Genomic DNA, 56796 nt, shown 5'->3' on the forward strand with positions numbered 1-56796 from the left:
CCCTGCAAGAGTAGGACGCCGCCAGGCGATAAAACCAGGATGCGATTTATTTCGTATCCTGGTTTTTTAAAACCTTTTTTATCATATTATCCAAAATTTGCTGGACTCTTTCGGCTGATCAGTAATCATGCCATCAATGTTATAATCTAGTACCTCGTTCACATTGCGTTTAATATTTACCGTTCATACCAAGACTTCCCGGTTTAATTCATAATCATTTTCAATAAACCTTTCTGTCGGCATATTTTCTCTTATTGTATAGAAGTCTATATCAAGATTAGCTAATTTACCATGATAAGAATAAACCTGTCCTATATTAATTTCTTCATTTTTCCCACGTATTGTATGAAGCAAATCATAATTAAAAAAATCGTACATAAGTCTGTTCAACAGTATTGTCTATAGAAGGACGATTTCATCTGTAAATTTCTTTTTTTTATATCATAGGATTTTAGATCCAGTATTAATAGTGTAAAATCGTTTAAGCTGTCTTTGAAAAGGGGATACAATTTACCCTCCCATTTCTATGGGTGTTTCATTTGTTTTTTTCCAGAAGTGTGGACACTATCCTATTTATAAAAGGAAGAACTGAGGTTATTATTTTAGAAAAGAGACCATTTACGGTAAAATAAATAAAGCAATTGGTTTAGGGGGTGGGTGCATTAGAAATTATTGAAGAGATATTTACCGAAGACTTTAGTACCATGGTCATCCGGATATTAATCGCGCTTGTATTATCCGGGGTTATTGGATTCGAACGGGAAGTAAAGAGACATTTCGCAGGCTTCCGTACGCACATCCTTGTTGGTGTGGGGGCATGTCTTATGATGCTGTTATCCCTGTTTGGCTTTGAGGTATTTATAGAAACGTATGATAATGTGCGATTTGATCCTGCCCGTATTCCATCGTATGTGATCAGCGGAATTGGATTTTTAGGTGCAGGGACGATAATTGTGTATGGCGGTACTATACGCGGGCTGACTACAGCAGCTTCAATCTGGGCTGTAGCCGGGATTGGTCTGGTTGTGGGAGCAGGAATGTATGCTGCTGCCGTGTTTACTACCATGGTAATTTTAATCAGTCTCATCTTTCTTAATAACTTCGAAAGTCTATTTATTCATAAAAAAAGAAAAAATACGGACGCAGCGGATATCGAAATCATTGGTGTTTCTGAATTAAAAGTGGAAAATATTGCAGCGAGCTTTGAAAAGAGAAACATAACCATTAATAATATTAAGATTACGAAGGAGGAAGGCGACAAGCATATTCTTATCAAAGTAGAGAAAATTTCCGAATCTGAGCGATTGGTATTGTTTGAGGAAATTGCAAATATGGATGCTGTTAAAATAATTTCGGACGTGGAATAAATCGCTCTAGGCATCTAGACATACTTATGTTTGTAATCCCTGTAGTAATGCTAGTAACTGCCGGATTAGAGAAAAATGCTCTCTAATCCGCAATCCTTTTCTATATTTGCCTCACATTTTCACCTGCAGGTTAAGAAGTTATAATAGGTTCATCAGCTAATAACTGAAGCTAATAACTGAAAGGAAGGAGTATATTGCAACAATTATTTAAAAAGACTCTGCGGCAAATTGATGCATATGATACTGTTCATACGACCCGGTCGGTAACCGGCGGGGATATTAACGAAGCTTATTATGTTCAATCAAAAAACCGGGAATTCTTTGTTAAACTAAACCGGTCCGTGGATCCAGCCTTTTTCAATTTTGAAAAAAGGGGATTGGAGAAGATCGGGAACACAGGTACACTACATGTCCCTGAGGTATATGGGGTCTATACGGATGAACAGGAGAATATCCCCATGTTATGGATGGAATGGATAGCAGGAGAAAAAAAGGAGTCTACTGAGGACTGGCTTGGAGAAAGACTTGCTGCTATGCACCGGACAGAAGGAAAAGCCTTTGGTTTAGATGAAAAAAGCTTTATCGGGAAACTGGAGCAGGATAATCAACTGGTGGATAATTGGGTTTCTTATTACCGTGACTATCGTTTACGCGGACAATTAAAGATTGGCGTTAACCGTAAGACCATAAAGGGAAAAAGGAAAGAAATGCTCATGGCATTAATGGAGCAAATGGACCGTTGGATTCCGGAAGCTCCCACCCCCAGCTTGCTGCATGGAGATTTATGGGGAGGAAACTGGATGATTGGAAAGGAAGGAAATCCATACCTGATTGATCCATCCATTTTATACGGGGATCATGAATTGGATATCGCTTTTACGGAGCTTTTTGGCGGGTTTTCCCAACGATTTTATGACTCCTACACTTCAGTTTTTCCGTTATCTGATACATATAACGATAAAAAGGAGTTATATCAACTGTATTACCTGCTGGTCCATCTAAACATGTTTGGTGAATCATACGGGTCATCGGTGGATCGAATACTGAAAAGATATACAGATTAGCCTGAAGATAATCCTCTTCAGGCCGCATCGCTGTTTTTCCCGTTACCCTTTACATCCTGAGCTGAATGGAAGTAGTAAATCCGGGGAAGCCCATAATAAATCCACATTTCCTGAACCATGGATCCTCCAACAAATAATAACATTTGCCAGTCAATACTTTTCATTTTCATCCTTCCCCCTTTATTATACATTTATATATAAAGGAGCGGATGTCCTAGTACAGCAAACACCTTTCATGCCGGTCATGTTAAAAACCGGTAATTGTTTCACCGCGCACCGGCTCTATTTCATCTTCAAGTTTTATTCGAATTGAGGCTGCATTTTCCCAGTCGGCACTGTCGGCAACATGAAAATGAATATGCGGCTCACTGGAGTTGCCGGAATTTCCGGCTAATCCAAGTATATCACCTGCACTTACACTGTCTCCTTTACTGACCCGAAGACTGCCTTCTTTTAAATGGGCAATAACACTGTATTCATCGTTTTCATGTTCGATGACTACATGATTGCCAAGCAGCTGCTCCTCATTTGTATCCACATTTGGTGTGTTATCGGCAATAGTATTTTCCGCAGAGATGATGACGCCATCCAAAGGCGCAACCACTTCTTTTCCAAATGCAAAATAGCTTTCGTTTTCTTCCGGATCCCCATTAAAGGAAGTATCTTCCTTCAGGATAAACAGATCATACGCATACCTTTGATTTTCCAAAGGATAATGATAATTGACCAGCTCATTCGTACCGCCCCAGAAAGTATACCATTCTTCATTTATTGGCATGCGGTAAGTATTTTCCGTATAAGTTTCGTCACTTTCCGGGTAGGAAGCAATGGGAATGAGCTGAAGACCTTCAATGGTCAGATCCTCTGCAAAATAACTTCGAATCCCTTTATCTCCCTGGTCACTGATCCATTGATACTCCTGCATATTTTGAATAGGTACTTCAGAGATGAGCTCATAATTGTTTACATTTGCATTAAAACCTTCACCGAGTTCCACAAATTCATCCAATGTTACAATGGACTGAAATTCGCTGCTGGTTTGATTATACAGCCTTTCAAAGTCACCATCTAAAAATTGATTTGTAAATTTATCGGGTGAAACAGGCTCCGTGTTCATTTCTTCATCCTCCTCCCGGGGCTCTTCCTCTCCCGTTGTACAAGCACTTAAACCAATGATGCTAAAGAAAGTCAATAAAGCAACTAAATAATATTTCATGTGTATACCTTCCTTTCTCCCCTTAAAAATACGGCTGAAGGCTGAAAAAGATTCAGCTTATAAAGGTTTTCCTTGTATAAAGCCAAACGCGACAGTAAATTATTAGTTTGTTGTATTATCCTCCCCCTTCCCATAGTCAGCTCAGCAGCAACAAAATGAGGGAAGTATAAACAGTTAAAATTATCTTTAACAAATATATACTCATGATCAAGGTCCTTCAATAAAACCTTCCTTTTTAAATAACATGTTTTGCTTTCGCTCTTTTTGACAAAAATAAACTATAGGATTGTAGTTGCATCTGATAAAATATCGCGTATAATAATAATTAAGTCAAAGATAGTCAAAGTCAGGAAAAGGAGGTGGGCATATATGAGCAATATTTCCGATGTTATTGAAAGGTATTTAAAACAAATATTAAAAGCACAAGGGAAAAATGTTATTGAAATTAAACGCAGTGAAATAGCGGATCAATTTCAATGTGTCCCCTCTCAAATAAATTATGTGATTAATACAAGGTTTACGGTGGAAAAAGGGTATATAGTAGAGAGTAAACGCGGCGGCGGAGGGTATATACGTATTATTAAAGTAGTCCACCAGGACAAATCCGAGCTGATAGATGAAATTATAGCGATGATTCAGCCGACTGTAACACAGCAGGTAGCACTGGATGTGTTGAACCGGCTGGTGGAAGAGGAATTAATCACTGAACGGGAAATGAAAATAATGGCGAGTGTCATGGATAGAAATGTCCTTGCTTTTCAATTGCCGCTAAGGGATGAAATTCGCACGCGTCTCTTAACAACAATGCTGTCCACACTGAAATATTTGAATTAATAAGGAGGGAACCGGATGGAATGCCAGGAATGTCAGAAACGGCCCGCTACACTTCATTTTACCCAGGTAATTAACGGAAATAAAAAGGAAGTGCATGTTTGTGAGGTATGTGCAAGGGAAAAAGGCTATAAGACATATCCGGAGGAAGGTTATTCCCTGCATGATCTGCTTTCGGGGCTGATTAACTTTGAATCCCAGGCCATGGGAAACCCTCAGGGTGGTCCATTTCAACAGGTCAAAGAGCTTCAGTGCCCGAAATGCGAAATGACTTTCTCTGAATTTAAGCGCGTTGGCAAGTTTGGATGTGCAGTGTGTTATGACACATTTTCCGAACGGCTGGATCCCATTTTTCGCAGGGTGCATTCAGGAAATACAAAGCACCATGGGAAAATCCCGAAACGCCAAGGGGGGAATCTGCACAAACGCAGACAACTTGAAAATTATAAAATGGAACTGAAAACCCTGATAGAAAGTGAAGAATTTGAAAAAGCAGCAGAAATTCGAGATAAAATCAAGGCATTGGAAAATGAGCAGGATATTGGAAAAGAAGGTGATCGCCCATGACACTGCAAAATTTTATGAATGAGGCAATCAGTCCCTGGATGCAGGAGGAGGGACCGGACAGTGATATAGTGCTGAGCAGCAGAATCCGGCTTGCCAGAAATTTTGCCAATGTGCCCTATCCGATTCTTGCTGATGCAGATAAGCTGGAAGAAATCCGTGATTTTTTCAAAACAAATTATGAAAACCAGTCATTTCAGAATTACGAAGACTTTGCTTTTATTGCCATCAAAGATTTATCTTCCATTGAAAAAAGAGTCCTGGTTGAGAAACACCTGATCAGTCCGCATCTTGTGAAAAACGCCGAAACCTCGGCAGTACTCATTTCAGAAAATGAACAGGTTTCCGTGATGATTAATGAAGAGGATCATATACGAATCCAGCTCTATTTTCCCGGCTTCCAGCTGGCGGAAGGGCTGGAAAAAGTATTTGAGTTTGATGATTGGCTGGAAGAAAAAATCAATTATGCATTTGATGAATCAAGAGGATACTTAACAAGCTGTCCGACCAATGTAGGTACAGGGATGCGCGCGTCGGTCATGATGCATTTGCCTGCACTTGCGATGACAAAACAAATAAACAGGATGATCCCCGCAATCAACCAGCTTGGTCTCGTAGTGAGAGGAATTTATGGAGAAGGCAGTGAAGCACAGGGGAATATATTTCAAATTTCCAATCAGATTACACTGGGAAAATCGGAACATGATATTGTCGATGATTTGGAAAGTGTTGTCAGACAATTAATTACACATGAAAGAAATGCCCGGAGCAGGATTCAGGAGCAGTCCGGTACTAAATTAGAGGACCGTATATACCGTTCTTACGGTGTGCTGGAAAATGCGAGAATAATTGAATCCAAAGAGGCAGCCCAGTGCCTGTCCAATGTCAGGCTTGGGATTGATTTGGGGTTAATAAAAAAAGTTTCACGTAATATATTAAATGAACTCATGATTTTAACGCAGCCTGGATTCCTGCAGCATTACCAAAAACAGTCATTGACAGCGAATCAGCGGGATATACTGCGTGCTACCCTTATTCGTGAAAGATTACAATTGGAGAATTAGATAGGAGGAAGTAGTTATATGATGTTTGGACGTTTTACCGAGCGGGCACAAAAAGTATTGGCTTTATCCCAGGAAGAAGCAGTCCGGCTAGGTCATAATAATATAGGAACAGAACACATTCTTTTGGGGTTGGTAAGAGAAGGAGAAGGCATCGCAGCGAAAGCCCTTCAGTCCCTTGGGCTGGAAGTGGCAAAAATTCAGGAGGAAGTGGAAAATTTAATCGGCACCGGAAAACAGCCGATGCAGTCCATACACTACACACCACGGGCCAAAAAAGTGGTGGAATTGTCCCAGGATGAAGCAAGAAAGCTGGGTCATTCCTATGTGGGAACAGAGCATATCCTGCTCGGTTTAATCCGGGAGGGAGAAGGCGTGGCCGCCCGTGTTTTAAATAACCTCGGCGTCAGTTTGAATAAAGCAAGGCAGCAGGTGCTGCAGCTTTTGGGGAGTAATGAATCCCAGGCAGGAAGGCAGGGGCGCAATCAGCAGGCAAGTGCCAATACACCAACCTTGGACTCCCTTGCCAGAGACTTAACGGAAAGTGCCAAAGAAGGTAATATTGACCCTGTCATCGGACGCAGCAAGGAAATTGAACGGGTTATTCAAGTGCTCAGCCGCCGTACAAAAAACAACCCGGTTTTGATCGGAGAACCCGGAGTTGGAAAAACAGCTGTTGCAGAGGGGCTGGCACAGCAGATCATCAATAATGAAATTCCGGAAACATTACGCGACAAACGTGTGATGACCCTTGATATGGGAACGGTTGTAGCAGGCACAAAATACCGCGGTGAATTTGAAGACCGTCTGAAAAAAGTAATGGAAGAGATTCGCCAGGCCAACAATATCATTTTATTTATCGATGAATTGCATACATTGATCGGTGCAGGCGGAGCAGAAGGTGCCATTGATGCATCCAATATTCTAAAGCCTTCGCTGGCGCGGGGGGAACTGCAATGTATTGGTGCAACCACTCTCGATGAATACCGGAAATATATTGAGAAGGATGCCGCACTTGAGCGCAGGTTCCAGCCAATTCAAGTAGATGAGCCAACATTGGAGGAAACAGTGCAAATCCTGAATGGACTTCGTGATCGTTATGAAGCCCATCACCGTGTGACTATTACGGATGAAGCTATTGAAGCAGCAGCACATTTATCAGACCGCTATATTACCGATAGATTTTTACCGGACAAAGCTATTGACTTAATCGATGAAGCGGGGTCAAAAGTGCGTCTGAGTTCTTATACTGTACCGCCAAACCTGAAGGATTTGGAACAAAAGCTGGATGAAGTACGCAAAGAAAAAGACGCTGCGGTGCAAAGCCAGGAGTTTGAAAAAGCTGCTTCCCTCCGTGATTCCGAACAGCGGCTAAGGGAAGAACTGGATGAAACAAAGAATGAATGGAAGGAAAAGCAGGGACAGACTGATTCTGAAGTTACCGTAGAAGACATCGCCAGTGTTGTATCCATCTGGACTGGTGTACCTGTTTCCAAATTAACAAAGGATGAAAGTGACCGTCTTTTAAATATGGAAAAAATTCTTCATGACCGGGTCATTGGCCAGGCAGAAGCTGTAAATGCTGTGTCCAAAGCTATCCGGAGGGCAAGAGCAGGCTTGAAGGATCCAAAACGTCCAATCGGATCATTTATTTTCCTGGGACCAACAGGAGTCGGGAAAACGGAACTTGCCCGGGCTTTGGCAGAGGCCATGTTTGAAGATGAAGACGCAATGATTCGAATCGACATGTCGGAGTATATGGAAAAGCACGCTACCTCCCGTTTGGTAGGTTCACCGCCAGGGTATGTCGGCTATGAAGAAGGCGGACAGCTGACAGAGAAGGTCCGGACAAAACCGTACTCGGTTGTTTTGCTTGATGAAGTAGAGAAAGCACATCCGGAGGTATTCAATATTCTGCTTCAGGTATTGGAAGATGGGCGTCTCACGGATTCTAAAGGCCGGGTCGTTGATTTCCGCAACACGGTACTCATCATGACATCCAACGTTGGCGCGAGTGAACTGAAGCGGAATAAATATGTCGGCTTCAATCTTGAGGATGAAGGTCAGGAACATGAAGAAATGAAGCGTAAAGTATTGGATGAATTGAAGAAAGCGTTCCGTCCTGAATTCCTGAATCGAATTGATGAAACTATCGTCTTCCATTCCTTGGAGAAGGAGCATATGAAGGACATTGTCACATTGATGATTAATCAGCTTCAGCGCAGACTGAAAGAGCAGGAGATTGATTTTGCACTCACGGATAAGGCTGTGGAGAAGATTGCCAATGAAGGGTTCGAGCCTGAATATGGTGCCCGGCCACTCAGAAGATCCATTCAGAAAAACATTGAGGATCTCTTATCCGAAGAATTGTTAAAAGAGAATATCTCCAAGGGTGAAAAAGTGAAAATTGGCTTGAACAATAAAGGGGAATTTATTGTATTGCCTAACAGTGTGGCAAAATCCTGAAGCACCTGTTGGAAAACCCGGCTTGTCACTAAGCCTTTATGGCTGAAGCCGAAAAAGCTGGAAGCACTTTGTCTTCCAGCTTTTTCATCATTATTATTGTTTCACAATTTGGATGAGGTGGTGTATGTCATCGCAACAATTTTGGTATAAAGAAGAAAGAGAAGAAGGCATACAAGGGGGAGCAATATGAAAATAAATGCTATATCATTAATGGAAGCATATTTGATTGAAACAGTTCGGGCAAGTGGTGTAACCAATGAAGAATTAGAGGAGTCAGTTTCGAAAAAAACGTTGCTTCCTGGAATAAGCAGCATTCCAATTTTGATTTTCAAACACTTATTGACCTTCATGAAAAAGATAACCACGCATTTCATTCCATCATTCATGATGGCTATCAGGTGAAATTCATCACAATAAATGGATTAAGGAATTTGTTAAAACTGAAATTTGACATTACGGAAGAGATGTATGAGCTTACTGAACAAGGCATTGCTAAATTAATTGCGGGTGAAGATACATTATCCGGCATCAAGCAAATGCTGTCCCCCAATTGGAAAGTACAGGAAAAAGAATTAGATGGAAAGTATGAAATCAGTATTACACTGAATAAGTGAACAGATTTTACCTCAGTAAAAGAACGACATTATTTTGTGTGAAGCTGCTCGTTTTATGCTATAAAATTTCTTCTGCTCAAAAATCAATTTAAACACGGGGACAGGCGGATCAGTACATAAAGCATGCCCGCAGCTCCAAGGGTTATTGAGACAGCTTATATGAGTTATTTGTATTGTTTCTGCCCATTAATCAGCTTTTTCCCTCAAGCAATAAAAGTCATCTTTATCTTCTGTTGCTGTCAGCAATTATTTTTCTCTCATTTTACCTAACTGTGGCACTACTATGGAATTTTTAACTAAATTGATAGGAATCTGTAACTTTATAGCTCTATCATTTGTTTATAATAGAAATAGAAAGGATCGAGAAATTTGGCTAAACGGAAAACGAAATTTGTTTGTCAGCATTGTGGTTATGAATCACCAAAATGGATGGGAAAATGTCCAGGCTGCAGCAGCTGGAATTCCTTTGTGGAAGAAATGGAGGCATCCGGTAACCGGAATAAGCATACATTTAATGTGGGCAGGAATGTGGCACATAAGCCGGAAAAGATCTCGTCGATTCAAACACAGCAGGAACCCCGGGTTACTGTGGAAATGAGAGAGTTTAACCGCGTGCTCGGGGGCGGGATTGTAGCTGGATCGCTTGTATTGATCGGTGGAGACCCGGGGATTGGAAAGTCCACTTTGCTGTTGCAAATTTCTGCTCAGCTGGCGGATAAAAAACTGCCGGTTTTATACGTATCCGGAGAGGAGTCGATCCGTCAGACGAAACTTCGTGCAGACAGGTTGGATATTACATCTGATTTATTATATGTATTGTCGGAAACCAATTTATTTGATATTGCCAAACAAGTGGAAGAAATCAAGCCATCCTTTGTGGTTATTGACTCCATACAGACTATGTACAAAGAGGAAATTTCCAGCGCGCCGGGAAGTGTTTCCCAGGTCAGGGAATGCACTTCGGAATTAATGAAAATCGCAAAAACAAACGGTATACCCATTTTCATCGTCGGACATGTGACAAAAGAAGGTTCGATTGCGGGCCCCAGACTTCTCGAACATATGGTGGACGCTGTTTTATATTTTGAAGGAGAACGGCACCATACTTACCGTATATTAAGAGGAGTAAAAAATCGATTTGGCAGCACGAATGAAATGGGAATTTTTGAAATGAAGGAAAAAGGCCTGCGGGAAGTCATGAACCCTTCTGAAATCTTTCTGGAAGAACGGTCTGAGGGAGCTTCCGGCTCCACTGTCGTAGCATCGATGGAGGGGACCAGGCCGGTACTTGTGGAGATTCAGGCATTAATATCTCCCTCAGCTTTCGGCAATCCCCGCCGAATGGCAACAGGGACTGATCAGAACAGGGTGCCATTATTAATGGCAGTGCTGGAAAAGCGGGTTGGTTTAATGCTGCAAAACCAGGATGCCTATATTAAAGTAGCTGGCGGAGTGAAACTCGATGAGCCTGCTATAGACCTTGCCATTGCCTGCAGCATTGCCTCCAGTTTTCGGGACCAGCCGACAAGACCGGACGATATTTTTATTGGTGAAGTCGGGCTGACCGGTGAAATTAGACGTGTCTCCCGGATTGAACAACGCGTACAGGAAGCGGCAAAGCTCGGATTTAAACGGGTGATATGTCCGGCAAACAATCTCGATGGCTGGACGGCTCCCGATCAAATTGAGGTAATCGGTGTGAAGACTGTTCAGGAAGCACTTCATGTGGGGGTTTCCCGTTAAGCATATGACGGTTTTTGTCGAAAATGGGGAAAAAATGTAGGTTATTATATTGCTATTTATATTTGTATATGGTAATATATTAATTTTATTTAAATTGAATGTTATACTGTGATATGATATTATTTACTTGGTATAATAGGTGATTCTTACTTTTTTTGGATTATTTTTTTATAATAAGGCAATAATATTAATAATCCTGGCTAAGCGCCGGATTTATATGGTAAAAGCTTAAGGACAGGAGGGTATGATGAAGCCCCTTGAACTTGGGCGAAAAAGAGATTTTTATAATTATCCGCAAAATTAGGAGGTGATAAGAGGTGCTGAGGAAAATTGTTCATTTGTTCTTTATCATTTTGGGGGGTACCATAGGATATCTGTATATACCCGCGATTGTGAATCTATTGGATTTCACGGAAGTAGGGTGGCTGGCTTCACCATGGCTGGGGACTATATTGGGGGCAATTATTTTTTTTCTTATTTCATACATGGTGGCGGGCTACGTTGTTAATTTCCTTAAGTGGGTGGAAGAATCACTTATTAAAGTACCGGCAGTGGATTTGTTTTTCGGCAGTATTGGCCTTCTTCTGGGGCTGGTGATTGCTTATTTCATTAATATGCCGCTGCAGGACATTAATATTGAAGTAGTATCACAGGTTATACCATTATTCATTATGATTGTACTCGGTTACTTAGGTTTTCAGGTCGGTTTCAGACGAAGAGATGAGTTTATTAATTTAATGAATAAAAACAGGAAAGACCGGGATAAAAGAAAAGCTGCAGATGCGGAGGAAGCAAAAGATCCGGCTAAGCCAAAACCGAAAATACTGGATACAAGTGTGATTATTGACGGACGCATTGCTGATATTTGCCAGACGAATTTTCTTGAAGGAACAATTGTCATTCCGCAGTTTGTCCTTGGGGAATTGCAGCACATTGCAGATTCCTCCGATGTTTTAAAACGAAACAGGGGACGCCGCGGTCTGGACGTACTAAACCGTATTCAAAAAGAGCTTCCGGTGGATGTGGAAATCTATGAGGGAGATTTTGAAGACATTCATGAAGTGGACAGCAAACTGATTAAACTTGCAAAAGTGATTGATGGTATTGTCGTAACGAATGATTTTAACTTAAACAAGGTATCCGATTTACAAGGTGTTGCAGTCTTAAATATTAATGATTTGGCTAATGCAGTTAAACCGGTAGTACTGCCCGGTGAGGAATTGGTTGTTCAGGTGATCAAAGACGGCAAGGAACACAACCAGGGAATTGCCTATCTTGATGATGGAACCATGATTGTTGTGGAAGAAGGCAGAAATTATATCGGAAAAACGATTGAAGTACTCATAACGAGTGTCCTCCAAACATCGGCAGGCCGAATGATATTTGCAAAACCGAAATTACTTGAAAAAGCATTGTAAAAAGGGTATAACAAAAAGTGATAACATATTAAAATAGTTATCACTTTTTTTCTATGAAGAATACAGGTTTTTTAAGGGGGCTGGAAAAAACCCCCTTCAGGCTGTGTCATATTTTATCAAAGCTGGACAGCCGAATTTAAGTATGCAATAGACAATAGATAAGTACAAGCAGGAAAACAGAAAGGGGCACTGTCATGTCAAATCAAGTTCGTGTACGTTATGCGCCTAGTCCCACAGGCCATTTGCATATTGGAAATGCGCGTACAGCACTATTTAATTATTTATATGCCAAGCACTTTAACGGTAAATTTATTATTCGGATTGAAGATACAGATGATAAGCGGAATGTGGAAGGCGGCGAGGAGAGCCAGCTGAAATTTCTGAAATGGCTTGGAATTGAATGGGACGAGGGTGCTGACATTGGTGGAGATTACAGTCCGTACAGGCAAACAGAGCGGCTGGATATTTACCAAAAATATGTGGACGATCTGATGGAAAGAGGACTCGCCTATAAATGTTATATGACAGAAGAGGAGCTGGAGGAAGAACGGGAAGCACAACGGGCACGCGGTGAGGTTCCGAAATACTCCGGAGCACATCGTGATTTAACAGAAGAACAGATCGAACAGTTTGAGCAGGATGGACGCAAACCGAGTATTCGGCTGCGGGTGCCCGCAAATAAAACATATACATTCCCTGATATTGTCAGGGGAAACATTACATTTGAATCCAGTGATTTTGGGGACTGGGTGATTGTAAAGAAAAATGGAATTCCGACATATAACTTTGCAGTGGCAATTGATGACCATCTCATGAAGATTTCCCATGTGCTGCGCGGAGAGGAACATATTTCCAATACGCCGAAGCAAATGATGGTATATGATGCCTTTGACTGGGAAGCACCGGCATTTGGACATATGACATTGATTTTAAATGAAGAACGGAAGAAACTGAGTAAGCGTGATCAGCATATACTGCAATTTATTGAGCAATACCATAATTTGGGCTATCTTCCACAAGCTTTGTTTAATTTTATTACCCTCCTTGGCTGGTCGCCTGTGGGTGAGGAAGAAATCTTTGATAAAGAAACACTTATAGAAATTTTTGATCCGGAAAGATTGTCCACGTCCGCTGCTATTTTTGATCGCCATAAGCTAAAGTGGATGAATAATGAATACATTAAAGCAGCAGACCTGGATGATGTTATTTCCCTGGCCATGCCGCATTTAATTGAAGCCGGAAAGCTGCCGGAGAACATGAGTGACAAGCAGCGGGAATGGGCGGAAAATGTAATCGGATTATATCGGGAACAATTGCGGTATGGTGCAGAAATTGTGGAATTGACAGAGCTGTTTTTCCATGACGAACCAGTGCTTGATGAGGGAGCAATGGATGTGCTGCAGCAGGAGCAGGTGCCGGAAGTGCTGCAGGTGTTTACAGATAAATTGATTCATCTTGATGACTTTACGAAGGATTCCATCAAGGCACAATTTAAAGCTACTCAAAAGGAAACAGGACACCGGGGTAAACGGTTGTTTATGCCAATCCGTGTTGCTACCACGGGTCAAACCCATGGGCCTGAGCTTCCTTTGGCAATTGAATTGCTTGGAAAAGATCGGGTTTTGACCCGTCTTGATAAGGTATTAAAACAATTGGGAGCGTAATTGTTCACATTCGGGCAGGAATATAATATACTGATATGACATCAGGAGTTATGCAAGAAACAACAGGCAGGTAACTTGCTTGCATGAATTAGGGTAGTAGTATGTACGGTTTAATTTGGAAATGAGTTTTCCAACCAGCCGGATTAAAATATAGCGAACGTGGATGAGGGAAAGTAGAAGCGGAACGGTTTACCCAGAGAGAATCACCTTGGCTGTGAGTGATTTTAAGCCCTCCCTTTGAAGTGCCCCTCGGAGTCTGTTATGGAAAAACAAGTACATGGCAGCGGAACTCTCCCGTTACGAGAGCCCCGAGCAGGAAGAATTATTTCTTCAAACAGAGTGGGACCGCGCCCTTAGCGTCTCTGTGTCATTGTACACAGAGGCGTTTTTATTTTGCCGGAGCTTTCTCGGATACTTCATCAGGAGAGTTTGGTGCGATGAGTGCTTCGGTGGGCTTTGTTGTCTTCCCAATTGAAGTTAACGTCATTCGTCCAATCATCGCTTTATTCACCGGGGTGATAAACATCAAAGCCAAGAGAAATCAATCATATTCCCGGGAAACCGGAGTTTAAGCTTTAAAAAATGACAAAGGGAGGTTAGTATGGGTGGGGATCTTTAAGCGAATGAAAGAAGATATGGATGTTGTTTTTGAACAGGACCCGGCAGCCCGGACGTATATGGAGATTTTTTTGACTTATTCCGGCCTGCATGCCGTCTGGAATCACCGGGTTGCCCATTGGTTTTATAATAAAAGGCTATTTTTTATTGCACGGGCTATTTCACAGATCAGCAGGTTCTTTACAGGTATTGAAATCCATCCCGGAGCAAAAATTGGACGCCGCTTATTTATCGACCATGGCATGGGCGTCGTTATTGGGGAAACATGTGAAATAGGGGATAATGTTACCATATTCCAAGGCGTCACACTGGGCGGCACCGGGAATGAAAAAGGAAAACGCCATCCCACGATAGAGGACAATGCCTTGATCTCCACAGGAGCCAAGGTGCTTGGGGATATTGTTATTGGTGAAAGTTCCAAGGTTGGCGGAGGATCCGTGGTGCTTAAGGATGTTCCCGATCATTGTACAGTCGTGGGAATTCCCGGCAGAATTGTCAAGCAAAATGGCGAAAGGGTTAGAAGGGATCTGGACCATCATAAAATACCTGATCCTGTGGAAGAGCGCTGCAGACAGCTGCAGCAGGAAATTGATGAGCTAAAAGCAGAAATGGCAATATGGAAAGAAGGGAAACAGCATGTCGATTCAAATTTATAATACATTAAACCAGGAAAAGGAAGAATTCATTCCGCAGCAGGCTGGAAAGGTGAGTATGTATGTCTGCGGACCGACCGTATATAACTATATTCATATAGGGAATGCCAGGCCTGCGATTGTTTTTGATACAGTAAGGAGATACTTGGAGTACAAGGGATTTGATGTGGATTATGTGCTTAATTTTACCGATGTAGACGATAAAATTATTAATGCAGCAAAAAAAACGGGGGAAACGGTACAGGAAATTGCGGATAAGTATATTAATGCTTATCTGGAGGATGTGGGAGCTTTAGGTGTAAAAAAAGCAACCCATAACCCCAGGGTAATGGATACCATGGATGACATTGTTGCTTTTATTCAGGAACTGATTGATAAAGGCTTTGCCTATGAAGTGGAGGGCGATGTTTATTATAAACCGCGCAAGTTTGATGGTTATGGAAAGCTTTCCCATCAATCCATTGACGAATTGCGTGTGGGGGCCCGGATTCAGATAGGGGAGAAAAAAGAAGATCCTCTTGATTTTGCCCTTTGGAAAAACGCAAAAGACGATGAGATTTCCTGGGATTCTCCCTGGGGGAAAGGACGCCCCGGCTGGCATATAGAATGCTCTGCCATGGTGAAAAAGCACTTGGGGGAAACGATTGATATTCATGCCGGGGGGCAGGATTTAACCTTTCCGCATCATGAAAACGAAATTGCTCAATCCGAAGCCTTGACAGGGAAACCCTTTGCAAGATATTGGATGCATAATGGTTACATTAATATTGATAATGAAAAAATGTCCAAGTCGCTGAATAACTTTGTGCTTACCAGGGATTTAATAAATGCTCACGACCCTGAGGTAATCCGGTTTTTTATGCTAAGCGTACACTACCGTAATCCGATTAACTTTACAGAGGAGCTGCTGGAGAGTGCCAAGAACAGCTTTAACAGAATCAAAACAGCTTATCAAAACTTGGAGCACCGGAAACACTCCAGTATGAACCTGGTGAATGATGCAGACAACTGGATGGAAAAAATCAACAGCTTTAAGCAGGAATTTGAAAATGCCATGGATGATGACTTTAATACAGCAAATGCCATATCTGTATTGTTTGATATTACCAAGGAAGCAAACCAGTATATACAGCAGGATCAGACGCAGGCAAAAGTGATTGATGCTTTTCAGGCAGCCATGGAAACTTTTCTCCATATACTCGGTTTGGAAGCTTGGAGTAAGGATGAGCTTCTTGATGAAGAAATTGAGGCACTCATTGAAGAACGGAATGAAGCACGCAAAAGCCGGAACTTCGCCAGGGCAGATGAAATCAGGGATCAGCTGAAGGAGAAAAATATTATTTTGGAAGATACACCACAGGGCGTCCGCTGGAAGAGAGGCTAATTATGACACATGATGTTAAACAGATGAAAAGTCTGGCATTGGCCTATATGGGCGACGCTGTGTATGAGGTGCATATCAGGGAACATTTGCTGAAAAAGGGGCAGGTAAAGCCCCAGCAGCTGCACAATCAGGCTGTTAAGTTTGTTGCCGGAAAAAGCCAGGCAGATGTTATGTTGCATTGGCTGGAAACGGAATTTTTAACAGAGGAAGAAGAACGGGTGGCGGCCAGAGGAAGAAATGCAAAATCCGCCACCATTCCGAAAAATATTTCTGTCCAGACTTATCGCTACAGTACCGCTTTTGAAGCGTTAATAGGATATCATTTCCTGGCTGAAAATGAAGAAAGGCTGTCCGAATTGCTGCAAGAAGCCGTTTCATGGATTGAAGAGGGGAGGGAGCAGAATGAGTGAGGAATTGATCATAGGTAAAAACGCGGTCATCGAAGCATTAAAATCGGGAAGATCGGTCAATAAAGTGCTTATCAGTAAACAGTTGAACAGCTCCATGCAGGGAAAACTCATGCAGCTGGGGAAAAATGCAGGCACTGTCGTGCAGAAAGTACCAAAAAATAAGCTTGACCAGCTTTCTGCCAAAAACCATCAGGGTGTTATCGCCTATGTTGCTTCCTATGCTTACGCCAGTCTTGATGATTTGTTTGATGCTGCAGAACAAAAAGGAGAAGCTCCCTTTTTCATTATCCTGGACGGGCTGGAGGATCCGCATAATCTTGGCTCTATATTACGAACAGCAGATGCTGCCGGGGCACATGGGGTAATTATTCCAAAGCATCGTTCTGTCGGGCTGACACAGGCAGTTGCCAAGACGGCTGCAGGAGCTATCGAATATGTCCCTGTAGCAAGGGTCACGAATATTGCCAATACCATTGATGCATTAAAAGAAAGAAATGTTTGGATTGTGGGCACGGAATCGGATGCGACAGAAGATTACCGCAGGCTTGATGGTACAATGCCCATCGCTGTTATCATCGGAAATGAAGGGAAGGGCATCAGCCGTTTAGTCCAAAAAAAATGCGACTGGACGGTAAGTCTGCCCATGAAGGGAAAAGTTTCCTCGCTTAATGCTTCAGTAGCATGCAGTTTACTCCTTTACGAAATCTACCGGAAAAGACACCCGGCTGGTGAGTAAAATGGATGTATTGCTTGTTGACGGGTATAACATGATTGGCGCATGGGACGAACTAATAGAGCTAAAGGAAAAAGATATTGGACAAGCGAGAGACCGCTTAGTTGAAATAATGGCAGAGTACCAGGCATTTTCCGGCGACCGGGTAATTATTGTTTTTGACGCTTATGAAGTCAAAGGAACGATGAAAAAAACAAAAGCATTTAAAGTGGAAGTGATTTACACAAAAGAGAAGGAAACAGCAGATGAACGAATTGAAAAACTGGTAAAAAAGCTGAAAAATGTCGAAACTCAAGTATATGTCGCCACTTCCGATTATGCCGAGCAGCGCACGATTTTCGGGCAGGGCGCATTGCGTGTATCTGCCAGGGAACTGCTGATCGAGGTAAGAAACGTCGAGAGAAAAATCAAAGAAAATATCGAAGTGCGTAGCCAAGAGCCTGCCAGGTCAAAAATTGTCCTGGATGAGAAGATATTGGATCAATTTGAAAAATGGCGAAGGGGGGATATGTAGGAAAAAGGAATCATTTGCTGCATTCTCTCCTTTTGCCGTATTGACTAGCTTTAAGCGCTTACTGTATAATGACTTTACATTGAACATTATTAAGAACGATTTTTCAGGGCAGACAGTGTTCGGGCCGTGAATTCCGGATGTAGTTAATTGGATACAGAAATGCTCTATCAATCTAGGTTTCTATTTTTGTAAGTGACTGTGTTACTTTGGGGGGTCCATCCTAGTGAATGTCAAGCAAGTAGAAAAAGACCAGACCAATTTGCATATGCTTGATGATGAAGAGCTTCTCCGCAGGATTCATCAAGGAAGCAGTCACGCACTTGACGTGATCATGCATAAATACATAAACTTTGTACGCGCGAAAGCACGGACATATTTTTTAATCGGGGCGGATAAGGAGGATATCATTCAGGAGGGTATGATCGGGCTTTATAAAGCAATCCGCGATTATGACGGGGACAAGCTTTCCTCTTTTAAAGCATTTGCAGAGCTGTGTGTAACAAGGCAGATTATTACTGCTATCAAAACGGCGACAAGGTTTAAGCATATGCCGCTCAATTCCTACGTTTCCCTGGACAAGCCGCTGCGTGATGAAGATAAGGATCGGACGTTAATGGATGTCCTTGTTGGATCTGCGGAAATTGACCCGCAGGAACTGCTGGTTAACCGGGAAAACCTGGGTGATATGCAGCTGAAATTATCGGAACTCTTAAGCAGACTGGAAAAAGAAGTGCTGCAGCTCTATTTGGAAGGGTGCACCTATCAGGAGATTTCCGAAGAATTAAACCGCCATGAAAAGTCAATTGATAATGCGCTTCAGCGTGTAAAAAGAAAGCTCGAACAGCTCTTGAATACCAATGAAATCTCAACAAAGGACATTGACATAAGATAGACATGCATGCTACATTTATAAAGATTGCAGAATATGACGAAAAAATTCATGTGGAGTGAAAACATGAGTGTGAAGATTACGCTGGCCTGTTCAGAATGTGCCAGCAGAAATTATACTACAAGTAAAAATAAGTCGGCCAATCCGGAACGGCTGGAAGTAAAAAAGTTTTGTAGAACATGCGGTGAACATACACTGCACCGAGAAACAAAATAAAAAAGTTTAAATAGAGAATTAGGCAAAGTTTGGGGGTACAGCCATGTTTAAGTTCTTAAAGAACGTTTCCAGGGAAATGAAGAAGGTCTCCTGGCCCAAGGGAAAAGAATTAACAAACTACACAATTACTGTTATTGCAACGGTAGCATTTGTTGCGGTGTTTTTCTTCTTGATTGACCTGGGAATCTCGCAGCTTTTGAATCTGCTTTAATTTTTGGCAATGTGTGAACTCATAAATTTATAATTATAAACCATTTCAATCCAATTTGCTTTTTAGCTAATAAATAGAACTATTATATGCTATAATATAACTGATTTCATGAAAAGCCCGCAATGTCGGGTTTTTTAAATTGGGGAATAATATGTTCCTCATCGAAAAACAAAAGGTTTAAACTGTTTTTATTGTGCCTATAAATAAGAGAGATTGTTTTTTAGATGTTTATAGGAATGCAAGTGCGTTTGGTTTACACATAGATTACTAATCCGCCAAGGGAGGGAAGGGCAGCACGTTTGTCCTGTTATAATGGAGAAAAATTGGTATGTTGTTCATACGTATTCCGGGTATGAAAACAAAGTAAAAATGAATCTGGAAAAAAGAGTAGAGTCAATGGGCATGGAAGACAAGATTTTCCGTGTGATCGTCCCTGAAGATGAAGAAACCGAAATAAAAGACGGAAAAAAGAAAGTTACGAAGAAGAAGTTTTTCCCGGGCTATGTGCTAACGGAAATGGTGATGACGGATGACTCGTGGTATGTGGTTCGTAACACACCCGGAGTGACAGGCTTTATCGGTTCAAGCGGCGGAGGGACAAAACCTACTCCTTTACTGCCGGAGGAAGTGGAAAGTGTGCTTAAACGGATGGGTGTGAATGAGTCAGCTGTTCAGTATGATTTCGAAGTAAAAGATAATATCCGTGTGAAGGAAGGCCCGTTCTCTGACTTTTCGGGAACGATTGAGCAAATTGATACAGATAAACAAAAAGTAAAAGTGCATGTTAACATGTTTGGCAGGGAGACCCCGGTAGAGCTGGACTTCACCCAAATTGAAAAAATCGATTAAGTTTTTAACGGCAATACCTTGCATTAAATACAGTTTCATGCTAAAATTCTTTTGTTATTCTTGCTCTCTATGAAGAAGAGAGTTGGAAGACTTGAGTGGGAGGGGATGACCCTATTACCACATCACGGACTTTAAGGAGGTGTGTCTCGTGGCTAAAAAAGTAATTAAACTGGTAAAACTGCAAATTCCGGCAGGCAAAGCGAACCCTGCACCACCGGTAGGACCTGCATTAGGTCAGGCGGGTGTGAATATCATGGGATTTTGCAAGGAATTTAACGCACGTACACAGGATCAGGCCGGCATGATTATTCCGGTTGAGATTACGGTGTTTGAAGACCGCTCATTTACATTTATTACAAAAACCCCGCCTGCAGCTGTTCTGTTGAAAGATGCGGCTGGTATTGATACTGCATCAGGGGAACCGAATCGTAATAAAGTCGCTACTGTAAAACGCGATAAAGTAAAAGAAATTGCCGAAACAAAAATGCAGGATCTGAACGCTGCTGATGTGGAAGCGGCAATGCGCATGGTAGAAGGAACTGCCCGCAGCATGGGCATCACGATTGAAGATTAATTTACATTGGCAAATAACCGGGTTGCGACTGTTATTTTCATCGCAGCCTTTTTCATGAAAGCCGGCGGGGGGATAGCATTGCCTGCCATGGCTTTTACGGGTCGGCGTTTAAACGTTCACCTTTGTCATCTGAAAAAACAATCGCTGTTTTTTCAAGTGGGAGGTCTTACCGTTATAACCACAATATGAGGAGGAAATAAAATGGCTAAAAAAGGTAAGAAACATCAGGAAGCATTGAAGCTTGTTGATCGTTCTAAATCATATGATATTGAAGAAGCAATTAACTTATTAAAAGAAACTGCAAAAGCAAACTTTGATGAAACCGTTGAGGCAGCATTCCGCCTTGGCGTAGATCCGAAGAAGGCGGATCAGCAAATCCGCGGTGCGATGGTTTTGCCGCACGGTACAGGAAAAACCCAGCGTGTGCTGGTTTTTGCTAAAGGAGATAAAGCCAAAGAAGCAGAAGCTGCCGGCGCAGATTATGTCGGTGAGTCTGATTATATTAATCGAATTAACCAGGGATGGTTCGAATTTGATGTGATCGTGGCAACACCTGATATGATGGCTGAGGTTGGTAAGCTTGGCCGTGTGCTTGGACCAAAAGGCTTAATGCCGAACCCTAAAACCGGTACGGTTACATTTGAAGTGGAAAAAGCGGTAAAAGATATTAAAGCCGGTAAAGTAGAATACCGTGTGGATAAATCCGCCAACGTTCATGTGCCAATTGGAAAAGTTTCCTTTGAAGAAGAAAAGTTACAGGAAAACTTTGCTGCACTTACCGAACAGCTTGTAAAAGTGAAGCCGCAATCTTCTAAAGGAATATATTTGAAAAATGTTTCTGTGTCATCTACGATGGGTCCTGGAATCAAAGTGGATGTATCTAAATACCGCTAAATACAGGTATTGACTTTTTAAAGCACATTCGTTATAATGAATGGCGTTATATTAATGAATACGTTGTACCGTAGACAGCAGGGGCTTTTATAAGCTTAATATCCTGCCGAGGTGTTTTATAAACAGATTGGTTAAACCAATGATGGTTTTCCTTTGTTTTCTAAAGCTCCCCTGTCTGCCTGTGGGAGCTTTTCCTATGCGGTATAATTAAGTAAAAGAATTGCTGAACAGGAGGTGGAAGAATGTCTGCAAATATCGAAGCGAAGAAAAAACTGGTGGATGAAATAACGGAAAAATTCCGTGAAAGCGAAACTTCCGTTGTGGTTGACTACCGTGGTCTCAATGTTGCTGAAGTAACCGAACTCCGTAAACAGCTGCGGGAAGCCGGCATTGATTTTAAAGTCTACAAAAACACAATGACCCGCCGTGCTGCGGAAGCTGCTGAATTAAACGACTTAAGTGATACACTCGTTGGACCGACTGCAGTAGCATTCAGTAATGAGGATGTGGTGGCACCGGCACGGATTTTAAACAACTTTGCCAAAGATCATGAGGCACTTGAAATAAAGGGCGGAGTGATCCAGGGGAAAGTTGCTTCAATGGATCAGTTGAAAGAGCTTGCTGACCTGCCGAACTACGAAGGAATGGTTTCTATGCTGCTTAGCGTACTTCAGGCTCCAATGCGCAACTTTGCATATGCTGCAAAAGCAATTGCTGATCAAAAAGAAGAAGAAGGCGCATAAAAGAATGTGCTTTGTCGTGCAATAAACAATAAAATTCCGGGCGATGACCGGAAAAAACATGAAAAATCAGGAGGAAAAACCATGGAAAAAGAGCAAATTATAGATGCGATTAAAGAAATGTCCGTATTGGAATTAAATGATTTAGTAAAAGCAATCGAAGAAGAATTTGGAGTAACAGCTGCAGCTCCAGTAGCAGTAGCTGGCGGCGGTGGCGGCGGTGAAGCTGCTGAAGAGCAAACTGAATTTGATGTAATGCTTAATGCTGCAGGCGACTCAAAAATTAAAGTTGTTAAAGCGGTACGTGAAATTACCGGTCTTGGCCTGAAAGATGCAAAAGACCTGGTTGACAATGCGCCAAAAGCAATTAAAGAGGGCGTCGCAAAAGAAGAAGCTGAAGAAGTGAAAACCAAGCTTGAAGAAGCTGGTGCAGAAGTAGAAGTGAAGTAGTTCTTTATATATTATAAGCTCGTCGTAAACAGCGGCGGGCTTTTCCATCTTATCGGCGCGGGCAGGAAATTCCCGCTTTTTCTATCTCCATAGGAAATTCAATGATAAAAGTAGGTGCCAGATGACAGAGCATTACTTTTCACAACAACCCCAATCAAAAAGTTCACCAAAGAAATGGGATTTTGTATTAAAGGGAAAAAAATATATATTTACAAGTGATGCGGGCGTATTTTCAAAAAATGAAGTGGACCCCGGCTCCCGGCTTCTGATTGAAAAGTTTTATGCACCAGAGACAGCGGGCGACTTATTGGACCTGGGCTGCGGATACGGTCCGATAGGGATTGCTCTAGCCGGGTATTACGAAGACAGGCATATTGTTATGGCTGATGTAAATGAAAGGGCCCTTTCACTAGCTGAACAAAATGCCCGTGATAACGGAATAAAAAATGTGGAATTTGTTAAAAGCGATCGGTTTAACAGTCTGAAAGAAAGAGAATTTGCAAGCGTCATTTCCAATCCGCCGATCCGGGCGGGAAAAAAAGTGGTGCACCAGATGTTTGAAGAATCAAAGAAAGCATTAAAAAATGCAGGGGAATTATGGATCGTTATCCAGAAAAAGCAAGGAGCCCCTTCCGCAAAGAAAAAACTGGAGCAATTATTCAATGAAGTTGAAGTAGTTGCGAAACATAAAGGGTATTATATCATTCGGGCGATAAACATTTGATTTGTATTACTCATTATGATAAGATAGATAAATGCTAACATGGGGATATCTTTGTCAAGAGGTATTTTCATGAAATTGAAATGTATAGATCATTGGTGTTTGGAAACAATGGTAAAATTGGGGAAAACCGCATACTATTTTCGGATCCGCGGGTGTGAAGTATTCCCGCTCCTTTGAATAGGTATCTGGGATCCAATTTACTGCCTTTGATTACTGACCACTGGTATTGTCTGGAATGAATCAGTGAACCATTGGCAATATTTATGTCTGTGGCATAAGTTCAAAAAACAAAACTGAAGATTTTCTTTGGTTTCGTTTTTCTTAAATATAGTAGTCCATCTACCATAATTAGTATCATTTAAGGGGTGAAGCAGTTGACAGGTCAACTAGTTCAATATGGACGGCACCGAAAGCGCAGAAGCTATGCGCGCATCAGTGAAGTGTTGGAGCTGCCTAATTTAATCGAAATTCAAACCGCTTCCTATGATTGGTTTTTGGAAGAGGGTTTGCGGGAAATGTTTCAGGATATTTCCCCGATAGAGGACTTCACAGGGAATCTATCACTGGAATTTGTCGATTATAGTTTGGGTGAGCCCAAATATCCCGTGGAAGAGTCAAAGGAAAGGGATGTCACATATAATGCTCCGCTTCGTGTAAAGGTCAGATTAATTAATAACGAGACCGGCGAAGTAAAAGAACAGGAAGTTTTTATGGGTGATTTTCCACTCATGACCGATACCGGTACTTTTATCATTAATGGAGCAGAGCGTGTCATTGTTTCACAGCTAGTACGCTCACCAAGTGTTTATTATAACGATAAAATCGATAAAAATGGAAAAAAAGGTTTTACTGCGACGGTAATTCCAAATCGCGGTGCCTGGCTGGAATTTGAAACAGATGCCAAGGATATCGTGTATGTCCGAATTGACCGGACACGCAAACTGCCGATCACAGTGCTTTTGCGTGCGCTTGGATTTGGAGATGATCAGGAAATTGTGGACCTTTTAGGCGAAAATGAGTACTTGCGAAACACGCTTGAAAAGGATAACACAGAGTCAACGGAAAAAGCACTCCTGGAAATCTATGAACGTCTGCGTCCCGGAGAACCGCCAACAGTGGAAAACGCTAAAAGCTTATTGGTCTCACGCTTTTTTGATCCTAAAAGGTATGATTTAGCCCATGTTGGACGCTATAAAATGAATAAAAAACTGCACATAAAAAACCGGCTGTTCAACCAGGTGCTGGCAGAAACAGTAGTTGATCCGGAAACCGGAGAAGTGCTGGCACAAAGAGGCGATAAAATAGACCGCAAGCTATTGGATAGACTGATGCCATTTCTTGAAAATGAAGAAGAAAAGCTTGGCGAAAAAGTATTGACGCCACAGGACGGTGTGCTGGACGATGAAATAGGACTTCAGTCAGTTAAAATTATCGATCCTTCAGATCCCGATGGAGAAAGGGAATTGACTGTCATCGGTAATGGAGCGGTGGACAAAAAAATTAAAAACATTACACCGGCAGATATTCTGGCTTCTATCAGTTATTTCTTTAATCTGCTTCACCAGGTAGGGGATACGGATGATATTGATCATCTCGGAAACCGCCGGCTCCGTTCGGTTGGGGAATTGCTTCAGAACCAATTCCGTATTGGTTTATCCCGTATGGAGCGTGTCGTTCGTGAACGGATGTCCATTCAGGATACATCCAGTATAACACCGCAGCAGCTTATCAATATACGTCCGGTGATTGCGTCCATTAAGGAATTTTTCGGGAGCTCACAGCTCTCTCAGTTTATGGACCAGACAAATCCACTGGCTGAGCTGACGCACAAGCGCCGTTTATCTGCTTTGGGTCCGGGTGGACTGACTCGTGAAAGAGCGGGCTTTGAAGTGCGTGACGTACACTATTCCCATTACGGGCGGATGTGTCCGATTGAAACGCCGGAAGGTCCGAACATCGGGCTGATCAACTCACTTTCCAGCTATGCTAAAGTGAATAAGTTCGGCTTTATTGAAACACCATACCGCAGAGTCGATCCGGAAACAGGGAAAGTCAGCGCACAAATTGATTACTTAACTGCCGATGAACAGGATAATTATGTTGTAGCCCAGGCAAATGCGCTATTGGACGAAGACGGCAGATTCCAGAACGAAGAAGTCGTTGCCCGCTTCCGTGAAGAAAACGTTGTTGTCTCCAGAGACGAGATTGACTATATGGACGTATCACCGAAGCAAGTAGTGTCTGCTGCAACAGCCTGTATTCCGTTCCTGGAAAATGATGACTCCAACCGTGCTCTAATGGGTGCCAACATGCAGCGTCAGGCGGTTCCATTGATGAACCCGGAAGCGCCGATTGTCGGTACTGGAATGGAGTACGTAAACGGAAAGGACTCCGGTGCGGCGATTATTTGCAGAAATGATGGAGTTATTGAAAGAGTAGAGGCTAAAGAGATTCATGTCCGCCGAATTTCCGAGGTTGATGGAAAAGAAGTAGAAGGCGACGTGGATGTTTACAGACTGGAAAAATTTATCCGTTCCAACCAGGGAACATGCTATAACCAGCGTCCGATCATTAAAGAAGGGGATCGTGTAGCCAAAGGTGAAATCCTTGCCGACGGACCTTCCATGGAAGACGGAGAACTGGCTCTGGGTCGCAATGTGCTTGTCGGATTTATGACCTGGGAAGGGTATAATTATGAAGATGCCATCATTATGAGCGAAAGACTTGTAAAAGATGATGTATATACATCGATTCACATTGAAGAATATGAATCTGAAGCCCGTGATACAAAACTTGGGCCGGAGGAAATTACGAGAGACATCCCCAACGTTGGGGAAGATGCACTGAAGAATCTGAATGAGCAGGGAATCATCCGGGTCGGTGCCGAGGTGACAGACGGGGACATTCTCGTAGGAAAAGTTACTCCAAAAGGGGTAACGGAATTATCCGCAGAGGAACGTCTTCTGCATGCCATCTTTGGCGAAAAAGCCCGCGAAGTGCGCGACACTTCCCTCAGAGTGCCGCATGGTGCCGGCGGAATTGTACTGGAAGTAAAGATATTCAACCGGGAGGACGGGGATGAACTGCCACCTGGGGTAAATCAGCTGGTGCGTGTTTATATTGTCCAAAAACGCAAAATCAATGAAGGGGATAAAATGGCCGGGCGTCATGGAAATAAAGGTGTTATTTCCAAAATTCTGCCTGAGGAAGATATGCCATTTTTACCTGATGGAACCCCTGTTGATGTCATGCTTAACCCGCTTGGCGTGCCGTCGCGTATGAATATTGGACAGGTGTTTGAATTACATCTCGGAATGGCGGCAAAACAGCTTGGCATTCATGTGGCATCACCGGTATTCGACGGTGCTACAGAAGAGGATGTATGGGAAACACTGGAAGAGGCAGGCATGCCGCGGGATGCAAAAACGGTACTTTACGATGGGCGTACGGGAGAACCGTTTGATAACCGTGTATCCGTCGGTGTTATGTACATGATTAAGCTTGCCCATATGGTAGATGACAAATTGCACGCACGTTCTACCGGACCGTATTCCCTTGTTACACAGCAGCCGCTTGGCGGTAAAGCCCAATTCGGCGGGCAGCGTTTCGGGGAAATGGAAGTTTGGGCCCTGGAAGCGTACGGTGCAGCTTATACACTGCAGGAAATATTAACTGTGAAATCGGATGATGTAGTAGGCCGTGTCAAAACGTATGAATCTATTGTAAAAGGCGATAATGTGCCTGAAGCAGGAGTGCCGGAATCCTTCAAGGTTCTGATCAAAGAGCTGCAAAGCCTTGGCATGGATGTCAAAATGCTCTCCAGTGATGAAGAGGAAATTGACATGCGTGAATTAGAGGAAGAAGAGACGCAGCAAACAAGCAAGCTGAATTTAGAAGTGGAAGGCACGTAAGAAAGCATCAATAAAACTGGAGGGAGTCAGCCGAAAAAGCGGCTGACCTCCAGTTCCATATAGATGAATCAGTAACCTTCGCTAATCTGTAGTTTGGCAAAAGCAGGTCAAAAACGTTTTTCAGCAGACATGAAAGCATGAGCTTTTCTGCCTGCATAAATGCTGCTTAGGCTAATTTTTACCTTAAAGGGCTAAAGACATAAGCTTAAGTTTGCAATAAAACGGACACAAAAAGGGAGGTAGACCCTTGCTGGATGTAAATAACTTTGAGTATATGAAAATTGGTTTAGCATCACCCGAGAAGATACGTTCATGGTCCTACGGCGAGGTAAAAAAACCGGAAACAATCAATTACCGTACACTAAAGCCGGAGAAAGACGGTCTATTTTGTGAGCGGATTTTTGGCCCGCAAAAAGATTGGGAATGCCATTGCGGGAAATACAAACGTGTTCGCTATAAAGGCGTCGTTTGCGACCGCTGTGGTGTCGAAGTAACAAAAGCAAAAGTCCGCAGGGAACGTATGGGTCACATTGAATTGGCTGCACCCGTATCCCATATCTGGTATTTCAAAGGAATTCCAAGCAGAATGGGACTCGTGCTTGACATGTCTCCGCGTGCATTAGAGGAAGTAATCTATTTTGCAGCGTATATTGTGACTGAGCCGGGAGATACCCCGCTGGAGAAGAAGCAGCTTTTATCCGAGAAGGAATACCGGACATATTACGATAAATATGGAAAATCATTTAAAGCACAAATGGGAGCAGAAGCAATCCGGAAACTGCTTCATGATATCGACCTGAAAAAAGAAGTGGATACACTGCGTGAAGAGCTGAAAACCGCTCAGGGACAGCGGCGCACTAGAGCAATCAAACGATTGGAAGTACTGGAGGCATTCCGCAATTCCAAAAATGAAACATCCTGGATGGTTCTTGATGTACTGCCGGTCATTCCGCCGGAAATTCGTCCGATGGTTCAGCTTGACGGCGGTCGTTTTGCCACTTCGGATCTGAATGATTTATACCGCCGTGTTATAAACCGGAATAACCGTCTGAAGCGTCTGCTTGATCTTGGGGCGCCAAGCATTATTGTACAGAATGAAAAGCGCATGCTGCAGGAAGCGGTAGATGCATTGATTGATAATGGCCGCCGCGGACGTCCGGTTACCGGACCGGGGAATCGTCCATTAAAATCATTATCCCACATGCTGAAAGGGAAACAGGGACGCTTCCGTCAGAACCTGTTAGGTAAACGTGTGGATTATTCCGGCCGTTCCGTTATTGTTGTTGGTCCGAATCTGAAAATGTACCAGTGCGGACTGCCAAAAGAAATGGCGCTTGAGTTATTCAAGCCATTCATTATGAAAGAGCTGGTGGAAAAAGGAATAGCCCACAATATTAAATCAGCAAAACGAAAAATTGAACGTGTGCATCCGGAAGTATGGGATGTACTTGAAGAAGTCATCAAAGAACACCCGGTATTGTTAAACCGTGCACCAACTTTGCATAGACTCGGTATTCAGGCATTTGAGCCAACATTGGTGGAAGGCCGTGCAATCCGGCTGCATCCCCTTGTATGTACAGCGTATAATGCGGACTTTGATGGGGACCAAATGGCTGTCCACGTTCCATTATCTGCAGAAGCGCAGGCTGAAGCACGCATCCTGATGCTGGCAGCACAAAACATCCTGAACCCGAAAGACGGCAAACCGGTAGTAACGCCATCACAGGATATGGTATTAGGAAATTACTATTTAACGATGGAAAGAAAAAATGCCATTGGGGAAGGGAAAATATTCAAAGATGTCAGCGAAGCGCTGCTTTCCTATCAAAATGGTTATGTGCACCTGCACACCCGGGTCGCGATTCAGGCTTCCGGCCTGAACAACAGAACCTTTAATGACGAGCAGCAGAAACAATTGCTTCTCACAACAGTCGGTAAATTGATTTTTAACGAGATATTGCCGGATTCTTTTCCATATATTAACGAACCGACCAGAGTTAATTTGGAGGATTACACACCGGAATCCTATTTTGTTGAAAAAGGAACAGACATTAAAGCGGAAATTCAATCACGCGAACTGATTATGCCATTTAAAAAAGGCTTCCTTGGCGATGTCATCGCAGAAGTATTTAAACGGTTTAAAATCAGTGAAACGTCTAAAATGCTTGACCGTATGAAAGATCTCGGTTTCAGCTACTCCACAAAAGCAGGAATGACAGTCGGTATTTCCGACATTGTCGTATTGGCAGAAAAAGAAGATATATTGGAAGAAGCCCAGGGGAAAGTTGATAACGTACTGAAACAGTTCCGCCGGGGTCTCATTACAGATGACGAACGGTACGACCGGGTTATTTCCATCTGGTCCCAGGCCAAGGATACGATCCAGGATAAGCTGATGGGCTCCTTGAGCGACCGAAATCCGATTTATATGATGAGTGATTCCGGTGCACGGGGTAATGCTTCCAACTTTACCCAGCTGGCTGGTATGCGCGGACTGATGGCAAACCCTGCCGGGAAAATTATTGAACTGCCTATCAGGTCAAGCTTCAGGGAAGGGCTAACTGTGCTGGAATACTTTATTTCAACACACGGTGCGCGTAAAGGCCTTGCGGATACAGCCCTGAAAACGGCTGACTCGGGTTATCTGACACGCCGTCTGGTGGATGTAGCCCAGGATGTTATCATTCGCGAAGCAGATTGCGGTACGGATCGAGGTTTAACCGTATCTGCACTAATGGATGGAACCGAATTAATCGAACCGCTGTTTGACCGTCTTGTAGGCCGCACTGCTTTCTTTGATGTACGTGATCCTGAAACAAATGAACTGCTTGCTGAAAAAGACAGCCTGATAACAGAGGATATGGCAAAACAAATAGTGGAAGCGGGAATAGAAGAGGTTACAATTCGTTCTGCATTCACCTGTAATACGAAATACGGTGTTTGCCAAAAATGCTATGGCCGCAACCTTGCCACAGGATCAGATGTAGAGGTTGGAGAAGCAGTAGGAATTATAGCAGCACAATCTATTGGAGAACCGGGAACACAGCTGACCATGCGTACCTTCCATACAGGAGGGGTCGCCGGAGATGATATTACACAGGGTCTGCCGCGTATTCAGGAACTATTTGAAGCACGCAACCCTAAAGGACAGTCTGTTATTACTGAAATCCATGGTACAGTAGAAGAAATGAAAGAAACAAGGGACGGTCAGGAAGTGATCGTTCAGGGGGAAGTGGAACAGCGCAGTTATACGGTTCCATTTAATGCCCGCATGAAAGTAAGTATTGGTGATGAAGTTTTTGCCGGCCAGGAGCTGACAGAAGGTTCCATCGATCCGAAAGAACTCTTGCGCGTACAAGGCGTGGAAGGTGTACAAAATTATCTTCTGCGTGAAGTGCAGCGGGTATACCGGATGCAAGGGGTTGAAATTGGTGATAAGCACGTAGAAGTAATGGTCCGCCAGATGCTGCGTAAGATTCACGTAGTTGATGCCGGAGATACAAACGTACTTCCTGGTTCACTCCTGGATCTTCATCAATTCAGGGATGCTAACCATGAAGTGCTGCTTGGCGGCGGCCAGCCTGCTACAGGAAAACCGGTTCTGCTCGGTATTACAAAAGCATCCCTTGAAACGGATTCCTTCCTATCGGCAGCATCCTTCCAGGAAACAACACGTGTCCTGACCGATGCAGCCATTAAAGGAAAACGTGATGAACTGCTTGGGCTAAAAGAGAATGTGATTATTGGCAAGCTTGTCCCAGCAGGTACAGGAATGCAGAGGTACCGCAGAATAAAAGTTGCTACCGACGAGCCGGAAGAAGAGATTGTTGAAGAAACAGAAACAGTTCAATAAAATGGTAACGCAAATGATATAAAAATGAATTCGGAAGCACCAAAAGAATATAAAATTTGTATTGACATCAATTAACCATGGTGATAGAATATTCAAGGTGCTTCCGAATTATACTTTGACAGTGGAAAAAGTATAAAACTTTCATGTCCGGGACTCCAATTAATTGCCCGAACGTAATAACTTGCAATTTGCGTACGTACAAGGGGCTTTGTTTTTACCCTTGGGGTGCTAAGGCATTTGCCCGATTGACCGGCAAATACCAACCATCACTTTGGAGGATGCGAAATGTCTTATGAAAAAGTGGCTCAAGTTAAATCGCGTATAATCATCGGAACGAAGCAAACACTGAAAGCCATGAAAAATGGGGAAATAAGTGAAGTGATCATTGCTGATGATGCGGATCCACAGATTACACAAAAAGTATCCGATTTGGCAGACGAACTTAATATTCCATGTCAGTATGTAGATTCGATGAAAAAACTGGGTATTGCTTGTGGTATTGAGGTTGGAGCATCAACAGTAGCCATAAGAGAACAGTAGTTTTAATGGGAACTCCGTTGAAGCTTTGTTTTTTTGCAAAAGAATGAACCACCTGGATGTGTGGGATTAGAAGAAGCTGTCATGGGAGGCTTGCAGCATAATAGGATCAGCTTAATTGTGGTGTGGTTTAACCTGCTGTTCAACAGGAAACTGCCATAATCTCTGGTCTTTAACCAAGCCCTGTATTGATAAAATGGGCAGCATTCTTTAAAAATCATCTGAGATTAAGAAAGAAAGGAGGACGCAAACATGCCAACAATTAATCAGCTTGTACGAAAAGGCCGTGTAAATAAAGCAAAGACTTCTGATTCACCAGCGCTGAATAAAGGTTATAACAGCTTTAAAAAGCAGCTGACAAATCAAAATTCCCCGCAAAAACGCGGTGTTTGTACACGTGTCGGTACACTGACTCCGAAGAAGCCGAACTCGGCACTTCGTAAATATGCCCGTGTGCGTCTGTCAAACAACATGGAAGTAACAGCATACATTCCTGGAATTGGCCACAACCTGCAGGAGCATAGTGTTGTACTCCTGCGCGGCGGACGTGTAAAAGACCTGCCTGGTGTTCGTTACCACATTGTTCGTGGCGCACTGGATACTGCAGGAGTGGAAGGCCGTGCACAAGGCCGTTCCAAATATGGCACAAAGAAACCGAAGAAATAAATATCGGTTGGACAGAAAATCCCTGGTCTGCAAAACCAGTTAAAAGAAAACACAATGCAGATAAATACCGGAAAGAGACCTTCATAAGCCCGGTATCAGGAAAAACCGGGTGATGATAAAAGCTTTTTCCGATTACACCATGGAAGAAAGGAGGATGGACATATGCCACGTAAAGGACCAGTACCTAAACGCGATGTCTTGCCGGATCCATTATATAACTCAAAATTAGTAACCCGTTTGATCAATCAAATTATGATTGATGGTAAACGCGGAAAAGCACAAAAAATTCTCTACAAGGCGTTTGAGCTAGTTTCCGAGAGAAGCGGACAAAATGCCATGGAAGTTTTTGAACAAGCGATGAAAAACGTCATGCCTGTACTTGAGGTTCGTGCCCGCCGTGTTGGTGGATCTAACTATCAGGTTCCAATGGAGGTTCGTCCGGAACGCCGTCAGGCATTAGGCTTGCGATATATCGTTAATTATTCCCGCCTGCGCGGTGAAAAAACAATGGAAGAGCGCCTGGCTAATGAAATCCTGGATGCTTCCAACAATACAGGAGCAGCCGTGAAAAGACGTGAAGAAATGCATAAGATGGCAGAAGCGAATAAAGCGTTCGCTCACTATCGCTGGTAGGACTTTTTTGAACGATCGATTAATCTTAAAGTCAGCATAGGTAAACTAAACTTCCTAATCTGTAAAAAAAGCTTTTAAGAGAAAGGAGAAGAATACATGGCAAGAGAGTTCTCCTTAGAAAAGACGCGTAATATTGGTATCATGGCACACATTGATGCAGGAAAAACCACTACTACAGAGCGTATTCTTTTCTACACAGGACGTATTCATAAAATCGGTGAAACCCATGAAGGTGCTTCCCAGATGGACTGGATGGAGCAGGAGCAGGAGCGCGGAATTACGATTACTTCCGCTGCAACGACAGCTCAATGGAAAGGTCACCGTATTAATATTATCGATACACCGGGACACGTGGACTTTACTGTAGAGGTTGAACGTTCATTGAGAGTCCTGGATGGAGCAGTAACTGTGTTGGATGCACAATCAGGTGTTGAACCCCAGACAGAAACAGTATGGCGCCAGGCTACAACTTACGGGGTGCCCCGTATTGTATTCATTAACAAAATGGATAAAGTTGGCGCGGACTTCCTGTACTCTACAGGAACATTAAAAGAACGTCTTGGTGCAAACGCACACCCTGTGCAAATGCCAATCGGCGCTGAAGATGAGTTCGAGGGAATTATTGACCTTGTTAATATGGAAGCTCATTTTTATTTGGATGACTTAGGAACAAAAGCTGAATCACGCGAGATTCCAGCCGAGTATAAAGAAAAAGCCGAGGAGCTTCGTGCGGGTCTGGTCGAGGCAGTAGCCGAGATCGATGAAGATCTGATGATGAAATTTCTTGAAGGGGAGGAAATCTCCAACGAGGAATTAAAAACCGCTATCCGTAAAGCAACTTTGGATGTGGAATTCTATCCGGTATTCTGCGGATCCGCTTTTAAAAACAAAGGTGTTCAGTTAGTTATTGACGGTGTCATTGACTATCTGCCGGCTCCAACAGATGTTGCGGCAATCGAAGGTATTCTGCCGGGGAAAGAGGAAGACGAAACTGTTACCCGTCCGGCAGACGACAATGGTCCATTCTCTGCTTTGGCATTTAAAGTCATGACAGACCCTTATGTAGGAAAGCTGACTTTCTTCCGTGTATACTCCGGAACACTTAATTCGGGTTCCTATGTGAAAAACTCGGTAAAAGGCAAGCGTGAGCGTGTCGGGCGTATCCTGCAAATGCATGCAAACTCCCGTGAGGAGATCTCCACGGTTTATTCCGGGGAAATTGCAGCAGCAGTAGGCTTAAAAGATACCTCCACAGGGGACACACTTTGTGATGAAAAAGACGAGGTTATTCTGGAGTCCATGGACTTCCCTGAGCCGGTAATCAGTGTTGCTATTGAACCAAAGACAAAAGCAGACCAGGATAAAATGGCCATTGCACTTGGCAAACTCGCTGAAGAGGACCCAACTTTCAAAACAGAAACAAATGCTGAAACCGGTCAAACAATCATTTCCGGTATGGGTGAACTTCACTTGGATGTTATTGTTGACCGCCTGAAACGTGAGTTTAAAGTGGAAGCAAACGTCGGCGCGCCGCAAGTGGCATACCGCGAGACATTCCGTCAACCTGCTGAAGTGGAAGGTAAATTTATCCGTCAGTCCGGCGGACGCGGACAGTACGGACACGTTTGGGTTAAATTTGAACCAAACGAAGAAGGCGCTGGTTTTGAATTTGAAAACAAAATTGTCGGTGGAGTCGTTCCGCGCGAATATATTCCTTCGGTAGAGCAGGGAATTAAAGAAGCGATGGAAAATGGCGTATTGGCCGGATATCCGCTGATTGACGTGAAAGCATCACTATTCGACGGAAGCTACCATGATGTGGACTCCAACGAGATGGCATTTAAAATAGCTGCATCCATGTCTTTAAAAGCAGCAAAAGATAAATGTCAGCCGGTTCTACTGGAACCAATGATGAGAGTGGAAATTGTTATTCCGGAAGAATATATGGGTGACATTATGGGAGATGTAACTTCCCGCAGAGGCCGTGTGGAAGGTATGGAAGCAAGAGGTCCCGCTCAAGTAGTAAAAGGGTTTGTACCACTTGCTGAAATGTTCGGTTATGCTACTGCATTACGTTCGAACACCCAGGGCCGCGGTGTATTCACCATGTACTTCGACCACTATGAAGAAGTGCCGAAAAGCATCTCTGAAGAAATTATTAAGAAAAATTCCGGTGAATAATTGATTTTTTGTCAAATCTGAAGTATAACTTTTAGTGAAGGCCGAGAAATAACTCAATTCGTTGTTTCTTGATTAACTATAAAATAATAAAAAACTTTTATTTATTTAAAGGAGGAACTATAAATGGCTAAAGAAAAATTCGACCGCTCCAAAAGTCACGTTAACGTTGGAACTTTAGGACACGTTGACCATGGTAAAACTACGCTGACTGCTGCAATTACAATCGTAATGGCAAAAAAATCCGGTAAAGGTGAAGAAATGGCCTATGACCAAATTGACAACGCACCGGAAGAAAAAGAACGTGGAATTACAATTGCTACATCCCACGTTGAGTATGAAACAGATACTCGCCACTATGCACACGTAGATTGCCCGGGACACGCTGACTATGTTAAGAACATGATCACTGGTGCTGCACAAATGGACGGTGCTATCCTTGTTGTTTCTGCAGCAGATGGCCCAATGCCGCAAACTCGTGAGCACATCCTATTGTCACGTAACGTGGGCGTACCTGCTTTCGTCGTGTTCCTTAACAAAACTGACATGGTGGATGACGAAGAGCTTCTTGAGCTAGTAGAAATGGAAGTACGCGATCTTCTGACTGAGTATGACTTCCCTGGTGATGATGTGCCAGTAATCAAAGGTTCTGCTCTGAAAGCAATTGAAGGGGATCCTGAGTACGAAGAAAAAATTGTTGAATTAATGAACGCAGTTGATGAGTACATCCCTACTCCGGACCGTGACAAAGACAAACCATTTATGATGCCTGTAGAGGACGTATTCTCTATCACTGGCCGTGGTACTGTTGCAACAGGCCGTGTTGAGCGTGGAGAAGTTAAAGTCGGGGACGAAGTAGAAATTATCGGTCTTGCTGATGAGTCTACCAAGACAACTGTTACCGGTGTGGAAATGTTCCGCAAGCTTCTTGACTATGCAGAAGCAGGGGACAACATTGGTGCACTGCTTCGTGGTGTAGCGCGTGAAGACATTAACCGCGGACAAGTACTTGCAAAGCCGGGTTCTATTACACCGCACACAAACTTCAGTGCTGAAGTTTATGTATTATCCAAAGAAGAAGGTGGACGTCACACGCCATTCTTTGCAAACTACCGTCCGCAGTTCTATTTCCGTACAACAGACGTAACTGGCGTAATCCAGCTGCCTGAAGGTACAGAAATGGTAATGCCTGGAGATAACATCGAAATGGATGTTGAACTGATCTCACCAATCGCCATTGAAGACGGAACTCGTTTTTCCATCCGTGAAGGTGGACGTACTGTAGGATCAGGTGTTGTAACTAAAATTAAAGAATAAACATCAGGTAAAACAGGCAATGCTCCCGGAGCATTGCCTGTTTTTAATTTACTGTTGGAAATCATAAAAACTGAACACTGTAAGGAATTAGCTGCAGGAATGTCCATTTCTGTCCGGGCTGGATAAATATTTTGGCGCATAGCGGAACTGCCTCTATGCATCCAAAAGGCTTAGACATTATATGAAAAATATTCTTGACTCATTATCTTTTTATTTAGAAGTTGAAGGATTCTTAAACCTCTTTCGGCAGTTTATGAATCGTATAAGCTACCAAATTATCCATGGCTGGCACTCTACAAAGCCAGATAAGCGTTCTATGCTTCATAAATCTGATGTATGGACGATAAAAGATTGTTTGCTGCAGCATTATACAGCCATTGGGCACGGGCAATTTGTTCAGTTTTGACAAGACACGATGTTATCAGTGACCTTGTCCTCTGAAAGATTTACAAAAAAGTCCTTTTTCCCCTTGCATTCATGGGTAAAAGTACGTATAATATGTAGATGTGCAATCAAAAGATTTATATAAAAAGGATTGCATTGACCGCATTTCTTCTATATAATGTTAATGTTGGTCACTTAAGAGGCGATGATGCGGAAGGTTGTTGGCACACCCGGCCCCTTTGCCATGGCTGGCTGTCAAGAAATTTTCGCGGAGAAGTCTATGATAATATGGGCGAAAAGGAGGGAAAATAATGGCAAAAGAAAAAATAAGAATCCGTTTAAAAGCGTATGATCATCGTATTTTGGATCAATCCGCTGTAAAGATTGTAGACACGGCGAAGCGTGCAGGATCCAATGTATCCGGGCCGATCCCGCTGCCTACAGAGAAAACTGTGTACACTGTTTTACGTGCAGTACACAAATACAAGGATTCCCGTGAGCAATTCGAAATGCGTACACATAAACGTCTAATCGATATTGTGAACCCTACACCGCAGACAGTGGATTCGCTGATGCGTCTTGACTTGCCGTCAGGTGTAGATATTGAAATCAAATTATAAAATGAATGCAATATAGGAGGTGCAAACGGATGACGAAAGGAATCTTAGGACGTAAAATCGGCATGACTCAGTTGTTTTCAGAGACTGGTGAACTAGTTCCGGTAACTGTTATTCAAGCTGAGCCAAACGTAGTCTTGCAGAAAAGAACATTGGAAAATGATGGGTATGAAGCAATACAACTAGGGTTTCATAATGTGAAGGAATCACGTACAAATAAAGCGGAAAAAGGTCATGCTGAAAAAGCAAACACCACACCTAAGCGCTACGTTCGTGAAATCCGTAACGCCAATCTTGATGAATATGAAGTAGGTCAGGAAATAGGCGTTGATGTGTTTGAAGCCGGAGATACGATTGATGTCACCGGAACGACCAAAGGGAAAGGATTCCAGGGTTCCATTAAGCGGCATAACCAGGCGCGCGGACCGATGAGCCACGGATCCCACTACCACAGAGGACCGGGTTCGTTAGGTGCAGTAGACCCTATGCGCGTATTTAAAGGAAGACCGCTTCCTGGTCAAATGGGCGGAAATCAGGTAACTATCCAGAACCTTGAAGTCGTTAGCGTGGATAAAGAACGCAATCTTTTACTGGTAAAAGGAAATGTACCTGGAGCGAAAAAATCATTCGTTAAAGTAACGAGTGCGGTAAAGGCTAAATAATTATTACTACGAAGGGAGGATATGTCATGCCTACAGTAGCACTATTTAAACAGGATGGTTCTCAGACTGGAGATGTGGAATTAAACGACGCAGTCTTCGGAATTGAACCAAATACACATGTATTACACGATGCCGTTATTATGCAGCGGGCATCATTGAGACAAGGCACCCATGCTGTAAAAAACCGCTCTGAAGTACGCGGCGGAGGACGTAAACCATGGCGCCAAAAAGGAACAGGACGTGCACGTCATGGATCCATCCGTTCACCAATCTGGGTAGGCGGAGGAACAGCATTCGGGCCGACACCAAGAAGCTATAGCTATAAAATGCCTAAAAAGGTACGTCGCCTGGCGTTAATTTCTGCTTTATCTTCCAAAGTGAAAGAAGGAAATACGTTAGTATTGGATGCTATTGCCATAGACGAACCAAAAACAAAAGAAATCGTAAAAATGCTTGAAGCATTGGATGTAAACGAAAAAGCACTGATTGTCACCGCTGATACAGAAGAAACAATTATTCGTTCTGCAAATAACCTGCAAAATGTAAATGTATTAACGGTCGGTGAAATCAATGTACTTGACTTGCTTTCGCATGACAAGCTGATCATTACAAAAGATGCAGCTGAAAAAGCAGGGGAGGTGCTTGCATAATGAAAGATCTACGAGATATTATAAAGCGCCCTGTCATTACAGAGCATTCCTCTGATCTGCTGGCAGAGAAAAAATATACGTTTGAAGTAGATAAGAAAGCGAACAAAACGGAAATCAAAGACGCGATTGAGTTAATTTTTGGTGTAACAGTCGAAAAAGTAAACACCATGAATCTGAAAGGAAAGTTCAAGCGGATGGGACGTTACGGAGGGTTTCGCCCGGACCGTAAAAAAGCCGTCGTACAGCTTTCCGAGGACAGTAAAGAAATCGACTTCTTTGAAGGGTAAAAAACATATCAGTGAAGGAGGGAAATGAAGATGGCGATTAAGAAGTTTAGACCAACATCAAATGGGAGACGGAATATGTCTGTTTCCGATTTTGCTGAAATTACAACAGATACACCGGAAAAAACCCTGCTAAGCCCGCTGCATAAGCGAGGAGGCCGAAACAGCCAGGGGAAATTGACTGTTCGTCATCAAGGCGGTGGTCACAAGCGCCAATACCGTCTTATCGACTTTAAACGCGATAAAGATGGAATACCAGGACGCGTTGCTACTATCGAATACGATCCTAACCGTACAGCGAACATTGCACTAATTAACTATGCTGACGGCGAAAAAAGATATATCCTGGCACCAAAAGGACTAAAAGTAGACCAGAAAGTGGAGTCAGGAGAAAATGCAGATATCAAGCTGGGTAATGCCCTGCCGCTTGGAAATATTCCAATAGGTACCATTGTGCATAACATTGAACTGAAGCCGGGGCGCGGCGGACAGTTGGCGCGTTCTGCAGGTGCTGAAGCCCAAATTCTTGGCCGCGAAGGAAAGTACACCCTTGTACGCCTTGCATCAGGTGAGGTTCGTCTCGTTTTGACTACTTGCCGTGCAACAATTGGTCAGGTCGGAAACATTGAACATGAACTGATTCGGGTAGGAAAAGCAGGACGTTCACGCTGGAAAGGTATTCGTCCAACCGTCCGCGGTTCTGTGATGAACCCGAATGATCACCCGCACGGTGGTGGAGAAGGACGTGCGCCAATCGGCCTGAAATCACCGTTGTCACCTTGGGGTAAAAAGACGCTTGGATACAAAACGCGCAAGCGCAATAAACCATCAGATAAATATATTGTACGTCCGCGTAAAAAATAACTGAAATATAGACGGGGGACACCCGTCTGTTAACTCTGAAAGGAGGCTTTTTCATGGGTCGCAGTTTAAAGAAGGGACCTTTTGCAGATGATCATCTGCTTAAAAAAGTTGATGCGTTAAATGAATCTGATAAAAAACAAGTCATTAAAACATGGTCACGCCGTTCCACAATATTCCCTGCATTTGTCGGACACACTATCGCTGTATATGACGGGCGCAAGCACGTTCCTGTTTACGTTACAGAAGATATGGTCGGACATAAATTGGGTGAATTTGCGCCAACCCGTACGTTCAAAGGGCATGCCGGCGATGATAAGAAAACAAAACGCTAAAGAGAGGAGGCACTAAGCATGCAAGCGAAAGCCACGGCAAAATCGGTTCGTATTGCTCCTCGTAAAGTACGTTTAGTCGTTGATTTAATTCGAGGAAAAGATGTTGGTGAAGCAGTTGCAATCTTACGTAATAAAGAACGCGGTGCTTCTCCGGTTGTAGAAAAAGTATTGAACTCTGCAATCGCAAATGCAGAGCATAATTATGAAATGGACACAGATAATCTTGTTATATCCGAAGCATTTGTAGACGAAGGTGTAACACTGAAACGTTTCCGTCCGCGTGCACAAGGACGCGCAAGCAAAATCAATAAACGCACAAGCCACATTACAGTGGTTCTGACAGAAAAGAAGGAGGGATAGTTAGTGGGTCAAAAAGTAAATCCTACAGGTCTTCGCATAGGCGTGATTAAAGACTGGGAGTCCAAATGGTATGCCGACAAAGATTATTCAGACTTGCTACACGAAGATATTAAAATCAGAGAATATCTTGAAAACCGGTTAAGCACTGCTGCTGTTTCGTCGATCGATATTGAACGTGCTGCAAACCGCGTTAACATTACGATTCATACCGGTAAACCCGGAATGGTAATTGGTAAAGGCGGATCAGAAGTAGAAGCATTGCGTAAATCATTGAACAGCTTAACAGGTAAACGAGTTCATATTAATATAGTGGAAATCAAAAAAGTTGACCTGGATGCGAAGCTGGTAGCAGAAAATATCGCCCGTCAACTTGAAAACCGTATTTCATTCCGCCGTGCGCAAAAACAATCTATTCAACGTTCCATGCGTGCTGGAGCTAAAGGTGTAAGAACACAAGTATCCGGCAGACTCGGAGGAGCGGATATCGCCCGTGCGGAAAGCTACAGTGAAGGAACAGTACCACTTCACACACTGAGAGCTGATATCGATTATGGTACAGCAGAAGCGGATACCACCTATGGAAAACTGGGTGTAAAAGTGTGGATCTATCGTGGGGAAGTTCTTCCAACAAAATCAGATAAATAAGGAAGGGGGCACTCTCTATGTTAATGCCTAAACGTGTGAAATATCGCAGACAACATCGTGGTAAAATGAATGGCCGTGCAAAAGGCGGCACAACGGTATCTTTTGGTGAGTATGGCTTGCAGGCAATTGAGCCATCATGGATTACAAGCCGTCAAATCGAAGCTGCCCGTATTGCAATGACCCGTTACATGAAGCGCGGCGGTAAAGTTTGGATTAAAATATTCCCTGATAAACCATATACTGCTAAGCCCCTTGAAGTTCGAATGGGTTCCGGTAAAGGTGCTCCGGAAGGCTGGGTAGCAGTTGTAAAACCAGGAAAGATTATGTTTGAAATTGCAGGGGTTCCGGAAGAGGTTGCACGTGAAGCACTTCGTCTGGCTGCACACAAACTGCCGATCAAATCCAAATTTGTAAAACGTGAAGAAATTGGTGGTGAAAGCAATGAAGGCTAATGAAATCAGAGAACTGACCACTACCGAAATAGAACAAAAAATAAAATCCTTAAAAGAAGAATTATTTAATCTGCGTTTCCAGCTTGCAACAGGACAATTGGAAAACACGGCACGAATTCGTGAAGTAAGAAGGTCCATTGCTCGTATGAAAACCGTTGTCCGTCAGCGGGAACTGGGAGTAAGTAACTAGAATCCAAGAAGAGGAGGTTAGCCTCATATGACTGAGAGAAACAATCGTAAGGTATACACAGGACGTGTTGTATCAGATAAAATGGATAAGACGATTTCCGTATTAGTTGAAACGTATAAGTTTCATCCGTTATATGGCAAACGTGTAAAATACTCAAAGAAGTTTAAAACGCATGATGAAAACAATCAGGCTAAAACTGGTGATATTGTGCGTATTATGGAAACACGCCCATTATCAGCTACAAAACGCTTCCGTTTGGTAGAAGTCGTGGAAGAAGCGGTAATTATATAAGAAAGTTCGGTAATGCAGGTAACCGAAGGGAGGTCCCAAGCGAATGATTCAACAGGAAACAAGATTAAAGGTTGCAGATAACTCAGGAGCCCGTGAAATCCAAACGATTAAAGTATTGGGTGGTTCCGGCCGGAAGACAGCGAATATTGGTGATGTGGTAGTTTGTACAGTGAAACAAGCAACACCCGGAGGCGTTGTCAAAAAAGGTGAAGTAGTAAAAGCGGTTATTGTACGTTCGAAATCAGGAGCGCGCCGTAAAGATGGATCGTACATTCGTTTTGACGAAAATGCGGCAGTAATTGTCCGTGATGATAAGAGTCCAAGAGGAACGCGTATCTTTGGACCGGTTGCACGTGAATTGCGCGATGCCAAATTCATGAAAATTATATCTCTGGCTCCGGAAGTATTATAAATTCGAATTCAAAAACCAGCGTCCCAGGATGCAGCGAATACTGAATGACGAAAACTGAGTGCGCTATACACAGTTGTACCGCATCATTTGAAGTATCCTGATCAGCTGCTTTTGAATAACTTCGGCAAGTAAAAGACCATCGCAAGGAGGTGCGTCAAGCATGCATGTAAAAAAAGGTGATAAAGTAAAAGTAATTTCCGGAAAAGATCGCGGAAAAGAAGGTACGATTCTGGAAGCTTTTCCGAAAAAGGATCGCGTACTGGTCGAAGGAATCAACATGGTAAAAAAACACGCGAAACCTTCGCAGGATAATCCGCAGGGCGGTATTTTGGAACTGGAAGCATCTATCCACGTTTCCAATGTAATGCCGATTGATCCGAAATCAGGAGAGCCGACCCGCGTCGGCTACAAAGACAACGATGGAAAAAAGGTGCGCATCGCTAAGAAATCCGGTGAAGCATTAGATAAATAATTTGTCAGTCACGAAAGGAGGGCGCTCGAGATGAATGAACTGAAACAAAAATATCAGGATGAAGTATTACCATCCTTAATGAATAAATTTGACTATAAATCTGTAATGCAAGTACCAGAGATTGAAAAAATCGTAATTAATATGGGTGTTGGAGATGCCGTGCAAAACGCCAAGGCATTGGACAATGCGGTTGAAGAGCTTTCACTCATTTCCGGTCAAAAACCGGTTGTAACCCGTGCAAAGAAATCAATTGCAGGCTTTCGCCTTCGTGAAGGAATGCCAATCGGTGCAAAAGTAACCCTTCGCGGTGAGAGAATGTATGAATTCCTCCAAAAGCTTATTGCCGTTTCACTGCCGCGTGTACGTGACTTCCGCGGTATTTCAAAAAAAGCTTTTGACGGACGAGGAAATTACACACTGGGTGTAAAAGAACAATTGATTTTCCCGGAAATAAACTACGATAAAGTGAATAAAGTCCGCGGAATGGATATTGTCATCGTTACAACATCCAACACGGATGAAGAAGCTCGTGAACTCTTGTCACAGCTCGGCATGCCTTTCCAAAAATAAGCTAATGAGCTACTACAAGGAGGGAAAATTGTGGCTAAAAAATCAATGATTGCAAAGCAAAAACGCCCGCAAAAGTACAAAGTACGTGAATATACACGCTGTGAACGCTGTGGCCGTCCACATTCCGTAATTCGTAAATTTAAACTTTGCCGAATTTGTTTCCGTGAACTTGCCTACAAAGGTCAAATTCCCGGTGTCAAAAAAGCAAGCTGGTAATCCCCGATTTGGGAAGGAGGTAATGATTAATGGTTATGACAGATCCAATTGCAGATATGCTGACTCGTATTCGTAACGCCAATATGGTAAAACATGAAAAACTGGAGCTTCCGGCTTCAAAAATGAAAAAAGAAATTGCTGATATCTTAAAACGCGAAGGCTTCGTTTCCGACTACGAATTCGTGGAAGACAACAAACAGGGCATCCTGCGTATTTTTCTTAAATACGGTGCGAACGATGACCGTGTAATAACCGGAATTAAACGTATCAGCAAGCCGGGACTTCGTGTTTATGCAAAAGCAAATGAAGTACCTCGCGTGCTCAATGGTTTGGGAGTTGCGATCGTATCCACATCCAGAGGTGTCCTCTCGGATAAGGAAGCACGTTCACAGGCTGTTGGCGGCGAAGTATTAGCATATGTCTGGTAAACAGGATTTTTTTAATGAGGAGGTGCAGGAATGTCTCGTATAGGATTGAAAGTAATTGAAATCCCGGAGGGTGTAGAAGTAAAACAGGATAATAACACCGTTACTGTCAAAGGTCCCAAAGGGGAACTATCCAGAACATTAAGCAGCGAAATGAAAGTTAATATAGAGGGAAACGTAATTACTGTTGAACGCCCAAGTGATAACAAAGAACATCGCAGCTTGCACGGAACAACACGCAGCTTGATCAGCAATATGGTGGAAGGTGTGAGCAAAGGCTTCGAGAAATCACTTGAAATTATCGGGGTGGGATACCGTGCCCAAAAACAGGGAAATAAAGTTGTCATTAATGCCGGTTATTCTCATCCGGTAGAAATTGATGCCATCGATGGAATTGAAATTGATGTTCCCAAAAATACACAGCTTACGATAAAAGGCATCGATAAAGAGCTTGTTGGAGCAGTAGCCTCAAAAATTCGTGCCATTAGACCGCCGGAGCCATACAAAGGAAAAGGTATCCGCTATGCAGGCGAATATGTGCGGCAAAAAGAAGGTAAAACTGCGAAGTAAGGTGAGTTAAGCCAGAAAGGAGTGAGCTTGATGATCAAAAAACCGGACAAAAATGTTACGCGCAAAAGAAGACATGAACGTGTCCGCAGACACATTACCGGTACACAGGAACGTCCCCGTTTAAATGTGTATCGTTCAAATAAACACATGTACGTACAGCTGATCGATGATCAGAATGGAACTACCATCGTCAGTGCTTCTACCCAGGACAAAGAATTAAATCCGGCAGCACCAGGAAATGTCGAAGCTGCAAAGCAGGTAGGAGAAGCAATTGCAAAACGTGCCCAGGATAAAGGATACAAATCAGTTGTATTTGATCGTGGAGGCTATCTTTATCATGGACGTGTAAAAGCCTTGGCAGATGCTGCAAGAGAAGCAGGTCTTGAATTTTAAAGGATAAAGGAGGGAACCATTACATGAACACAAACATAGATCCGAATAAATTAGATCTTGAAGAACGTGTTGTTGCGGTTAACCGTGTTGCAAAAGTTGTGAAAGGCGGGCGGAATTTCCGTTTTGCCGCTCTGGTTGTAGTAGGAGATAAAAATGGTCATGTAGGCTTTGGTACAGGAAAATCAAAGGAAGTACCGGAAGCTATTAAAAAAGCGGTGGATGATGCAAAGAAAAACCTGATTACCATTCCGATTGTTGGTACAACAATTCCTCATGAAATCCATGGTGTTTTCGGATCAGGGAATGTACTGATGAAGCCTGCTGCAGAAGGTACAGGAGTTATCTCGGGCGGACCGGTACGTGCTATCATGGAGCTGGGCGGTGTTGGTGATGTACTGACAAAATCTTTGGGCTCCAATACGCCAATCAACGTCATTCGTGCAACATTGAGCGGATTAACAAACTTAAAACGTGCAGAAGACGTAGCAAAACTGCGTGGAAAGTCTGTAGAAGAACTGTTAGGATAAGGAGGGAAAGACTATGTCAAAAAAAGTGGAAATCACCCTCACACGTAGTGTCATCGGAACAACTGAGGTTCAGCGTAAAACCGTAGAAGCATTGGGACTGAAAAAAATCCGTCAATCCGTCGTTCGGGAAGATACACCAAGTGTACGCGGGATGATCAACAGAATATCCCATCTGATTACGGTAAAAGAAGCATAATAAGTTTAAAGCGTAAAGAGGAGGTGCACGCATGAAACTTCATGAATTGAAAGCATCAGAAGGAAGTCGCAAAAAACGAAATCGCGTAGGCCGCGGGATGTCATCCGGAAATGGAAAAACTTCCGGCCGGGGGCATAAAGGACAAAAAGCACGATCAGGCGGCGGTGTACGTCCTGGATTTGAAGGTGGCCAAATGCCATTATTCCAGCGCTTGCCAAAACGCGGATTCACAAACATTCACAGAAAAGAATTTGCTATTGTAAACCTGGATGCACTTAATCGTTTTGAAGACGGCACGGAAATTACACCTGAGCTATTACTTGAAGAAGGTGTCGTTAGTAAACTAAAAGCTGGTATTAAAGTACTTGGCAACGGTTCTATCGAAAAAAAATTAACAGTAAAAGCTCACAAGTTCTCTGCTTCAGCCGCTGAAGCAATTGAGGCCGCGGGCGGTAAAACAGAGGTGATTTAATGATTCGGACAATCTCCAATTTTATGCGCGTTGGTGACATCAGACGAAAAATAATATTCACACTGCTCATGCTTGTTGTATTCCGTCTTGGAACGTTTATTCCCGTTCCATACACAGACAGGGAAGCAATAGATTTTATGAGTCAGCAAAATGTATTTGGTTTTCTTAATATATTCGGCGGAGGCGCCCTGCAAAACTTCTCCATTTTTGCCATGGGCATTATGCCTTACATTACTGCATCCATCATCATGCAGCTCTTGCAGATGGATGTTGTGCCAAAGTTTGCCGAATGGAAAAAGCAAGGGGAAATGGGACGTAAAAAACTGGCACAGATTACACGTTATGGAACCATTGTACTTGCGTTTATTCAGGCGATTGCCATGTCTATCGGTTTTAATGTAATGGCAGGCGGAATGCTCATAGAGAATCCCAATGCCTTAACATTCCTGATCATTGCGATTGTACTGACGAGCGGTACTGCTTTTCTTATGTGGCTTGGGGAACAAATCACGGCAAACGGCGTCGGGAACGGGATTTCCATTCTCATTTTTGCCGGGATTGTTGCAGCCGTTCCAAATGGTGTTCAGCAATTATACAGTCAGTATTTTGTCAATCCGGGCGATGAGCTGTTTATCAACATTGTGATCGTGGCGTTGATCGTCCTGGTTATTGTGGCTGTTATTGTTGGTGTCGTATTTATTCAGCAGGCACTTCGTAAAATACCAATTCAATATGCGAAAAAACTTGTAAACCGTTCTCCGGTAGGCGGGCATTCCACTCATTTGCCTTTAAAAGTAAATGCTGCAGGGGTAATCCCGGTTATTTTTGCCATTGCGTTTATGATCGCACCAAGCACGGTTGCAGGTTTCTTTGAAGGAAGTCAGGTAGCACAGACGATTACGATGATTTTTGATTATACGCAGCCAATCGGTATGGTCTTGTATGTCGCGTTAATCATTGCTTTTACCTACTTCTATACGTTCGTTCAAGTTAACCCTGAAAACATGGCTGAAAATCTGCAGAAACAAGGCGGATACATTCCGGGAATTCGTCCTGGACATAATACAGAAACGTATCTTACGCGTGTAATTAACCGCCTGACATTTGTCGGTGCACTCTTTTTAGCAGCTGTTTCTGTAATGCCAATAGTATTGGGCGGTCTTGCCAATCTGCCTCAGGCAGTACAAATCGGCGGCACAAGTTTACTCATCGTAGTGGGTGTTGCACTGCAAACGATGAAGCAGCTGGAAAGCCAGCTTGTTAAACGCCACTACAAAGGATTTATCCGGTAAGCCCTGCTGCCATAAAGAGCGAGGGGAAATGAATTGAATCTGATTTTAATGGGTTTGCCTGGTGCCGGTAAAGGGACCCAGGCAAAAGAAATAAATAAAAAATATAATATCCCTCATATTTCAACCGGAGATATGTTCCGCTTGGCGATTAAAGAGGGAACTGAACTTGGAAACAAAGCGAAAGCGTACATGGATGAGGGAAACCTTGTTCCAGATGAAGTAACCATCGGTATCGTCAGAGAACGCTTAAGCAAAGATGATTGCAGCAATGGATTTCTACTAGATGGATTTCCAAGAACCATTGCACAGGCTGAAGCTTTGCAGGAGCTTCTAGCTGATATGAATGAATCAATCGATTATGTCATTCATGTGGATGTACCTGAAGAAAAATTGGTGGAGCGCTTAACCGGCCGCAGGATTTGTCCGACATGCGGGGCGACATATCATGTTAAATATAATCCTCCAAAAATAGAAGGCAAATGTGACAATGATGGGTCAGAATTGATTCAGCGGGACGACGATAAACCGGAAACCGTGAAGAACCGTCTGGCTGTTAATATCGAGCAAACAAAGCCTTTACTCAACTTCTATGAGGATAAAGGATACCTTGTAAGCGTAAATGGTGATCAGGATATCAATCAAGTATTTGAAGATATTCGCACAAAAATTGAAAAATAGTGCCCTGCCGCCATGAAATAGCCGTAAAAGGGTGCAATTCAGTGGTTGAAAAGTTATAATAAACCTTGGGATACACTATTCCCCCACACTGAATGAAAAGTGAACCTTTTTTCCAAAAGGAGATCAATATATTCTATAGCCTAAGTGAAGGTGATCGTTGTTGAACGAAGATGATTCGATTCCGCTGATAGGTCAAGTTGTTCGTATTAAGCAGGGACGCGAGGCAGGACAATTTGCCGTGGTTATTCAAATTGTAGATGATCGGTATGTTCTGCTTGCAGATGGGGAAAAACGTAAATATGATCGACCAAAGAAAAAGAACCTGCATCATATTGAGAAAATGGATTATATTTCTCCGGAAGTCCAAAACAGCCTTCTAGAAACTGGTCGTGTCACAAATGGCAAGCTTAGATTTGCCATAGCTAAATTTACGAATGAGATTGTGACTGATTAAAAGAAGGGAGATCAACACGATGGCGAAAGACGACGTAATTGAAGTGGAAGGAACCGTAACGGAAACACTCCCAAACGCAATGTTTAATGTGGAGCTTGAAAATGGCCATACGGTTCTGGCGCACGTATCCGGCAAAATCCGTATGCATTTTATCCGCATTCTGCCAGGTGATAAAGTAACGGTAGAGCTTTCACCGTATGATTTAACCAGAGGAAGAATTACGTACCGTTATAAATAAGTGCTCCTATATCAAAGGAGGTAGTATGATGAAAGTAAGGGCATCTGTAAAACCAATATGTGAAAAATGCAAAGTGATCAAACGTAAAGGAAAAGTAATGGTCATTTGCGAAAACCCGAAGCATAAACAAAAACAAGGGTAGCGTAAGCTTATATAAGAACGACAAATAGCAAAAAGCTCATCGGATGAGCAAGTTATAATACAGGAGGTGCACGAAACGTATGGCACGTATTGCAGGTATAGATATTCCACGTGATAAACGTGTAGTAATCTCATTAACGTATATTTACGGTGTAGGAAGGACCACTGCACAGCAAGTGCTGGAATCAGCAGGCGTCTCAGAGGATACACGTGTACGTGATTTGACAGAAGATGAATTGGGCCGAATCCGTAAAGCGGTAAACGAATTTACCATTGAAGGGGATCTTCGCCGTGAAACGTCTCTTAATATCAAACGACTAATTGAAATCGGCTCTTACAGAGGAGTCCGTCACCGTCGCGGGCTGCCTGTACGCGGACAAAAAACAAAAAACAACTCACGCACCCGTAAAGGACCACGCCGTGCAGTTGCAGGCAAGAAAAAGTAACGTAAAGGAGGTATGTAATTAATGGCACGCAATACAAACACGCGCAAACGCCGTGTGAAAAAGAATATAGAATCAGGTATAGCCCATATCCGTTCTACTTTTAACAACACGATTGTAACAATTACGGATCCGCAGGGAAATTCGATCGGCTGGAGCTCTGCAGGCGCACTTGGCTTTAAAGGTTCTAAAAAATCAACACCATTTGCCGCCCAAATGGCAGCTGAAACTGCAGCGAAATCCGCAGTGGAAACTGGCATGAAATCATTGGAAGTGACTGTAAAAGGACCAGGAGCCGGCCGTGAAGCCGCAATCCGTTCACTTCAGGCAGCAGGTCTGGAAGTTACGGCAATTGTCGATGTAACACCGGTTCCGCATAATGGCTGCCGCCCGCCAAAACGTCGTCGTGTATAAGTATATCGTATGAGATTTTGTTACCTTGTCTATAATGGGTTATGATGGCTAAAAAGCCGGAAATGAGGTAATATCATCATTCCCCCGGCTTGTAAGACAAGAAAAGTACGAAATAAATACAGGTAAGTAAGCGTAAATCAATTGCCTATTTGGGGAATTTCGGTTAGACATAAGTCTAACCGGGGTTTCGACGTTTTTAAGGAGGGTTTTATTGGATGATCGAAATTGAAAAGCCAAAAATAGAAACGGTAGAAATCAGCGAAGATGCTACGTTTGGAAAATTTGTAGTCGAACCGCTTGAACGTGGATATGGTACCACTCTCGGAAACTCCTTGCGTCGTATCCTTTTATCCTCACTTCCAGGTGCTGCTGTAACATCAGTTCAAATAGATGGTGTACTGCATGAGTTTTCTACAATTGAAGGGGTTGTGGAAGACGTAACAACAATAATTTTGAATCTGAAAAAGCTGGCTCTGAAAATCTATTCTGATGAGGAAAAGACATTAGAAATCGATGTGCAGGGAGAAGGGGAAGTAACAGCCAGAGATCTGACATTTGACAGTGATGTAGAAGTACTTAACCCTGAACTTCCCATTGCGACATTAAATAAAAAAGGGCATTTGCATATGAAAATCACGGCAGAACGAGGCCGTGGATACCGTCCTGCGGAAGAAAATAAAAATGATGACCAGCCGATTGGCGTGATTCCGGTTGATTCCATCTTTACGCCTGTTTCCCGTGTCGTTTACCAGGTGGAAAACACCCGTGTCGGCCAGGTTGCAAACTATGATAAGCTGACGATGGATGTAACAACTGACGGAAGTATTCGTCCGGAAGAAGCAGTTTCACTGGGAGCAAAGGTCTTTACAGAACATCTTAATATTTTTGTAGGCTTGACAGATGAAGCGCAGCAGGCAGAAATCATGGTGGAAAAAGAGGAAGATCAAAAAGAAAAAGTCATGGAAATGACAATTGAAGAACTGGATCTTTCCGTGCGGTCATATAACTGTCTGAAGCGGGCAGGAATTAATACCGTCCAGGAGCTTGCAAATAAATCGGAAGAAGATATGATGAAAGTCCGGAACTTGGGAAGGAAATCTTTGGAAGAGGTAAAAACAAAGCTCTCGGACCTGGGACTTGGTCTGCGTGACGATGATTAATTGAACTTCAGGACAATAAAACCATAAAGCAATTAGTTTGGAGAGTGTAAAATTTATAGCCGAGAAGCAAATTTGGCTCGGTAAAAACTTTTACGTCCAAAGTTTAAATAAAACTGACGCAGAGATGCTCGCCGTGTTGCAGCTTGTTCGAAGTTGCTTCACTAAAACACGGGTGTATAAGCGTTTCTCTATATGCAACTCAGAAAGGGAGGGATAGTCCATGGCTAGAAAATTAGGCCGTACAACAGATCACCGTACAGCTCTTCTTCGTAATCTTGCATCTGATTTAATTATTCATGAACGGATTGAAACAACAGAAGCAAAAGCGAAAGAATTGAAATCGGTAGTAGAAAAAATGATTACGCTTGGTAAACGCGGAGATCTGCATGCACGCCGCCAGGCTGCAGCTTTTCTATATGACCAGGAAGCAAATGAGGACGAAAATGTTATTCAGAAGCTATTTGATGATGTAGCCAGTCGCTATGAAGACCGGCAGGGTGGTTACACACGAGTATTAAAACTTGGTGCCCGTCAAGGTGATGGAGCTAAAATGGCAATCATTGAACTTGTTTAACTTGACAGATAAGAAAGTATTACACTTTCTTGCTTGCATAAGGGCACGAGGAATGCTGCAGAAGCAAGAACGCCGCAGACGGAGAATTTATTTTCCGTACAATAAGGCTTGGTGATCAGCCAGGTTTTCCAAAGTGCTTACACATCAAGGGCAGGACTAAATCTCTTTTATGAGGTCTATCCAGGCCCTTTTTTTGCACGTAAAGAAAGTTTAAAATTTCAACCATGGTTTATGGCGGACGGGAAACAGCTGCAGACCCAAATCGTTTCGGTGGGTCGAGGGACTGCTGTACCGCAGTCCCCCAAGAAAAAGTGGATTCGGGGGAGGCTGAAATTTTTAAGTCTTAAGTATAGGAAAAACTAACGCATTCACTAAAAAGTGAGGGAATGCGAGTTTTTCATATATAGGAAGACGGACTGAATGCCGGCCTGAAAAATAGTGATTATTATGGTTAGGAGATGCTGAATGCTTTGCAGGTCAAGATTCACATAGTATACTGAGAAAAAACCCGGGAGGAGTATTTTATGAGAAAGCGTTTGATTGAGTTTAGAAATGTATCCTTCAGGTACGGAGATGAGCAGCCCTGGGTATTAAAAAATGTTTCCTTTGAAATCTATGAAAAAGAATGGATTGCCATTATCGGCCATAATGGTTCAGGTAAATCTACCATCGCTAAACTGCTAAACGGCCTTTTATTCCCCCAGGAAGGGGAAATACTCATTGGCGGTATTCAGGTCAACGAAGAAACAATTTGGGATATCAGAAAAGAAGTAGGCATGGTATTTCAGAATCCGGATAATCAGTTTGTAGGGACTACTGTGCAGGATGATGTTGCGTTTGGCATGGAAAACAGAGGGTTTTCCCGGGAAGAAATGCTCCATCGCATTGATGCGACGTTAAGTGCCGTAGGAATGCAGGATTACCTTTTGACCGAACCGCACCGGTTATCCGGCGGTCAGAAGCAGCGGGTGGCCATTGCGAGTGTACTGGCTATCTCTCCGAATGTTTTAATTTTGGATGAAGCTACAGCCATGCTTGACCCCCGCGGACGTTCAGAGATTATGCGGACAGTTGCAGATGTGCAAAAACAGAATGATCTTTCTTTAATTACCATTACCCATGACCTGCAGGAAGTTGTTCAAGCAGAACGTGTAATTGTGATGAATGAAGGGGAAATTTGGTCAGAAGCAGCCCCAAGGGATATTTTTTCACAAAAAAAAGAACTAACTCAAATCGGTCTGGATGTTCCTTTTGTGGCAAAACTGGCAGAAGCGCTGAAAGAAAAAGGAATTTCGCTGACAAGGGAACCGCTAAACCATGATGAATTGCTGGAGGACCTATGGACATTACATTCAAAGACGTAAGTTATATATATCAGCGTAACTCGCCTTTTGCACATAAAGCTATAGATCATTTAAATTTACATATTGCTTCCGGCTCCTTTGTGGCCATTATTGGGCATACCGGCTCTGGGAAATCCACGCTTATCCAGCATTTAAATGGGCTGGCTGTGCCGAGTGAAGGAGAGGTAACCATTGGCAAATATCGTTTAACCCCTGATAAGAAGCCGGAGAATATGAAAGAGCTCCGCAGCAAAGTTGGTGTCGTATTCCAATATCCGGAACACCAGCTATTTGAGGAAACGGTGGGGAAAGATATAGCATTTGGTCCGAGAAACTTTGGAACTGATGAGGAAGAGACGAAGCGCAGAACGAAAGAAATATTGCCGGTTGTCGGTTTGTCGGACGAATTTCTCGAACGCTCCCCATTTGACTTGAGCGGCGGACAAATGAGAAGGGTTGCGATCGCAGGAGTACTTGCGATTAAGCCTGAAGTACTCGTTCTGGACGAACCGACAGCAGGACTGGATCCCCGCGGGCAGAAAGAAATGATGGAAATGTTTCACCGGATGCATCAAGAACAGAATCTGACCACCATCCTCGTAACGCACAGCATGGAAGATGCTGTGAAATATGCCGATCATGTGATTATCTTAAATAATGGGCAGAAATATATGGAAGGCGTGCCGGAAGAAGTATTTGTACAAAAAGAGGCACTGAATAAGGTGCAGCTTGATGTGCCGGAAATGGTACGCTTTTTAAATCAGTTTGAGGAAAGATTCGGAAAGTCCATCCCATTTCACAGGCAAAAAGTAAAAGAAATGGCAGCCTTGATATATGACCGGCTGAAGGGGGATGAAACGCCATGAATAACTCCCTCATTATCGGTCAGTATGTACCGGGCAGCTCGATTGTGCACAAGCTCGACCCGCGAACGAAAATAACGATCATTTTTGTGTTTGTCTTTATTGTATTTTTTGCCAATAACTTGCCAAGCTATATAATTATTACTGCTTTTGCCTTAGCGGCCATGCTCGCATCCCGGGTTCCCGTCCGTTTTATTATGAAAGGGTTAACCCCTGTCTGGTTCTTGATTATCTTTACATTTATTCTCCATTTGATAGTGACTAATGAAGGCACTGTACTCATCGAGATCTTTAATTTTAAAGTTTATTCCGGCGGGGTCATCCAGGGATTTGCTATATCCATGCGTTTCTTCCTGCTGATTCTGGTGACGTCCATGCTTACATTGACCACAACACCAATAGAAATAACAGATGCGATAGAGGATATGCTTCATCCCTTGAAACGGTTTAAATTCCCGGTACATGAGCTTGCATTAATGATGTCCATTTCATTAAGGTTCATTCCGACGCTTATGCAGGAAACCGATAAAATTTCAAAAGCACAGGCTTCCCGCGGCGTGGATTTTCGGACAGGCCCGATAAAAGAGCGGATCAAGGCAATTGTTCCGTTATTAGTGCCGCTGTTTGTCAGTGCATTTAAAAGAGCAGAGGAATTGGCAATGGCGATGGAAGCACGCGGTTACCAGGGCGGAGAAGGACGCACAAAGCTGCGGGAATTGAAAATCGGACAGCGGGATATTTGGATTTATCTATTATTCGCTGCTGTGGTTGCATCGTTATTTATTACGAGAGCCTATTAGATGTTTTGCCGCAAAGTAAATCTGCAGGAAAGCTGTACAGCAGCGTGAAAAGTGAAGAAAGAAAGGTTAGACTGATATGGTACGATTGAAATGCATCATTCATTATGATGGTTCCCAATTTTCCGGGTTCCAGATTCAGCCTGAAAAACGTACCGTTCAGGGCGTCCTGGAGCGGGCATTAAAAAAAATGCATAAGGGGGAGGAAGTGCGGATTCAGGCTTCAGGAAGAACAGATACCGGTGTGCATTCCTTTGGCCAGACGATTCATTTCGATTCGCCTTTCCAGATACCGGTGAAAAATTGGAAAATTGCATTGAATACCCTGCTGCCCGATGATTTATTTGTTCAGCACGCAGAAATCGTCCCGGAAGGCTTCCATGCCAGGTATGATGTCTTGGAAAAAGAATATCGCTATTATGTATGGCATCAAAAAGAAAGAGATGTTTTTAAGCGAAACTACTATTATCAATTTCCCTATAAACTGAATATAGAGGCTATGAAAGCAGCCTGCCGCTATCTGGAGGGCGCGCATGATTTCACGACCTTTTCCTCCGCCAAGGCAACGATCAAAGGCTCCAGGGAACGCACCCTTTATCAGGCCAGTTGTGAAAAGCGCGGGGAGGAAATTGAATTTATTTTTCGTGGAGACGGCTTTTTATATAACATGGTAAGAATTATCGTCGGTGTCCTCCTGGATATTGGTCAGGGAAAAAGAGAACCTGCGGACATACCCGGGCTTATGGCTGCTAAAGACCGGAGACTTGTCGGTGAAACAGTACCGCCGCAAGGACTGTATTTGTGGAGAGTAAAGTATGGTGATGAGAACAACCGGGCTGCAGAATAAGATTACTTGACCAGTTTTGGAAATTTACTCAGGAAAGCGGAACTCGCGGGAAGCACACGATGTAACCTTTTAACTATGCTTTTAAGACGGGTTTGTTTTTCAGGAACACTCTTTAAATTGTATCTTGTTATTGAGCGGGACGCAAAGTCATTGTTATGCCAAGCCAAAGACATTTATCTGAAGACGATTACAAAGTATTTTCAGTAACATACTTTAGTAAAAAAACTTGATCATTACTTGACATTTCTCCCCTATTAGGTGTATTATGATCTATGGCATTTTATTTCTAAAACCACGATTAGCCCCGGAATCTAATTGTGTTGAATATAGGAATAACGAACGAATATATTTGGAGGGAAACAATCATGCGCACAACTTTCATGGCGAATGAAGCAAACATTGAACGCAAATGGTATGTTGTGGATGCTGCAGGCAAGCGTTTAGGGCGTTTGTCCAGTGAGGTTGCTGCAATCCTTCGCGGAAAGCATAAGCCGACATACACACCACATGCTGATACTGGCGACCATGTGATTATTATCAACGCTGAAAAAATTGAACTGACAGGCAATAAAATTACGGATAAAAAATATTACCGCCACACTGGCT

The 56796-nt window shown here is 43.1% G+C and carries 71 protein-coding genes and 2 other annotated features (1 of these 73 only partly in view); of the genes, 69 read left to right on the plus strand and 2 right to left on the minus strand.

Annotation, left to right across the window (positions count from 1 at the left end; genetic code table 11):
• The first annotated feature begins 704 nt into the window (after window positions 1-704).
• A complete protein-coding gene (locus GHD25_RS15965; RefSeq protein ID WP_164218851.1) occupies window positions 705-1367 on the plus strand; it encodes an MgtC/SapB family protein in 663 nt (220 codons plus the stop codon).
• A 194-nt stretch (window positions 1368-1561) separates the two neighbouring features.
• The gene (locus tag GHD25_RS15970; protein ID WP_240452392.1) at window positions 1562-2431 is read left to right on the plus strand and encodes a fructosamine kinase family protein; all 870 of its coding nucleotides are present in this window, start codon (window positions 1562-1564) and stop codon (window positions 2429-2431) included.
• Window positions 2432-2448: 17 nt separating this feature from the next.
• On the opposite strand, the gene GHD25_RS15975 is transcribed toward GHD25_RS15970, so the two are convergent.
• Entirely contained in the window at window positions 2449-2595 is a 147-nt protein-coding gene (locus GHD25_RS15975) for a hypothetical protein (protein WP_164218679.1), read from the minus strand.
• Between the two features lie 83 nt (window positions 2596-2678).
• Window positions 2679-3647, minus strand: a complete 969-nt coding sequence (locus tag GHD25_RS15980) for a M23 family metallopeptidase (protein ID WP_164218681.1) — start codon at window positions 3645-3647, stop codon at window positions 2679-2681.
• 369 nt (window positions 3648-4016) lie between these two features.
• On the opposite strand from GHD25_RS15980, the gene GHD25_RS15985 reads away from it, so the two are divergent.
• From GHD25_RS15985 to rplM, 67 genes are all read left to right on the plus strand, one after another.
• On the plus strand, window positions 4017-4481 hold the full coding sequence (locus GHD25_RS15985; protein ID WP_164218683.1) for a CtsR family transcriptional regulator: 465 nt from the start codon (window positions 4017-4019) through the stop codon (window positions 4479-4481).
• 15 nt (window positions 4482-4496) lie between these two features.
• Window positions 4497-5045 carry a UvrB/UvrC motif-containing protein gene (locus GHD25_RS15990; protein WP_164218685.1) on the plus strand — a complete coding sequence of 183 codons (549 nt, stop codon included), beginning with the start codon at window positions 4497-4499 and terminating at the stop codon, window positions 5043-5045.
• Window positions 5042-6106, plus strand: coding sequence for a protein arginine kinase (locus GHD25_RS15995; protein WP_164218687.1), 1065 nt, complete (start codon window positions 5042-5044; stop codon window positions 6104-6106). Before GHD25_RS15990 ends, GHD25_RS15995 begins: the two co-directional genes overlap by 4 nt.
• Before the next feature lie 18 nt (window positions 6107-6124).
• Complete coding sequence (clpC, locus tag GHD25_RS16000; protein ID WP_164218689.1) at window positions 6125-8569, plus strand: ATP-dependent protease ATP-binding subunit ClpC; 2445 nt, start codon at window positions 6125-6127, stop codon at window positions 8567-8569.
• Between the two features lie 186 nt (window positions 8570-8755).
• Window positions 8756-8971 (plus strand): hypothetical protein, encoded by a 216-nt coding sequence (locus GHD25_RS16005; RefSeq protein WP_164218691.1) that lies wholly within the window; start codon window positions 8756-8758, stop codon window positions 8969-8971.
• A 29-nt stretch (window positions 8972-9000) separates the two neighbouring features.
• The gene (locus GHD25_RS16010) at window positions 9001-9183 is read left to right on the plus strand and encodes a hypothetical protein (RefSeq protein WP_164218693.1); all 183 of its coding nucleotides are present in this window, start codon (window positions 9001-9003) and stop codon (window positions 9181-9183) included.
• Window positions 9184-9552: 369 nt separating this feature from the next.
• Window positions 9553-10926 carry a DNA repair protein RadA gene (gene radA / locus GHD25_RS16015; RefSeq protein WP_164218695.1) on the plus strand — a complete coding sequence of 458 codons (1374 nt, stop codon included), beginning with the start codon at window positions 9553-9555 and terminating at the stop codon, window positions 10924-10926.
• 317 nt (window positions 10927-11243) lie between these two features.
• A complete protein-coding gene (locus tag GHD25_RS16020) occupies window positions 11244-12344 on the plus strand; it encodes a PIN/TRAM domain-containing protein (protein WP_164218697.1) in 1101 nt (366 codons plus the stop codon).
• 194 nt (window positions 12345-12538) lie between these two features.
• Window positions 12539-14008: a glutamate--tRNA ligase gene (gene gltX, locus GHD25_RS16025; protein WP_164218699.1), complete on the plus strand. Its 1470-nt coding sequence runs from the start codon at window positions 12539-12541 to the stop codon at window positions 14006-14008.
• Window positions 14009-14159: 151 nt separating this feature from the next.
• Window positions 14160-14375 (plus strand) — a binding site (T-box leader).
• A gap of 70 nt (window positions 14376-14445) precedes the next feature.
• A complete protein-coding gene (locus GHD25_RS20255) occupies window positions 14446-14580 on the plus strand; it encodes a hypothetical protein (RefSeq protein WP_276207845.1) in 135 nt (44 codons plus the stop codon).
• Between the two features lie 33 nt (window positions 14581-14613).
• Window positions 14614-15282, plus strand: a complete 669-nt coding sequence (gene cysE / locus GHD25_RS16030; protein ID WP_205601376.1) for a serine O-acetyltransferase — start codon at window positions 14614-14616, stop codon at window positions 15280-15282.
• Window positions 15263-16663 (plus strand): cysteine--tRNA ligase, encoded by a 1401-nt coding sequence (gene cysS / locus GHD25_RS16035; RefSeq protein ID WP_164218701.1) that lies wholly within the window; start codon window positions 15263-15265, stop codon window positions 16661-16663. The genes cysE and cysS overlap by 20 nt, the downstream gene beginning before the upstream one ends.
• A 2-nt stretch (window positions 16664-16665) precedes the next feature.
• On the plus strand, window positions 16666-17073 hold the full coding sequence (locus GHD25_RS16040) for a Mini-ribonuclease 3 (RefSeq protein WP_164218703.1): 408 nt from the start codon (window positions 16666-16668) through the stop codon (window positions 17071-17073).
• Window positions 17066-17809 carry a 23S rRNA (guanosine(2251)-2'-O)-methyltransferase RlmB gene (rlmB, locus tag GHD25_RS16045; RefSeq protein ID WP_164218705.1) on the plus strand — a complete coding sequence of 248 codons (744 nt, stop codon included), beginning with the start codon at window positions 17066-17068 and terminating at the stop codon, window positions 17807-17809. Before GHD25_RS16040 ends, rlmB begins: the two co-directional genes overlap by 8 nt.
• A 1-nt stretch (window position 17810) precedes the next feature.
• Entirely contained in the window at window positions 17811-18320 is a 510-nt protein-coding gene (locus tag GHD25_RS16050) for an NYN domain-containing protein (protein WP_164218858.1), read from the plus strand.
• A 223-nt stretch (window positions 18321-18543) separates the two neighbouring features.
• Entirely contained in the window at window positions 18544-19212 is a 669-nt protein-coding gene (gene sigH, locus GHD25_RS16055; RefSeq protein ID WP_164218707.1) for an RNA polymerase sporulation sigma factor SigH, read from the plus strand.
• Between the two features lie 63 nt (window positions 19213-19275).
• Window positions 19276-19425 (plus strand): 50S ribosomal protein L33, encoded by a 150-nt coding sequence (gene rpmG / locus GHD25_RS16060; RefSeq protein ID WP_164218709.1) that lies wholly within the window; start codon window positions 19276-19278, stop codon window positions 19423-19425.
• Window positions 19426-19468: 43 nt separating this feature from the next.
• The gene (secE, locus tag GHD25_RS16065; RefSeq protein WP_164218711.1) at window positions 19469-19636 is read left to right on the plus strand and encodes a preprotein translocase subunit SecE; all 168 of its coding nucleotides are present in this window, start codon (window positions 19469-19471) and stop codon (window positions 19634-19636) included.
• Window positions 19637-19948: 312 nt separating this feature from the next.
• Window positions 19949-20485 (plus strand): transcription termination/antitermination protein NusG, encoded by a 537-nt coding sequence (gene nusG / locus GHD25_RS16070; RefSeq protein WP_164218713.1) that lies wholly within the window; start codon window positions 19949-19951, stop codon window positions 20483-20485.
• Window positions 20486-20633: 148 nt separating this feature from the next.
• Window positions 20634-21059, plus strand: coding sequence for a 50S ribosomal protein L11 (gene rplK, locus GHD25_RS16075; protein ID WP_164218715.1), 426 nt, complete (start codon window positions 20634-20636; stop codon window positions 21057-21059).
• 201 nt (window positions 21060-21260) lie between these two features.
• Entirely contained in the window at window positions 21261-21953 is a 693-nt protein-coding gene (gene rplA, locus GHD25_RS16080) for a 50S ribosomal protein L1 (RefSeq protein ID WP_164218717.1), read from the plus strand.
• A 50-nt stretch (window positions 21954-22003) separates the two neighbouring features.
• Window positions 22004-22157: a sequence feature (ribosomal protein L10 leader region), on the plus strand.
• A 38-nt stretch (window positions 22158-22195) separates the two neighbouring features.
• Window positions 22196-22696, plus strand: a complete 501-nt coding sequence (rplJ, locus tag GHD25_RS16085; protein ID WP_164218719.1) for a 50S ribosomal protein L10 — start codon at window positions 22196-22198, stop codon at window positions 22694-22696.
• Window positions 22697-22777: 81 nt separating this feature from the next.
• Window positions 22778-23143, plus strand: coding sequence for a 50S ribosomal protein L7/L12 (gene rplL, locus GHD25_RS16090; protein WP_164218721.1), 366 nt, complete (start codon window positions 22778-22780; stop codon window positions 23141-23143).
• A gap of 121 nt (window positions 23144-23264) precedes the next feature.
• A complete protein-coding gene (locus tag GHD25_RS16095; protein WP_164218724.1) occupies window positions 23265-23867 on the plus strand; it encodes a class I SAM-dependent methyltransferase in 603 nt (200 codons plus the stop codon).
• A 374-nt stretch (window positions 23868-24241) separates the two neighbouring features.
• Complete coding sequence (rpoB, locus tag GHD25_RS16100; protein WP_164218726.1) at window positions 24242-27778, plus strand: DNA-directed RNA polymerase subunit beta; 3537 nt, start codon at window positions 24242-24244, stop codon at window positions 27776-27778.
• 247 nt (window positions 27779-28025) lie between these two features.
• On the plus strand, window positions 28026-31631 hold the full coding sequence (gene rpoC, locus GHD25_RS16105; protein WP_164218728.1) for a DNA-directed RNA polymerase subunit beta': 3606 nt from the start codon (window positions 28026-28028) through the stop codon (window positions 31629-31631).
• 285 nt (window positions 31632-31916) lie between these two features.
• A complete protein-coding gene (locus tag GHD25_RS16110) occupies window positions 31917-32171 on the plus strand; it encodes a 50S ribosomal protein L7ae-like protein (protein ID WP_164218730.1) in 255 nt (84 codons plus the stop codon).
• 249 nt (window positions 32172-32420) lie between these two features.
• Entirely contained in the window at window positions 32421-32834 is a 414-nt protein-coding gene (gene rpsL, locus GHD25_RS16115) for a 30S ribosomal protein S12 (protein WP_164218732.1), read from the plus strand.
• 162 nt (window positions 32835-32996) lie between these two features.
• Entirely contained in the window at window positions 32997-33467 is a 471-nt protein-coding gene (rpsG, locus tag GHD25_RS16120; RefSeq protein ID WP_164218734.1) for a 30S ribosomal protein S7, read from the plus strand.
• 96 nt (window positions 33468-33563) lie between these two features.
• Window positions 33564-35648 carry an elongation factor G gene (fusA, locus tag GHD25_RS16125; RefSeq protein WP_164218736.1) on the plus strand — a complete coding sequence of 695 codons (2085 nt, stop codon included), beginning with the start codon at window positions 33564-33566 and terminating at the stop codon, window positions 35646-35648.
• 123 nt (window positions 35649-35771) lie between these two features.
• Window positions 35772-36962 (plus strand): elongation factor Tu, encoded by a 1191-nt coding sequence (gene tuf, locus GHD25_RS16130; protein ID WP_164218738.1) that lies wholly within the window; start codon window positions 35772-35774, stop codon window positions 36960-36962.
• Window positions 36963-37143: 181 nt separating this feature from the next.
• Window positions 37144-37368 (plus strand): hypothetical protein, encoded by a 225-nt coding sequence (locus tag GHD25_RS16135; protein ID WP_164218740.1) that lies wholly within the window; start codon window positions 37144-37146, stop codon window positions 37366-37368.
• Window positions 37369-37657: 289 nt separating this feature from the next.
• Entirely contained in the window at window positions 37658-37966 is a 309-nt protein-coding gene (gene rpsJ / locus GHD25_RS16140) for a 30S ribosomal protein S10 (protein WP_164218742.1), read from the plus strand.
• Window positions 37967-37995: 29 nt separating this feature from the next.
• Window positions 37996-38625 (plus strand): 50S ribosomal protein L3, encoded by a 630-nt coding sequence (gene rplC, locus GHD25_RS16145; protein ID WP_164218744.1) that lies wholly within the window; start codon window positions 37996-37998, stop codon window positions 38623-38625.
• Window positions 38626-38651: 26 nt separating this feature from the next.
• Complete coding sequence (gene rplD, locus GHD25_RS16150) at window positions 38652-39275, plus strand: 50S ribosomal protein L4 (protein WP_164218746.1); 624 nt, start codon at window positions 38652-38654, stop codon at window positions 39273-39275.
• Window positions 39275-39562, plus strand: coding sequence for a 50S ribosomal protein L23 (rplW, locus tag GHD25_RS16155; protein ID WP_164218748.1), 288 nt, complete (start codon window positions 39275-39277; stop codon window positions 39560-39562). The genes rplD and rplW overlap by 1 nt, the downstream gene beginning before the upstream one ends.
• Window positions 39563-39592: 30 nt before the next feature.
• Window positions 39593-40423 carry a 50S ribosomal protein L2 gene (rplB, locus tag GHD25_RS16160; protein ID WP_164218749.1) on the plus strand — a complete coding sequence of 277 codons (831 nt, stop codon included), beginning with the start codon at window positions 39593-39595 and terminating at the stop codon, window positions 40421-40423.
• 53 nt (window positions 40424-40476) lie between these two features.
• Complete coding sequence (rpsS, locus tag GHD25_RS16165) at window positions 40477-40755, plus strand: 30S ribosomal protein S19 (RefSeq protein ID WP_164218751.1); 279 nt, start codon at window positions 40477-40479, stop codon at window positions 40753-40755.
• A gap of 18 nt (window positions 40756-40773) precedes the next feature.
• Window positions 40774-41115 (plus strand): 50S ribosomal protein L22, encoded by a 342-nt coding sequence (rplV, locus tag GHD25_RS16170; protein ID WP_164218753.1) that lies wholly within the window; start codon window positions 40774-40776, stop codon window positions 41113-41115.
• Between the two features lie 3 nt (window positions 41116-41118).
• On the plus strand, window positions 41119-41760 hold the full coding sequence (gene rpsC / locus GHD25_RS16175; RefSeq protein WP_164218756.1) for a 30S ribosomal protein S3: 642 nt from the start codon (window positions 41119-41121) through the stop codon (window positions 41758-41760).
• Window positions 41761-41777: 17 nt separating this feature from the next.
• The gene (gene rplP, locus GHD25_RS16180) at window positions 41778-42212 is read left to right on the plus strand and encodes a 50S ribosomal protein L16 (RefSeq protein WP_164218757.1); all 435 of its coding nucleotides are present in this window, start codon (window positions 41778-41780) and stop codon (window positions 42210-42212) included.
• Window positions 42202-42402 carry a 50S ribosomal protein L29 gene (gene rpmC, locus GHD25_RS16185; RefSeq protein WP_164218759.1) on the plus strand — a complete coding sequence of 67 codons (201 nt, stop codon included), beginning with the start codon at window positions 42202-42204 and terminating at the stop codon, window positions 42400-42402. The genes rplP and rpmC overlap by 11 nt, the downstream gene beginning before the upstream one ends.
• A gap of 27 nt (window positions 42403-42429) precedes the next feature.
• Window positions 42430-42693: a 30S ribosomal protein S17 gene (gene rpsQ / locus GHD25_RS16190; protein ID WP_164218761.1), complete on the plus strand. Its 264-nt coding sequence runs from the start codon at window positions 42430-42432 to the stop codon at window positions 42691-42693.
• A 43-nt stretch (window positions 42694-42736) separates the two neighbouring features.
• Entirely contained in the window at window positions 42737-43105 is a 369-nt protein-coding gene (gene rplN, locus GHD25_RS16195) for a 50S ribosomal protein L14 (RefSeq protein ID WP_164218763.1), read from the plus strand.
• Window positions 43106-43265: 160 nt separating this feature from the next.
• Complete coding sequence (gene rplX / locus GHD25_RS16200; protein ID WP_164218765.1) at window positions 43266-43577, plus strand: 50S ribosomal protein L24; 312 nt, start codon at window positions 43266-43268, stop codon at window positions 43575-43577.
• 30 nt (window positions 43578-43607) lie between these two features.
• Window positions 43608-44147 carry a 50S ribosomal protein L5 gene (rplE, locus tag GHD25_RS16205; protein ID WP_164218767.1) on the plus strand — a complete coding sequence of 180 codons (540 nt, stop codon included), beginning with the start codon at window positions 43608-43610 and terminating at the stop codon, window positions 44145-44147.
• A gap of 30 nt (window positions 44148-44177) precedes the next feature.
• Window positions 44178-44363 carry a type Z 30S ribosomal protein S14 gene (locus GHD25_RS16210; RefSeq protein WP_092494501.1) on the plus strand — a complete coding sequence of 62 codons (186 nt, stop codon included), beginning with the start codon at window positions 44178-44180 and terminating at the stop codon, window positions 44361-44363.
• Between the two features lie 29 nt (window positions 44364-44392).
• A complete protein-coding gene (gene rpsH, locus GHD25_RS16215) occupies window positions 44393-44791 on the plus strand; it encodes a 30S ribosomal protein S8 (RefSeq protein WP_164218769.1) in 399 nt (132 codons plus the stop codon).
• A 30-nt stretch (window positions 44792-44821) separates the two neighbouring features.
• Window positions 44822-45358, plus strand: coding sequence for a 50S ribosomal protein L6 (rplF, locus tag GHD25_RS16220; protein ID WP_164218771.1), 537 nt, complete (start codon window positions 44822-44824; stop codon window positions 45356-45358).
• 30 nt (window positions 45359-45388) lie between these two features.
• Window positions 45389-45751, plus strand: a complete 363-nt coding sequence (rplR, locus tag GHD25_RS16225) for a 50S ribosomal protein L18 (RefSeq protein WP_164218773.1) — start codon at window positions 45389-45391, stop codon at window positions 45749-45751.
• Window positions 45752-45774: 23 nt separating this feature from the next.
• Window positions 45775-46278, plus strand: a complete 504-nt coding sequence (gene rpsE, locus GHD25_RS16230; RefSeq protein ID WP_164218775.1) for a 30S ribosomal protein S5 — start codon at window positions 45775-45777, stop codon at window positions 46276-46278.
• A gap of 13 nt (window positions 46279-46291) precedes the next feature.
• Window positions 46292-46474, plus strand: coding sequence for a 50S ribosomal protein L30 (rpmD, locus tag GHD25_RS16235; protein ID WP_164218777.1), 183 nt, complete (start codon window positions 46292-46294; stop codon window positions 46472-46474).
• Window positions 46475-46505: 31 nt separating this feature from the next.
• Window positions 46506-46946 (plus strand): 50S ribosomal protein L15, encoded by a 441-nt coding sequence (gene rplO, locus GHD25_RS16240; protein ID WP_164218779.1) that lies wholly within the window; start codon window positions 46506-46508, stop codon window positions 46944-46946.
• Window positions 46946-48238, plus strand: a complete 1293-nt coding sequence (gene secY / locus GHD25_RS16245) for a preprotein translocase subunit SecY (RefSeq protein ID WP_164218781.1) — start codon at window positions 46946-46948, stop codon at window positions 48236-48238. The genes rplO and secY overlap by 1 nt, the downstream gene beginning before the upstream one ends.
• A 33-nt stretch (window positions 48239-48271) precedes the next feature.
• Window positions 48272-48916, plus strand: coding sequence for an adenylate kinase (locus tag GHD25_RS16250; protein WP_164218783.1), 645 nt, complete (start codon window positions 48272-48274; stop codon window positions 48914-48916).
• A gap of 160 nt (window positions 48917-49076) precedes the next feature.
• Window positions 49077-49370 (plus strand): KOW domain-containing RNA-binding protein, encoded by a 294-nt coding sequence (locus GHD25_RS16255; protein ID WP_164218785.1) that lies wholly within the window; start codon window positions 49077-49079, stop codon window positions 49368-49370.
• A gap of 19 nt (window positions 49371-49389) precedes the next feature.
• A complete protein-coding gene (infA, locus tag GHD25_RS16260; RefSeq protein ID WP_010095735.1) occupies window positions 49390-49608 on the plus strand; it encodes a translation initiation factor IF-1 in 219 nt (72 codons plus the stop codon).
• 28 nt (window positions 49609-49636) lie between these two features.
• Window positions 49637-49750: a 50S ribosomal protein L36 gene (gene rpmJ, locus GHD25_RS16265; protein ID WP_010095733.1), complete on the plus strand. Its 114-nt coding sequence runs from the start codon at window positions 49637-49639 to the stop codon at window positions 49748-49750.
• 79 nt (window positions 49751-49829) lie between these two features.
• Window positions 49830-50195 carry a 30S ribosomal protein S13 gene (gene rpsM / locus GHD25_RS16270; protein WP_164218787.1) on the plus strand — a complete coding sequence of 122 codons (366 nt, stop codon included), beginning with the start codon at window positions 49830-49832 and terminating at the stop codon, window positions 50193-50195.
• Between the two features lie 21 nt (window positions 50196-50216).
• Window positions 50217-50606, plus strand: a complete 390-nt coding sequence (gene rpsK / locus GHD25_RS16275) for a 30S ribosomal protein S11 (RefSeq protein ID WP_164218789.1) — start codon at window positions 50217-50219, stop codon at window positions 50604-50606.
• 215 nt (window positions 50607-50821) lie between these two features.
• Window positions 50822-51766 (plus strand): DNA-directed RNA polymerase subunit alpha, encoded by a 945-nt coding sequence (locus tag GHD25_RS16280; protein ID WP_164218791.1) that lies wholly within the window; start codon window positions 50822-50824, stop codon window positions 51764-51766.
• 220 nt (window positions 51767-51986) lie between these two features.
• On the plus strand, window positions 51987-52340 hold the full coding sequence (rplQ, locus tag GHD25_RS16285) for a 50S ribosomal protein L17 (protein ID WP_164218793.1): 354 nt from the start codon (window positions 51987-51989) through the stop codon (window positions 52338-52340).
• A gap of 524 nt (window positions 52341-52864) precedes the next feature.
• Window positions 52865-53704 (plus strand): energy-coupling factor ABC transporter ATP-binding protein, encoded by an 840-nt coding sequence (locus GHD25_RS16290; protein ID WP_164218795.1) that lies wholly within the window; start codon window positions 52865-52867, stop codon window positions 53702-53704.
• Entirely contained in the window at window positions 53680-54549 is an 870-nt protein-coding gene (locus tag GHD25_RS16295) for an energy-coupling factor ABC transporter ATP-binding protein (protein ID WP_164218797.1), read from the plus strand. Before GHD25_RS16290 ends, GHD25_RS16295 begins: the two co-directional genes overlap by 25 nt.
• Complete coding sequence (locus GHD25_RS16300; protein WP_164218799.1) at window positions 54546-55346, plus strand: energy-coupling factor transporter transmembrane component T family protein; 801 nt, start codon at window positions 54546-54548, stop codon at window positions 55344-55346. The genes GHD25_RS16295 and GHD25_RS16300 overlap by 4 nt, the downstream gene beginning before the upstream one ends.
• Window positions 55347-55422: 76 nt before the next feature.
• On the plus strand, window positions 55423-56190 hold the full coding sequence (gene truA / locus GHD25_RS16305; protein WP_164218801.1) for a tRNA pseudouridine(38-40) synthase TruA: 768 nt from the start codon (window positions 55423-55425) through the stop codon (window positions 56188-56190).
• Window positions 56191-56555: 365 nt separating this feature from the next.
• Window positions 56556-56796, plus strand: the 5' portion of a protein-coding gene (gene rplM / locus GHD25_RS16310) for a 50S ribosomal protein L13 (RefSeq protein ID WP_164218803.1). It continues 197 nt past the right edge of the window; the window shows 241 of its 438 coding nt (coding positions 1-241); it begins with the start codon at window positions 56556-56558; the stop codon falls past the right edge of the window.

The organism is Virgibacillus aidingensis (assembly GCF_010994035.1).
Classification (GTDB): Bacteria; Bacillota; Bacilli; order Bacillales; family Amphibacillaceae; genus Virgibacillus_N.

Coding starts and splice junctions, on each gene's coding strand:
- rplV (WP_164218753.1), top strand. CDS start 40,774: ATGCAAGCGAAAGCCACGGCAAAATCGGTTCGTATTGCTCCTCGTAAA.
- rplA (WP_164218717.1), top strand. CDS start 21,261: ATGGCTAAAAAAGGTAAGAAACATCAGGAAGCATTGAAGCTTGTTGAT.
- rplX (WP_164218765.1), top strand. CDS start 43,266: ATGCATGTAAAAAAAGGTGATAAAGTAAAAGTAATTTCCGGAAAAGAT.
- GHD25_RS15965 (WP_164218851.1), top strand. CDS start 705: ATGGTCATCCGGATATTAATCGCGCTTGTATTATCCGGGGTTATTGGA.
- GHD25_RS15980 (WP_164218681.1), bottom strand. CDS start 3,647: ATGAAATATTATTTAGTTGCTTTATTGACTTTCTTTAGCATCATTGGT.
- tuf (WP_164218738.1), top strand. CDS start 35,772: ATGGCTAAAGAAAAATTCGACCGCTCCAAAAGTCACGTTAACGTTGGA.
- gltX (WP_164218699.1), top strand. CDS start 12,539: ATGTCAAATCAAGTTCGTGTACGTTATGCGCCTAGTCCCACAGGCCAT.
- GHD25_RS15975 (WP_164218679.1), bottom strand. CDS start 2,595: ATGAAAAGTATTGACTGGCAAATGTTATTATTTGTTGGAGGATCCATG.
- rplQ (WP_164218793.1), top strand. CDS start 51,987: ATGGCTAGAAAATTAGGCCGTACAACAGATCACCGTACAGCTCTTCTT.
- rpsJ (WP_164218742.1), top strand. CDS start 37,658: ATGGCAAAAGAAAAAATAAGAATCCGTTTAAAAGCGTATGATCATCGT.
- rpsQ (WP_164218761.1), top strand. CDS start 42,430: ATGACTGAGAGAAACAATCGTAAGGTATACACAGGACGTGTTGTATCA.
- GHD25_RS15985 (WP_164218683.1), top strand. CDS start 4,017: ATGAGCAATATTTCCGATGTTATTGAAAGGTATTTAAAACAAATATTA.
- GHD25_RS16110 (WP_164218730.1), top strand. CDS start 31,917: ATGTCTTATGAAAAAGTGGCTCAAGTTAAATCGCGTATAATCATCGGA.
- rpmC (WP_164218759.1), top strand. CDS start 42,202: ATGAAGGCTAATGAAATCAGAGAACTGACCACTACCGAAATAGAACAA.
- rpsG (WP_164218734.1), top strand. CDS start 32,997: ATGCCACGTAAAGGACCAGTACCTAAACGCGATGTCTTGCCGGATCCA.
- secY (WP_164218781.1), top strand. CDS start 46,946: ATGATTCGGACAATCTCCAATTTTATGCGCGTTGGTGACATCAGACGA.
- rpmD (WP_164218777.1), top strand. CDS start 46,292: ATGTCAAAAAAAGTGGAAATCACCCTCACACGTAGTGTCATCGGAACA.
- GHD25_RS16300 (WP_164218799.1), top strand. CDS start 54,546: ATGAATAACTCCCTCATTATCGGTCAGTATGTACCGGGCAGCTCGATT.
- rplJ (WP_164218719.1), top strand. CDS start 22,196: ATGTCTGCAAATATCGAAGCGAAGAAAAAACTGGTGGATGAAATAACG.
- rpmG (WP_164218709.1), top strand. CDS start 19,276: ATGAGTGTGAAGATTACGCTGGCCTGTTCAGAATGTGCCAGCAGAAAT.
- secE (WP_164218711.1), top strand. CDS start 19,469: ATGTTTAAGTTCTTAAAGAACGTTTCCAGGGAAATGAAGAAGGTCTCC.
- rplR (WP_164218773.1), top strand. CDS start 45,389: ATGATCAAAAAACCGGACAAAAATGTTACGCGCAAAAGAAGACATGAA.
- rplP (WP_164218757.1), top strand. CDS start 41,778: ATGTTAATGCCTAAACGTGTGAAATATCGCAGACAACATCGTGGTAAA.
- rplO (WP_164218779.1), top strand. CDS start 46,506: ATGAAACTTCATGAATTGAAAGCATCAGAAGGAAGTCGCAAAAAACGA.
- rpsM (WP_164218787.1), top strand. CDS start 49,830: ATGGCACGTATTGCAGGTATAGATATTCCACGTGATAAACGTGTAGTA.
- nusG (WP_164218713.1), top strand. CDS start 19,949: ATGGAGAAAAATTGGTATGTTGTTCATACGTATTCCGGGTATGAAAAC.
- GHD25_RS16295 (WP_164218797.1), top strand. CDS start 53,680: ATGGACATTACATTCAAAGACGTAAGTTATATATATCAGCGTAACTCG.
- GHD25_RS15995 (WP_164218687.1), top strand. CDS start 5,042: ATGACACTGCAAAATTTTATGAATGAGGCAATCAGTCCCTGGATGCAG.
- rplC (WP_164218744.1), top strand. CDS start 37,996: ATGACGAAAGGAATCTTAGGACGTAAAATCGGCATGACTCAGTTGTTT.
- cysS (WP_164218701.1), top strand. CDS start 15,263: ATGTCGATTCAAATTTATAATACATTAAACCAGGAAAAGGAAGAATTC.
- GHD25_RS16135 (WP_164218740.1), top strand. CDS start 37,144: ATGAAAAATATTCTTGACTCATTATCTTTTTATTTAGAAGTTGAAGGA.
- GHD25_RS16280 (WP_164218791.1), top strand. CDS start 50,822: ATGATCGAAATTGAAAAGCCAAAAATAGAAACGGTAGAAATCAGCGAA.
- rplN (WP_164218763.1), top strand. CDS start 42,737: ATGATTCAACAGGAAACAAGATTAAAGGTTGCAGATAACTCAGGAGCC.
- rlmB (WP_164218705.1), top strand. CDS start 17,066: ATGAGTGAGGAATTGATCATAGGTAAAAACGCGGTCATCGAAGCATTA.
- rpsH (WP_164218769.1), top strand. CDS start 44,393: ATGGTTATGACAGATCCAATTGCAGATATGCTGACTCGTATTCGTAAC.
- rplE (WP_164218767.1), top strand. CDS start 43,608: ATGAATGAACTGAAACAAAAATATCAGGATGAAGTATTACCATCCTTA.
- clpC (WP_164218689.1), top strand. CDS start 6,125: ATGATGTTTGGACGTTTTACCGAGCGGGCACAAAAAGTATTGGCTTTA.
- infA (WP_010095735.1), top strand. CDS start 49,390: ATGGCGAAAGACGACGTAATTGAAGTGGAAGGAACCGTAACGGAAACA.
- rpsL (WP_164218732.1), top strand. CDS start 32,421: ATGCCAACAATTAATCAGCTTGTACGAAAAGGCCGTGTAAATAAAGCA.
- rplD (WP_164218746.1), top strand. CDS start 38,652: ATGCCTACAGTAGCACTATTTAAACAGGATGGTTCTCAGACTGGAGAT.
- truA (WP_164218801.1), top strand. CDS start 55,423: ATGGTACGATTGAAATGCATCATTCATTATGATGGTTCCCAATTTTCC.
- GHD25_RS16290 (WP_164218795.1), top strand. CDS start 52,865: ATGAGAAAGCGTTTGATTGAGTTTAGAAATGTATCCTTCAGGTACGGA.
- GHD25_RS20255 (WP_276207845.1), top strand. CDS start 14,446: ATGAGTGCTTCGGTGGGCTTTGTTGTCTTCCCAATTGAAGTTAACGTC.
- rpmJ (WP_010095733.1), top strand. CDS start 49,637: ATGAAAGTAAGGGCATCTGTAAAACCAATATGTGAAAAATGCAAAGTG.
- GHD25_RS16005 (WP_164218691.1), top strand. CDS start 8,756: ATGAAAATAAATGCTATATCATTAATGGAAGCATATTTGATTGAAACA.
- GHD25_RS16040 (WP_164218703.1), top strand. CDS start 16,666: ATGACACATGATGTTAAACAGATGAAAAGTCTGGCATTGGCCTATATG.
- GHD25_RS15990 (WP_164218685.1), top strand. CDS start 4,497: ATGGAATGCCAGGAATGTCAGAAACGGCCCGCTACACTTCATTTTACC.
- rplW (WP_164218748.1), top strand. CDS start 39,275: ATGAAAGATCTACGAGATATTATAAAGCGCCCTGTCATTACAGAGCAT.
- GHD25_RS16095 (WP_164218724.1), top strand. CDS start 23,265: ATGACAGAGCATTACTTTTCACAACAACCCCAATCAAAAAGTTCACCA.
- rpsK (WP_164218789.1), top strand. CDS start 50,217: ATGGCACGCAATACAAACACGCGCAAACGCCGTGTGAAAAAGAATATA.
- fusA (WP_164218736.1), top strand. CDS start 33,564: ATGGCAAGAGAGTTCTCCTTAGAAAAGACGCGTAATATTGGTATCATG.
- GHD25_RS16050 (WP_164218858.1), top strand. CDS start 17,811: ATGGATGTATTGCTTGTTGACGGGTATAACATGATTGGCGCATGGGAC.
- rplL (WP_164218721.1), top strand. CDS start 22,778: ATGGAAAAAGAGCAAATTATAGATGCGATTAAAGAAATGTCCGTATTG.
- rplB (WP_164218749.1), top strand. CDS start 39,593: ATGGCGATTAAGAAGTTTAGACCAACATCAAATGGGAGACGGAATATG.
- rpsE (WP_164218775.1), top strand. CDS start 45,775: ATGAACACAAACATAGATCCGAATAAATTAGATCTTGAAGAACGTGTT.
- rpsS (WP_164218751.1), top strand. CDS start 40,477: ATGGGTCGCAGTTTAAAGAAGGGACCTTTTGCAGATGATCATCTGCTT.
- rplF (WP_164218771.1), top strand. CDS start 44,822: ATGTCTCGTATAGGATTGAAAGTAATTGAAATCCCGGAGGGTGTAGAA.